General features: G+C 69.3%; 55 protein-coding genes (2 of these 55 cut by a window edge). 28 read left to right on the top strand and 27 right to left on the bottom strand.

Features of this window, described 5'->3' with window-relative positions:
- A protein-coding gene (locus DKG75_RS14660) for a hypothetical protein (protein WP_109921880.1) crosses the window boundary here: on the top strand, positions 1 to 341 show its 3' portion. The gene continues 112 nt to the left of window position 1, outside the view; only the last 341 of its 453 coding nucleotides appear in the window; its start codon lies beyond the left edge, outside the window; its stop codon occupies positions 339 to 341.
- Between the two features lie 4 nt (positions 342 to 345).
- On the opposite strand, the gene DKG75_RS14655 is transcribed toward DKG75_RS14660, so the two are convergent.
- From DKG75_RS14655 to flgE, 3 genes are read right to left on the bottom strand one after another with little or no spacing between them, the layout of a single operon-like run.
- The gene (locus DKG75_RS14655) at positions 346 to 1332 is read right to left on the bottom strand and encodes a flagellin (RefSeq protein ID WP_133637058.1); all 987 of its coding nucleotides are present in this window, start codon (positions 1330 to 1332) and stop codon (positions 346 to 348) included.
- Between the two features lie 5 nt (positions 1333 to 1337).
- A complete protein-coding gene (flgK, locus tag DKG75_RS14650) occupies positions 1338 to 2696 on the bottom strand; it encodes a flagellar hook-associated protein FlgK (protein WP_109921878.1) in 1359 nt (452 codons plus the stop codon).
- Between the two features lie 28 nt (positions 2697 to 2724).
- Positions 2725 to 3993: a flagellar hook protein FlgE gene (gene flgE, locus DKG75_RS14645; RefSeq protein ID WP_166646582.1), complete on the bottom strand. Its 1269-nt coding sequence runs from the start codon at positions 3991 to 3993 to the stop codon at positions 2725 to 2727.
- 241 nt (positions 3994 to 4234) lie between these two features.
- Between flgE and DKG75_RS14640 the strand changes: the two genes are divergently transcribed.
- The 10 genes from DKG75_RS14640 to eutC all read left to right on the top strand — a co-directional run bounded on the left by DKG75_RS14640 (position 4235) and on the right by eutC (position 14645).
- Positions 4235 to 5359 carry an SH3 domain-containing protein gene (locus tag DKG75_RS14640; protein ID WP_109921876.1) on the top strand — a complete coding sequence of 375 codons (1125 nt, stop codon included), beginning with the start codon at positions 4235 to 4237 and terminating at the stop codon, positions 5357 to 5359.
- Entirely contained in the window at positions 5356 to 8520 is a 3165-nt protein-coding gene (locus DKG75_RS14635; RefSeq protein ID WP_109921875.1) for a caspase family protein, read from the top strand. Before DKG75_RS14640 ends, DKG75_RS14635 begins: the two co-directional genes overlap by 4 nt.
- 19 nt (positions 8521 to 8539) lie before the next feature.
- Positions 8540 to 8809 carry a hypothetical protein gene (locus DKG75_RS14630; protein ID WP_109921874.1) on the top strand — a complete coding sequence of 90 codons (270 nt, stop codon included), beginning with the start codon at positions 8540 to 8542 and terminating at the stop codon, positions 8807 to 8809.
- Positions 8810 to 8963: 154 nt separating this feature from the next.
- A complete protein-coding gene (locus DKG75_RS14625) occupies positions 8964 to 9818 on the top strand; it encodes an AAA family ATPase (protein ID WP_109921873.1) in 855 nt (284 codons plus the stop codon).
- Positions 9819 to 9839: 21 nt separating this feature from the next.
- Complete coding sequence (locus tag DKG75_RS14620) at positions 9840 to 11018, top strand: vWA domain-containing protein (protein ID WP_109921872.1); 1179 nt, start codon at positions 9840 to 9842, stop codon at positions 11016 to 11018.
- A gap of 14 nt (positions 11019 to 11032) precedes the next feature.
- Positions 11033 to 11458 (top strand): hypothetical protein, encoded by a 426-nt coding sequence (locus tag DKG75_RS14615; RefSeq protein WP_133637060.1) that lies wholly within the window; start codon positions 11033 to 11035, stop codon positions 11456 to 11458.
- A gap of 101 nt (positions 11459 to 11559) precedes the next feature.
- Positions 11560 to 11982 carry a hypothetical protein gene (locus DKG75_RS14610; protein WP_109921870.1) on the top strand — a complete coding sequence of 141 codons (423 nt, stop codon included), beginning with the start codon at positions 11560 to 11562 and terminating at the stop codon, positions 11980 to 11982.
- Positions 11972 to 12379, top strand: a complete 408-nt coding sequence (locus DKG75_RS14605; protein WP_109921869.1) for a hypothetical protein — start codon at positions 11972 to 11974, stop codon at positions 12377 to 12379. Before DKG75_RS14610 ends, DKG75_RS14605 begins: the two co-directional genes overlap by 11 nt.
- A 62-nt stretch (positions 12380 to 12441) precedes the next feature.
- Positions 12442 to 13848, top strand: coding sequence for an ethanolamine ammonia-lyase subunit EutB (locus tag DKG75_RS14600; protein ID WP_109921868.1), 1407 nt, complete (start codon positions 12442 to 12444; stop codon positions 13846 to 13848).
- Positions 13845 to 14645: an ethanolamine ammonia-lyase subunit EutC gene (gene eutC / locus DKG75_RS14595; RefSeq protein ID WP_109921867.1), complete on the top strand. Its 801-nt coding sequence runs from the start codon at positions 13845 to 13847 to the stop codon at positions 14643 to 14645. Before DKG75_RS14600 ends, eutC begins: the two co-directional genes overlap by 4 nt.
- 5 nt (positions 14646 to 14650) lie before the next feature.
- Here the strand turns inward: eutC and DKG75_RS14590 are convergent, their stop codons facing one another.
- The 6 genes from DKG75_RS14590 to DKG75_RS14565 all read right to left on the bottom strand — a co-directional run bounded on the left by DKG75_RS14590 (position 14651) and on the right by DKG75_RS14565 (position 20973).
- On the bottom strand, positions 14651 to 15235 hold the full coding sequence (locus DKG75_RS14590) for a UDP-N-acetylglucosamine acyltransferase (protein WP_109921866.1): 585 nt from the start codon (positions 15233 to 15235) through the stop codon (positions 14651 to 14653).
- Between the two features lie 149 nt (positions 15236 to 15384).
- The gene (locus tag DKG75_RS14585; protein WP_109921865.1) at positions 15385 to 16167 is read right to left on the bottom strand and encodes a 3-hydroxybutyrate dehydrogenase; all 783 of its coding nucleotides are present in this window, start codon (positions 16165 to 16167) and stop codon (positions 15385 to 15387) included.
- 62 nt (positions 16168 to 16229) lie between these two features.
- On the bottom strand, positions 16230 to 17198 hold the full coding sequence (gene lpxK / locus DKG75_RS14580; protein WP_109921864.1) for a tetraacyldisaccharide 4'-kinase: 969 nt from the start codon (positions 17196 to 17198) through the stop codon (positions 16230 to 16232).
- Positions 17185 to 18462, bottom strand: coding sequence for a 3-deoxy-D-manno-octulosonic acid transferase (locus DKG75_RS14575; protein WP_109921863.1), 1278 nt, complete (start codon positions 18460 to 18462; stop codon positions 17185 to 17187). The genes lpxK and DKG75_RS14575 overlap by 14 nt, the downstream gene beginning before the upstream one ends.
- Positions 18459 to 19217 (bottom strand): lysophospholipid acyltransferase family protein, encoded by a 759-nt coding sequence (locus tag DKG75_RS14570; RefSeq protein WP_166646583.1) that lies wholly within the window; start codon positions 19215 to 19217, stop codon positions 18459 to 18461. The genes DKG75_RS14575 and DKG75_RS14570 overlap by 4 nt, the downstream gene beginning before the upstream one ends.
- The gene (locus DKG75_RS14565; RefSeq protein ID WP_243746604.1) at positions 19195 to 20973 is read right to left on the bottom strand and encodes an ABC transporter ATP-binding protein; all 1779 of its coding nucleotides are present in this window, start codon (positions 20971 to 20973) and stop codon (positions 19195 to 19197) included. Before DKG75_RS14565 ends, DKG75_RS14570 begins: the two co-directional genes overlap by 23 nt.
- 155 nt (positions 20974 to 21128) lie before the next feature.
- Here DKG75_RS14565 and DKG75_RS14560 point away from each other — a divergent pair, with 155 nt between their 5' ends.
- The gene (locus DKG75_RS14560; protein WP_166646584.1) at positions 21129 to 21833 is read left to right on the top strand and encodes a fused DSP-PTPase phosphatase/NAD kinase-like protein; all 705 of its coding nucleotides are present in this window, start codon (positions 21129 to 21131) and stop codon (positions 21831 to 21833) included.
- A 9-nt stretch (positions 21834 to 21842) separates the two neighbouring features.
- Here the strand turns inward: DKG75_RS14560 and DKG75_RS14555 are convergent, their stop codons facing one another.
- From DKG75_RS14555 to DKG75_RS14530, 6 genes are all read right to left on the bottom strand, one after another.
- Positions 21843 to 22367 carry a carboxymuconolactone decarboxylase family protein gene (locus DKG75_RS14555; protein ID WP_109921860.1) on the bottom strand — a complete coding sequence of 175 codons (525 nt, stop codon included), beginning with the start codon at positions 22365 to 22367 and terminating at the stop codon, positions 21843 to 21845.
- A 2-nt stretch (positions 22368 to 22369) separates the two neighbouring features.
- Positions 22370 to 22771, bottom strand: a complete 402-nt coding sequence (locus DKG75_RS14550) for a hypothetical protein (protein WP_133637062.1) — start codon at positions 22769 to 22771, stop codon at positions 22370 to 22372.
- Between the two features lie 48 nt (positions 22772 to 22819).
- Complete coding sequence (locus DKG75_RS14545) at positions 22820 to 23638, bottom strand: inositol monophosphatase family protein (protein ID WP_109921858.1); 819 nt, start codon at positions 23636 to 23638, stop codon at positions 22820 to 22822.
- Positions 23638 to 24981 carry a TldD/PmbA family protein gene (locus DKG75_RS14540; protein WP_109921857.1) on the bottom strand — a complete coding sequence of 448 codons (1344 nt, stop codon included), beginning with the start codon at positions 24979 to 24981 and terminating at the stop codon, positions 23638 to 23640. The genes DKG75_RS14545 and DKG75_RS14540 overlap by 1 nt, the downstream gene beginning before the upstream one ends.
- Before the next feature lie 70 nt (positions 24982 to 25051).
- The gene (locus DKG75_RS14535; protein WP_109921856.1) at positions 25052 to 26044 is read right to left on the bottom strand and encodes a glycosyltransferase family 2 protein; all 993 of its coding nucleotides are present in this window, start codon (positions 26042 to 26044) and stop codon (positions 25052 to 25054) included.
- Between the two features lie 12 nt (positions 26045 to 26056).
- Positions 26057 to 27628: a hypothetical protein gene (locus tag DKG75_RS14530; protein WP_133637064.1), complete on the bottom strand. Its 1572-nt coding sequence runs from the start codon at positions 27626 to 27628 to the stop codon at positions 26057 to 26059.
- 138 nt (positions 27629 to 27766) lie between these two features.
- Between DKG75_RS14530 and bufA2 the strand changes: the two genes are divergently transcribed.
- The 4 genes from bufA2 to DKG75_RS14510 all read left to right on the top strand — a co-directional run bounded on the left by bufA2 (position 27767) and on the right by DKG75_RS14510 (position 30950).
- On the top strand, positions 27767 to 28018 hold the full coding sequence (bufA2, locus tag DKG75_RS14525; RefSeq protein ID WP_109922312.1) for a BufA2 family periplasmic bufferin-type metallophore: 252 nt from the start codon (positions 27767 to 27769) through the stop codon (positions 28016 to 28018).
- Positions 28019 to 28074: 56 nt separating this feature from the next.
- Positions 28075 to 28905, top strand: a complete 831-nt coding sequence (gene bufB, locus DKG75_RS14520; protein ID WP_109921854.1) for an MNIO family bufferin maturase — start codon at positions 28075 to 28077, stop codon at positions 28903 to 28905.
- Positions 28902 to 29648, top strand: coding sequence for an HvfC/BufC family peptide modification chaperone (locus tag DKG75_RS14515; RefSeq protein WP_133637067.1), 747 nt, complete (start codon positions 28902 to 28904; stop codon positions 29646 to 29648). Before bufB ends, DKG75_RS14515 begins: the two co-directional genes overlap by 4 nt.
- An 84-nt stretch (positions 29649 to 29732) precedes the next feature.
- Positions 29733 to 30950, top strand: a complete 1218-nt coding sequence (locus DKG75_RS14510; protein ID WP_109921852.1) for an OpgC family protein — start codon at positions 29733 to 29735, stop codon at positions 30948 to 30950.
- Positions 30951 to 30957: 7 nt separating this feature from the next.
- On the opposite strand, the gene DKG75_RS14505 is transcribed toward DKG75_RS14510, so the two are convergent.
- Together DKG75_RS14505 and DKG75_RS14500 are read right to left on the bottom strand one after the other, a co-directional pair.
- Complete coding sequence (locus DKG75_RS14505; RefSeq protein ID WP_109921851.1) at positions 30958 to 31356, bottom strand: hypothetical protein; 399 nt, start codon at positions 31354 to 31356, stop codon at positions 30958 to 30960.
- A 95-nt stretch (positions 31357 to 31451) separates the two neighbouring features.
- The gene (locus tag DKG75_RS14500) at positions 31452 to 32681 is read right to left on the bottom strand and encodes an acetyl-CoA C-acetyltransferase (protein ID WP_109921850.1); all 1230 of its coding nucleotides are present in this window, start codon (positions 32679 to 32681) and stop codon (positions 31452 to 31454) included.
- Positions 32682 to 32825: 144 nt separating this feature from the next.
- Here DKG75_RS14500 and DKG75_RS14495 point away from each other — a divergent pair, with 144 nt between their 5' ends.
- Positions 32826 to 33986 (top strand): acyl-CoA dehydrogenase family protein, encoded by a 1161-nt coding sequence (locus tag DKG75_RS14495; RefSeq protein WP_109921849.1) that lies wholly within the window; start codon positions 32826 to 32828, stop codon positions 33984 to 33986.
- Here DKG75_RS14495 and DKG75_RS14490 read toward each other — a convergent pair.
- From DKG75_RS14490 to DKG75_RS14465, 6 genes are all read right to left on the bottom strand, one after another.
- Positions 33970 to 34212 (bottom strand): hypothetical protein, encoded by a 243-nt coding sequence (locus tag DKG75_RS14490; protein WP_109921848.1) that lies wholly within the window; start codon positions 34210 to 34212, stop codon positions 33970 to 33972. The two genes, DKG75_RS14495 and DKG75_RS14490, sit on opposite strands and share 17 nt — an antisense overlap.
- Before the next feature lie 163 nt (positions 34213 to 34375).
- Entirely contained in the window at positions 34376 to 34624 is a 249-nt protein-coding gene (locus DKG75_RS14485) for a hypothetical protein (RefSeq protein ID WP_133637071.1), read from the bottom strand.
- Between the two features lie 90 nt (positions 34625 to 34714).
- A complete protein-coding gene (gene dmpG / locus DKG75_RS14480; protein WP_109921846.1) occupies positions 34715 to 35755 on the bottom strand; it encodes a 4-hydroxy-2-oxovalerate aldolase in 1041 nt (346 codons plus the stop codon).
- Positions 35755 to 36696: an acetaldehyde dehydrogenase (acetylating) gene (locus DKG75_RS14475; RefSeq protein WP_109921845.1), complete on the bottom strand. Its 942-nt coding sequence runs from the start codon at positions 36694 to 36696 to the stop codon at positions 35755 to 35757. Before DKG75_RS14475 ends, dmpG begins: the two co-directional genes overlap by 1 nt.
- 103 nt (positions 36697 to 36799) lie before the next feature.
- Positions 36800 to 38176, bottom strand: coding sequence for a DUF1329 domain-containing protein (locus DKG75_RS14470; protein WP_109921844.1), 1377 nt, complete (start codon positions 38174 to 38176; stop codon positions 36800 to 36802).
- A gap of 5 nt (positions 38177 to 38181) precedes the next feature.
- The gene (locus tag DKG75_RS14465; RefSeq protein WP_109921843.1) at positions 38182 to 39528 is read right to left on the bottom strand and encodes a hypothetical protein; all 1347 of its coding nucleotides are present in this window, start codon (positions 39526 to 39528) and stop codon (positions 38182 to 38184) included.
- Between the two features lie 221 nt (positions 39529 to 39749).
- Here DKG75_RS14465 and DKG75_RS14460 point away from each other — a divergent pair, with 221 nt between their 5' ends.
- The gene (locus tag DKG75_RS14460) at positions 39750 to 40496 is read left to right on the top strand and encodes an IclR family transcriptional regulator (protein ID WP_109921842.1); all 747 of its coding nucleotides are present in this window, start codon (positions 39750 to 39752) and stop codon (positions 40494 to 40496) included.
- 45 nt (positions 40497 to 40541) lie between these two features.
- A complete protein-coding gene (gene dinB / locus DKG75_RS14455) occupies positions 40542 to 41630 on the top strand; it encodes a DNA polymerase IV (RefSeq protein WP_109922311.1) in 1089 nt (362 codons plus the stop codon).
- Between the two features lie 38 nt (positions 41631 to 41668).
- Here dinB and DKG75_RS14450 read toward each other — a convergent pair whose 3' ends face one another.
- Both DKG75_RS14450 and DKG75_RS14445 read right to left on the bottom strand, forming a co-directional pair.
- The gene (locus DKG75_RS14450; protein ID WP_109921841.1) at positions 41669 to 42034 is read right to left on the bottom strand and encodes a DUF1801 domain-containing protein; all 366 of its coding nucleotides are present in this window, start codon (positions 42032 to 42034) and stop codon (positions 41669 to 41671) included.
- A 46-nt stretch (positions 42035 to 42080) separates the two neighbouring features.
- Positions 42081 to 43049 (bottom strand): GlxA family transcriptional regulator, encoded by a 969-nt coding sequence (locus DKG75_RS14445; protein ID WP_243746607.1) that lies wholly within the window; start codon positions 43047 to 43049, stop codon positions 42081 to 42083.
- A 67-nt stretch (positions 43050 to 43116) separates the two neighbouring features.
- On the opposite strand from DKG75_RS14445, the gene DKG75_RS14440 reads away from it, so the two are divergent.
- From DKG75_RS14440 to DKG75_RS14425, 4 genes are read left to right on the top strand one after another with little or no spacing between them, the layout of a single operon-like run.
- Positions 43117 to 44367, top strand: coding sequence for a sarcosine oxidase subunit beta family protein (locus DKG75_RS14440; RefSeq protein ID WP_109921840.1), 1251 nt, complete (start codon positions 43117 to 43119; stop codon positions 44365 to 44367).
- Between the two features lie 12 nt (positions 44368 to 44379).
- Positions 44380 to 44640 (top strand): sarcosine oxidase subunit delta, encoded by a 261-nt coding sequence (locus DKG75_RS14435; protein ID WP_109921839.1) that lies wholly within the window; start codon positions 44380 to 44382, stop codon positions 44638 to 44640.
- Positions 44637 to 47573, top strand: a complete 2937-nt coding sequence (locus DKG75_RS14430) for a sarcosine oxidase subunit alpha family protein (protein ID WP_243746609.1) — start codon at positions 44637 to 44639, stop codon at positions 47571 to 47573. The genes DKG75_RS14435 and DKG75_RS14430 overlap by 4 nt, the downstream gene beginning before the upstream one ends.
- A complete protein-coding gene (locus DKG75_RS14425; protein WP_109921837.1) occupies positions 47566 to 48141 on the top strand; it encodes a sarcosine oxidase subunit gamma in 576 nt (191 codons plus the stop codon). The genes DKG75_RS14430 and DKG75_RS14425 overlap by 8 nt, the downstream gene beginning before the upstream one ends.
- On the opposite strand, the gene DKG75_RS14420 is transcribed toward DKG75_RS14425, so the two are convergent.
- The gene (locus DKG75_RS14420) at positions 48138 to 48779 is read right to left on the bottom strand and encodes a TetR/AcrR family transcriptional regulator (protein ID WP_109921836.1); all 642 of its coding nucleotides are present in this window, start codon (positions 48777 to 48779) and stop codon (positions 48138 to 48140) included. The genes DKG75_RS14425 and DKG75_RS14420 overlap by 4 nt on opposite strands.
- Before the next feature lie 115 nt (positions 48780 to 48894).
- On the opposite strand from DKG75_RS14420, the gene DKG75_RS14415 reads away from it, so the two are divergent.
- Genes DKG75_RS14415 through DKG75_RS14400 form a run of 4 tightly spaced genes read left to right on the top strand, consistent with a single transcriptional unit; the run spans position 48895 to position 52909 of the window.
- Positions 48895 to 49359: an SRPBCC family protein gene (locus DKG75_RS14415; RefSeq protein WP_109921835.1), complete on the top strand. Its 465-nt coding sequence runs from the start codon at positions 48895 to 48897 to the stop codon at positions 49357 to 49359.
- Positions 49360 to 49373: 14 nt separating this feature from the next.
- Positions 49374 to 50231: a M24 family metallopeptidase gene (locus DKG75_RS14410; RefSeq protein ID WP_109921834.1), complete on the top strand. Its 858-nt coding sequence runs from the start codon at positions 49374 to 49376 to the stop codon at positions 50229 to 50231.
- 2 nt (positions 50232 to 50233) lie between these two features.
- Positions 50234 to 52003 (top strand): SDR family oxidoreductase, encoded by a 1770-nt coding sequence (locus DKG75_RS14405; RefSeq protein ID WP_109921833.1) that lies wholly within the window; start codon positions 50234 to 50236, stop codon positions 52001 to 52003.
- An 18-nt stretch (positions 52004 to 52021) separates the two neighbouring features.
- Complete coding sequence (locus tag DKG75_RS14400) at positions 52022 to 52909, top strand: metal-dependent hydrolase (protein ID WP_166646585.1); 888 nt, start codon at positions 52022 to 52024, stop codon at positions 52907 to 52909.
- Between the two features lie 6 nt (positions 52910 to 52915).
- Here DKG75_RS14400 and DKG75_RS14395 read toward each other — a convergent pair whose 3' ends face one another.
- Positions 52916 to 54271 carry an 8-oxoguanine deaminase gene (locus DKG75_RS14395; RefSeq protein WP_109921831.1) on the bottom strand — a complete coding sequence of 452 codons (1356 nt, stop codon included), beginning with the start codon at positions 54269 to 54271 and terminating at the stop codon, positions 52916 to 52918.
- Between the two features lie 131 nt (positions 54272 to 54402).
- Between DKG75_RS14395 and DKG75_RS14390 the strand changes: the two genes are divergently transcribed.
- Positions 54403 to 55007 carry the beginning of a succinyl-CoA:acetate CoA-transferase ScpC gene (locus DKG75_RS14390; RefSeq protein WP_109921830.1) on the top strand. It continues 892 nt past the right edge of the window, so 605 of the gene's 1497 nt are visible here — the first part of the coding sequence; it begins with the start codon at positions 54403 to 54405; its stop codon lies beyond the right edge, outside the window.

Raw genomic sequence — 55007 nt, 5'->3', positions numbered from 1 at the left:
AGGCGGTGAAACAGGCGAGCCCGATCCGCTTCAACCCGCATCTGACCTATGCCAACGACATCGACCGCGTCCTGGTGCAAGTCCGCGATGCCGAGGGCAAGGTGACGGTGCAATATCCGAGCGAGCAGGCGGTGCGAGAATACCGGCGCCAGATGGAAGCCGGCGGGACCGACGAAGCCGCCGCCAAACCCGCCGCCCCGCCGACGACGGACGGGACGGCCCCGGGCACCGCCCGGGGGCAGGAAGCCCCCGCCGCCGGCCAGGCGCCCACATCCAGCCAAGCATCCCCCTCCGGCCAGGTTTCCGCAGCCGCTCAGGGTCCGGTCGAGATCAGCGTCTGACCCGTCAGATGTAATTGACCAGCGAAGTCTGCGACAGCGAGGCGGTGATCTTGTAGGTCGCCTCGAGCTGGGTTTTCACCTGGGACAGTTTCACGCCCGCTTCCGCCGTGTCGACGTTGACGATTTTACCCTGTTCGTCGACGAAGAGGTTGATCGCCGCCTTATTGGCCTTGGCGCTGTCGGTGATCGAGGCGAGATCCATGGCGATTTCGCTGCTCATCTGCTTGATGCCGCTGCGGGCCTCGGTCAATTGGGACAGGGCCTCGGTCCGGAAGCCGGCGAAGGCGGTTTCCGCCGCCGCCGTCGAGCCGGCCGCGGCGGCGGCGTTCAGCCCGCTCTTGACCAGGCGCAGCGCATTGATCAATTCCTGGATCGCCGGCGCCGAGGCCACCTGACCGTATTCAACGCTCTTGCCCGCCTCGGGCGAGAAGCCGGCCTCGACCCAGGCATTGGCGTCGCTGCCGGGGGCGGCGGCGTAATAGTCGGGCAGGGCCGGGTCGGCGACCGGGGTGAAGGCGGCGGGCGCGGCCAGATCCGGCAGGGCCGTGAGGTCGCCCACCGGCTGGCTGGCATAATTGCCGCCGGCCCAGAGATAGCGGCCGTCGACCCGGTCGTTCAGCAGGGCATTGAGGTCGCGCAGCGTATTGTCGATCAGCGTGCCGAGCTGGACCTGGGTCGCGCCCGAATAGCTGTCGACCCCGGACAGGGCGCTGGCCACGGTCTTCGCCAGCGTGTCCATGCGCTCGACCTGCTGGCTGTAGAGCTTCAGGCGCGGGGTGACGATGTCGATGCCCTTGTTATAGGCCTCGAGACGCTGGACCTCCTTGTCGCCGTTCAGCAGGCGCTGGGCGTCGACGGCGCTGAAATCCGACAGGTCGTCCGACTTCACCCCGGTCGCGACCTGGCGGGACAGGCGGTCGAAATCGCTCTGGTTGCGCTGGATATTGGCGAGGGTCGTCAGCTGGCTGGCGTAGGTTGAAACCGAGAGCATGGCGATCACCCCATGATGGCGAAGAGGTCGTCGTAGAGCTTGTTCACCGCCTGGATGACCTTGGCCGAGGCGGCATAGGCATTCTGCAACACCTGAAGATTGGCGAGTTCGGCATCCATGTTGATGCCGACCGAGGAGGCGAAACGGGTTTCCGCCTCGCCCCGGGTCGCCTCGGACAATTTGGCCTTGGCGGCGACCGTCGCGACATCGGCGGTCAGCCCGGTGGTGATGGCGGCGGCCAGCCCGGCGTAATCCTTGCCGGCGACGGCAAGGCCGCCGACCGCAAGGCTGCGCCCGCCGGCGACGAGGGCGCGGCCGGCATCGTCGATCGCCGCCTGCTTCAGGCGGGCGCTGCCGTCGAGCAGGGCCGGATCGACCCCGAGCGTGCTGCCGGTCAGGGTGAAGAAGCCGCTGGCCAATTCCCCGGCCCCCGTCGCCGCGCCGTCATAGGCGGCGCCGAAAGTGCCCGGCCCCGTATCGGTGAACAGGGCGGCGAAGGTCGAGACCTGGGCCCGCAGTTCGGCGATCGTCGCCGTTCCCGCCTCGCTGCTGGTGCCGGCCTGGCGCAGCCCGAGCAGGCCGGCGAGTTCGCCCGAGCGGAAACTGGCGTTCAGGGACCTGGTATCGCCGGCCCTGGTGACATCGGCACCGTCATAGGCAAGCTGGACCGCGGTCTGGTCGACCAGGGTCAGGCCGCCGGTGGTGAAGACCGCCAGCCCGCCGTCCGAGCGGGCGATGGTCTTGACGTCGACGAGGCCGGAAAGCTGGCGGACGGCGGCGTCGCGCTGGTCCTCCAGTTCCAGGGTCGAGCCGGCGCTGTCCCGGCCCGCGGTGATCTGGGTGTTCAGGTCGTCGATCTTGCGGAGCAGGCCGTTGATCTCGTCGACCGCAGCCACGGTCGCGTCCTGGACCTGGCGGTCGACATCATCGAGCCCGGCCTGGATGCGGTTGATCGCCTCGGCGAGCGCGCTTGCCTTGGCGATGACGTCGGCCTCTGCGGCGGTGCTGTCGGGGGTGGCCTGGAACACGGTCCAGGCCGAGGCGAAATCCTCGACCGCGCTTGCCAGTGTCGCCGAACTGTCGGTGCCGCCGAACAGGGTCGAGAGCTTGGTCATATAGGTCGATTGCGCCGCGGTCTGCCCGGCAAGCGAGGTATAGGCGAGAAGATCGCGCGCCAGCGCCTCGTCCGTCGCCCGGGTGACGGCGGTGGTGAGGACGCCGGTCGCGGTCGCCGACGTCTGCTGGGATTTCCGCGTGTAATCGGGATTGGTGGCATTGGAGACATTGCCGCTCACCACCTGAATCGCCGACTGCCGGGCCAGCAGCCCGGTCAGCGCGATATTCATGGTTCCGTTCAGGCTCATGTGCCGTCCCCTCCGCCGCCGGACCCGCTTAACGCTTCACGTTCAGGATTTCCTGAAGCATTTCATCGACCGTGGTCAGCACCTTGGCATTGGCCGAATAGGCGCGCTGGGTGGTGATCAGGTCGGTGAATTCCTCGCCGACATCGACATTCGACGATTCGACCGCCGAGCCGACCAGCGAGCCGAGGCCGAATTCGCCCGCCTTGCCGACCAGGGCCGGGCCCGAGTAATTGGTCTCGGTGAAAGCCTGGCCATCCACCGTCTGCAGGTTCTGGGCGGCGCTGAAACGGGCCAGCGCCAGCTGGAAGGCGACCAGCTTCTCGCCGTTGTCGTAGTTCAGCGAGACATAGCCCTGGGCGTCCACGGTCAGATTCTTGAAGCCGCCCTTGGCATAGCCGTCGGCCGAAATATTCGAGAGATCGATGGACGTGCCCGAATATTGCGTCATCGCCCCGTCCGAGCCGATGGTGCCGAAATCGAGGGTCACGGTCTGCGCCGTCGCCCCGGGATAGGTGACGGCCGGCAGGGCGATGCCGGCGCTGCCCGCGGTCACGCCGTTGACATTCGAGATATGGCCGTTGCCGTCGAAGGTCACGGCATAGGGGCCGGCGGTCGCCGGCGTGCCGCCGGGCATCGCCACGTCCAGCTGCCAGGTGTTCGCCGCCGTCTTGGTCCAGGTCAGTTCCAGCGAATGTTCGGAACCGAGAGAATCGAAGATATCGACCGTGTTCACCGGCTGCGCGGTGGCCGGGACCGTCACCACCGCATCCGCCGGCAGGTCGGCGCGATAGGTGACGGTGGTGGTCGCCTCGGGCGGCAGGACCTGCTGCACGACCTGGATCTGGTCGAGCGAGCCGGTGGCAAGCCCGGTCACCGGATCGACGGTGAAGCCCTGGGCGTAATAGCCCGAGCCATTGACCAGATAGCCGTTCGGGTCGAGCTGGAAGTCGCCCGCCCGGGTGTAATAGGTCTGGTCGGAGAAGGTGACGGCGGCGCCGCTGATGTCGGTCGGCTTCGAGGTGACGAAGAAACCGTTGCCGCTGATCGCGAGATTGGTGGTGACCCCGGTGGTCGTGGTCGTGCCCGCCAGCGTGTTGCGGTAGATCGGCGAGGCAATGACCCCGCCCGACTGGTAATGGGTGCGGCTGGCCTCGGTCACCAGGGCTTCGAAATTGGTATCGACCTTGCGATAGCCGGTGGTGGTCGAATTGGCGATATTATTGGAAATCGCGCCCAGCGCCTGCGACTGGGCGTTGAGGCCCGACAGGGCGGTGCTGAAATAACCGACGAAGGACATGGCTTTCCCTTCCGATCCGATGTGGCCGGCGTGTCCGGCCACGGTTCGGAAAATTCCGGTGCAAGGCGCGGGCCAAACGGCCGGCCCCAGCGTTTCCGCGGCTTTCCGCCGGCCGGCGGCAAAAACCGGCGGCCGGGCAGGGCAAAATCTGCCGGCCGTGACCGGCATCACAGGCATAACGATGCAAATTCCGCCGGGCTGCGCTAAAGTGGCGGGATCAAGCGTTGAGGGGGACTAACTCATGCTGGCGCCTGCCACTTTCTTCAAACGCCGCCTGCCCGCCGCCCTGGCCATCGGGTTGCTGGTCGGCCCCGTACTCGGGGCCTGCACACCGGACTACAGCGCGCCCGGCGGTCAGATCGCGGCCAACGACCAATGCAGCAGCCAGCGCAGCCAGCTGACCTCGATCGGCGATTATTTCAATCAGGCCATGATCGAAGGCGCCATTGCCGGCGCCGCCCTCGGCGCGCTGACCGGCGCCCTGCTTTCGGGCGGCGACCTTGAGAGCACCCTGGCCGGGGCCGCCATCGGCGGTGTCGCGGGGGCGGCCACCGGCTATTACACCGCAAAGCAGGAAGCAAATTCCGATCGCACGGTTCTGGTCGGCGGCGTCTACAAGGACCTCTACAGCGAGAATCAGCAGATCGACCGCACCACCGCGGCCTTCCGCGCCGTCCGCGCCTGCCGCACCGCCGAGGCGAACGGCATCCGCGCCGACTACCGTGCCGGCCGCATCACCGCCGATCAGGCCCGCGCCAAGCTCGGCGACGTGAAGAGCAAGTTCGAATGGGAAGTGAAATACGCCGAAGAAGTCGGCGGCAAGATGAACGACCGCGGCGAGCAATATACCTATGCCGCGACCGAGATCTCGCATTTCGATTCCCGCACGCGGCCGCCGGAAACCCGGTCCGCCACCTCCTATCAGGTGACCGGGCCGATCAAGGAACTGGTCGCCTCGAAATCGACCCGGGTGCGTGAGCTGCCCTCGACCGACAGCCGCCAGATCGGCGGCCTGAAGGCCGGCGAGGTGGTCGAGGCGCGCGAAGTGACCGGCACCAACGGCAAGTGGATGCGCGTCCGCCTCGCCGACGGTACCCCGGGCTTCATTTCGGCCAGCCTGCTCGTCACCGCCGACAAATACCGCGGCGAGACCAAGTCGGTCGCCTCCCGCGCCGAGCCCCAGGCCGCCGCCCCGCCGCCGCAAAGCGCGGGCGGCGTGGTCCAGCTTGCCGAAACCAATCAGATCAAGCAGCGTGCTCTGCAGGATGATGTTTCGGAGTCGCGGACCATGCTGAGCAGCACGACCTTCGAGCTGGACCAGCCGATCACCTTCACCCCGGTGCGGCCGCTGCGCCCCTCGGCATGACCGGCGCGCGTTTCAGGTTCGGGCGTCTTTCGGCCGCGGCGGTTCTCGCCGCGGCCTTTGCCTTGGGCCTGCCCGCTGCCGATCCCGCCGGGGCCCAGCAGGCGCCGCGGGCGACCTCCAGCTTTGCCGTGGTGCCCCAGCCGGTGGTCGAGACCGGCATGCATGGCGCCGCGATCAATGCCATGGCCGTGGTCAAGGGCGACCAGCTGGCCACCGTTTCCGACGACAAGACCATCCGCCTGTGGTCGATCGCCAGCGGCCGCCTGAACGCCACCCTGCGCGTGCCGGTGGCGCCGGGGCCCGAAGGCGCGCTCCATGCCATCGCGGCGACCCCGTCCGGCAGTTTCATCGCCGTCGCCGGCAATACCGGCTTTTCCACCGACGGCACCGCCAGCATCTATTTCTTCAATGTCGAGAAACAGGCCTGGGCCGGGCGCGTCGCCCTGTCCGAGCCGCCGGCGGATACGATCAACGACCTCGCCTTCTCGCCCGACGCGAAACTCCTCGCCGTCGCCGTGAACGATGCCCGGGGCCTGCGCGTCGTCGACATGAAGGCGCAAAGGGCCAGCCTTGCCGATGCCGACTACAAGGACGTCATCACCCGGGTCGCCTTCGCCCCGGACGGGCGGCTGGCCGCCGCCTCCCTCGACGGCACGGTGCGGCTCTACAGCCCGGGGCTGGAGCGGATCGGCATCTATGCCGCACCCGAGGGGGTGAAACCCTTCGACGTCGCCTTCTCGCCCGACGGCAGCCGCCTCGCGGTCAGTTTCCTCAACGGCGATCAGGTCGCCGTGCTCGACGGCGCCACCTTGAAGCTCGAACGCTTCCTCCAGGGCGAGGCCGGCCGCAGCGGCCATCTCTCGACCGTGGCCTGGACCGCGGACGGCAAGGCCCTGGTCGGCGCCGGCACCTATGGCGATACCGCCGGCGACAAGCTGCTGCGCCGCTGGCCGCTGGACGGCAGCCCCGCCAGCGACATCACCGTCGCCCTCGACACGGTGCTCGGCCTCACCCCCCTGCCCTCCGGCGCCGTCGCCTTCGGGGCGGCCGATCCGTCCTGGGGGATCATCGATGCCGAGGGGCGCCTCGGCCTCAAGCTCGAACGCGCCACCGCCGATTTCCGCGACCAGGTGGACGGCAGTTTCGTCGTCGCGCCGGACGGCGCCACCGTGCGCTTCGGCCTCGGCCGGGGCGGCAACCGCGCCGTCGTCTATGACGTCATCTCGGGCGAACTGAAATCGGCGGACGGCCTGCCCAAGCCCCCGGCCCCGGCCAATCTCGCCCATCTCGCCGGCTGGCAGAACGGTACCGCCCCGACCATCGACGGCCAGCCCCTGGCGCTCCAGCCGAACGAGATTTCCCGCAGCGCGGCCCTGACCGCCTCGGCCCGCCGCCTTGCCCTCGGCACCGATTTCGGCCTGAAGTTCTACGAACGCGGCAAGCTGCTGTGGAAGGCCGACCTGCCGAGCCCGGTCTGGGCGGTCGCCATCGCGGAACAGGCGGGCTGGGTCGTCGCCGGTCTCGGCGACGGCACCATCCGCTGGTTCGACCTCGAGACCGGGCGCCAGGCGATCAGTTTCTTCCCCCATGCGGACGGCAAGCGCTGGGTCGCGACCACGGTCGAGGGCTTCTTCGACCATTCCCAGGACGGCGAGAAACTGTTCGGCTATGTCGTCAATCAGGTGAAGGACGGCAAACCACGCGGCGCCGAATGGGTCTCGGTCGACCAGGTCTATTCCGTCTTCTTCCGCCGCGATCTTCTCGTCGCCAAGCTGCGGCGCTCGGGCGAAAGCGAGATCGCCAGCACGGCGGCCAGGATCGGCGGCGTCGTCGCCGTCATGGACCGCGGCATGCCCCCCGGCATCACCATCACCGAGATCTGCGACGTGGTGCCCAACACGGCCGAGCAATGCCGCCCGGCCCCGGGCGACCGCGGCACGGCCGGCGACGCGATCGAAGTCGGCAGCGAACAGGTGCGCCTGAAGTTCAAGGCCACCGACCAGGGCGGCGGCATCGGCCGCGTCCTCGTCCGCCTCAACGGTGCGGTGGTCGAGGGCGGCGGTACCGCGCCGGCGGCGGCCAGCGGCGAAATCGCCGGCGAGCGGCTGGTCTCGCTCGGCCATGGCGCCAGCGAATTGCGCCTGTCCGCCTTCAACGGCGCCAATGAGATCGAGGTCGATCAGGCCCGCCAGCCGGTGGTGACCCTGACCGTACGCCGGGCCGAACCGCCGCCAGCGCCCCCCGCCGGGCCGGGCCCGGTGGCCCAGACGACGCCGGACACCCCGTCAGTCCCGGGCCCCCCCACGGGTCCGGGCAGCCCGCCGGCAACGGGCACGACCGGCCCCGCCCCGGGCGCCGGCACGACGGCGGCCCTGGGCGATCCGGCGGTCGAGGGCGGGCGGCTGCATGTCGTCGCCATCGGCGTCAACCGCTTCCGCTCGCCGGAAATCCCGCCGCTGGTCAATGCCGTCGCCGATGCCACCGGCATCGCCGAGGCGCTGGCCGGCCCCGCGACCGACGTCACCCTGCTGACCGACGAGAAGGCGACCCGGGACGCGATCCTGAAGGCGCTGGACGATCTCTCCGCCAAGGCGGGGGCGGACGATACCGCCATCGTCTTCCTGGCCGGGCACGGCGTGCCGGTCGAGGGGCGCTACTACTTCCTGCCCCACGATCTTTCGGTGAAAAGCCGGGACGGCATCAAGGAACAGGGCATCAACCAGGACGAGATCATCGCCGTCCTTTCCAAGCTGCGCGCCTGGCGCGCCGCCGTGGTGCTGGACACTTGTTTCGCCGGCCTGATCGCGGTCGAGGATTCGGTGATCCGCCAGACCGCCAACGATACCGTCGCACGCCAGCTGGTGCGGGCGTCGGGCCGCTTCATCCTGGCCGGTGCCGCCTCGAAGGAAGAGGCGCTGGACGGCATCAACGGCCACGGCGTCTTCACCAGTTCGCTGATCGACGGGCTGAAGGGCATGGCCGACACCAGCGTCCGCGGCAACAACGACAAGATCGTCGACATTTTCGAGATCGGCGAATTCACCAAGCAGCGGGTGCCGGAAATGGCCCGCCAGATCGGCAACGGCCACCGCCAGAGCCCGCGCTGGTTCTTCACCGGCTCCGACCTCTTCCCCCTCACCCGCCTCGGCACCGGGGGGTGAGGCGTCGCCGCTTTTCGCCATGGCCATCAAGACGACCCTCAGCCTCTCCGACCGCCACCGCCGTTTCCTGGCGGAAAGGGTGGCGCAGGGTGTCTATGCGACGGAGGACGACGCCGTCGCCGACGCGATCGAGCACATGATGCAGGACGAAGAGGCGATGGAGATCGCCCTCTCCGATCTTGCGGAAGAAATCCGCGCGCGGACGAAAACCGATCCCGCTGACTATATGGATCTCGATCAGGCCTTTGCCGCCGCGGGACTGGTCATCGCGGCAAAGCGTGACCGGTAACGGCCTGCCGGGCCTTCGAATGGTCCCTGCCGCCCCGACTCGGCAGCCCTTCTCAAGGCCGACGCGGCGTCAGATCGGTGACGCTTGATCGGGCCCGGTCCTGCCCCTAGTTTCCTTGTAACGACCGTTTAAAACAGGCAGGGGTTAGCCCGCGATGAAGTTCACCGGTACCGAGTCCTACGTCGCCACCGACGATCTGAAGGTGGCGGTCAATGCGGCCATCACCCTGCAGCGGCCCCTGCTGATCAAGGGCGAGCCGGGCACCGGCAAGACCGTGCTGGCCCAGGAAGTCGCCGGCGCCTTGGGCCGCGACCTGATCCAGTGGCACATCAAGTCGACCACCAAGGCCCAGCAGGGCCTTTACGAATATGACGCGGTCAGCCGGCTGCGCGACAGCCAGCTCGGCGACGACCGGGTGCACGATATTTCCAACTACATCGTCAAGGGCAAGCTGTGGGAGGCCTTCACCGCCAGCCCCGCCCCCATCCTGCTGATCGACGAGATCGACAAGGCCGATATCGAGTTCCCGAACGACCTGCTTCAGGAACTGGACCGCATGGAATTCTACGTCTACGAGACGCGGCAGACGGTGAAGGCGGCCGAGCGCCCGATCGTCATGATCACCTCGAACAACGAGAAGGAATTGCCGGACGCCTTCCTGCGCCGCTGCTTCTTCCACTACATCAAGTTCCCCGACCCGGACACCATGCGCCAGATCGTGGACGTGCATTACCCGGGCATCCAGCACGACCTGGTGCGCGAGGCCCTGACCGTGTTCTACGAGATCCGCGACGTGCCCGGGCTGAAGAAGAAGCCCTCGACCTCGGAACTGCTGGACTGGCTGAAGCTCCTGATGTCGGAGAGCCTGACCGCGGAACAGCTTCGCGAGCGCGACCCGAAGAAGCTGATCCCGCCGATGCATGGCGCGCTGCTGAAGAACGAGCAGGACGTCCATCTGTTCGAGCGGCTGGCCTTCCTCGCCCGCCGCCCCGACCGTCAGCCGCAGTAACCGCCGGACAGGGGGTGACCGATGTTCATCAATTTCTTCTACGAACTGAAGAACGCCAAGATCCCGGTCACCCTGAAGGAATACCTGACCCTTCTGGAAGCGATGCAGGCCGGGGTCGCCGACTACAGCGTGGATAATTTCTACTATCTGTCGCGCGCCGCCCTGGTGAAGGACGAGCGCAACCTCGACAAGTTCGACAAGGTCTTCGGCACCGTGTTCAAGGGGTTGGAGGCGGTCGGCGACGGCGTGACCGCGGAAATCCCCGAGGAATGGCTGCGGAAACTGGCCGAGAAGACCCTGACCGACGAGGAAAAGGCGCTGATCGAATCGCTCGGCGGTTTCGACAAGCTGATGGAAACCCTGAAGAAGCGCCTGGAGGAACAGAAGGAACGCCACCAGGGCGGCAACAAGTGGATCGGCACCGCCGGCACCTCGCCCTTCGGCGCCTATGGCTACAACCCGGAAGGCGTCCGCATCGGCCAGGACAAGAGCCGCAACAAGCGCGCGGTCAAGGTCTGGGACAAGCGCGAGTTCCAGAACCTGGACGATACGGTCGAACTCGGCACCCGCAACATCAAGGTCGCCCTGCGCCGCCTGCGGAAATTCGCCCGCGAGGGGGCGGAGGTCGAGTTGGACATGCCGGACACCATCCGCTCGACCGCCAACAATGCCGGCTGGCTGGACCTGAAGATGCGCCCCGAGCGCCGCAACAAGGTGAAGGTCCTGATCTTCTTCGACATCGGCGGCTCGATGGACAGCTATATCCGCCTGTGCGAGGAATTGTTCTCAGCGGCGCGCAGCGAGTTCAAGCACCTCGAATATTTCTACTTCCACAATTGCCTTTACGAGAAAGTGTGGAAGGACAACAAGCGCCGCCACACCGATACGCTGCCGACCTGGCAGGTGCTGCACACCTATCCCCACGACTACAAGGTGATCTTCGTCGGCGACGCCTCGATGAGCCCTTACGAGATCACCTATCCCGGCGGCTCGGTCGAGCATTGGAACGAGGAATCGGGCGAGATCTGGATGCGCCGGGTGCTGGACGTCTATCCCCATGCGGTCTGGCTCAATCCGACGCCGGAAAAGCATTGGAATCACACCTCCTCCATCGGGGTGATGCGCCAGGTGATGGAAAACCGTATGTTCCCGCTCACCCTCGGCGGACTCGACGCGGCTGCGCGCGAGCTGAACCGCTGAGGCGGGAGACTGGAATGTATCGATCCGCCATGTTCGCGGCGCTGGGCCTTGCGCTGCTCGCTTCCACCGGTCCGGCCTCGGCCGACCAGCGCGTCGAGGGCCGCTGGAGCCTGGACGTCGAGGCCACCGTCGCGGCCGCGAGGGAGAGCGGCGTCCCGCCCGAAGGCATCGCCCAGATGCAGCAGGAACTGGCGCCCATGGCCAAGGGCTTCTTCATGACCTTCAAGGGCAAGCGCCTCGAAGTGGTCGCCGGTCCCGACACCACCAATTGCGACTGGACCTGGGGCAAATACGATATCGTCCTGCCCAGCAAATGTCTGGACCAGACCGGCAAACCCAATGACCTCGACCCCGAGCGCGAGGCGATCGCCATGGTCGACGGCCGCCTGCACCTGCTGGACAAGCCGAGCAAGCTGTCGCTGATCCTGCAACGGCAGTGATCCCCGGCCGGCGGACAGCCGGCCGTTGCGCTTGACGACGGGATAGCACCGATCTGGGAACATCTGCTAAACTGTCCCTCTGTCCCGTCGGAGCCGTGAAGATGATTCCCCGCCTGCCCCTGATCCTGGCCCTGGGCCTTGCGGCCGCCGCCCCTGCCGGCGCGGCCGACGGCCCCGCGGGCCGCTATGCGCTCGACGTCGATGCGACCTATCAGAAGCTGGTCGCGGCCGGCAATGTCGACCCCAAGGCGCGCAGCCTGCTCGAACAGGCGAAGGCCCTGCTGGTCCTGGTGTTCCAGAACAGCACGGTTTCCTTCGTCAGCGGCGCCGCGCAGGGCAGCAAGGTCTCGGGCACCTGCAGCTGGCGCCTGGCGGGCACCGCCATCCAGCTCAGCCAGTGCCAGTCGGCGACCCCGGGCACGCCCTTCAACTTCACCGGCACCCTGTCGTTCGATGCCGCGGCCAATGCGGTCGCGGTCAGCGGGGCCAAGGCCAAGGCGCCGGTGATCTATCGTGCGGAATAGGGCCGCCCTGTTCCTGGCCGCCCTGCTGGTCCCCGCGGCGGCCGCTGCTGCCGAGGTCCAGGTCGAGGGGCGCTGGGTGCTGGATCCGGCCCTCAGCCTCGTCACCCTGACCGCGAACAATGCCGCCAGCCCGGCGGAGGCGGCCCAGGTGGTCGCCCTGTTCCGCGACGCGGAAATCCGCTTCAAGGGCGGGAACGCCCAGATCAGCGTCGGCCCCCTGCCCGTCACCTGCGGCTGGACCTGGGGCGAGGGCCGGGAAATCCGCCTGACCGCCTGCAAGGACAAGCGCCAGCAGCCGGCCCCGGCCGGGCCCGTGCGGCTTGAACTCGGCACCGACGGCGCCTTACGCTATGTCGAGGACGGCGGCTCGGCCCTGGCGTTCAAGCCCGCGCGCTGAACTGGCCTCGATCTTGCACGTTCACGCCGGTGGACAACAGGTAAGGACGAGCGGCTGCGACCATGGCCTATTCCATCGCCCTCGACGGCACGACCTGGCGTTTCCCCGACCTGCGCGACCTGATGGCCAAGGCCACGCCGCGCCGGTCGGGCGATGAACTGGCGGGCATCGCCGCCGAGAGCGCGGTGCACCGAATTGCGGCACAGATGGCGCTTGCCGATGCACCGCTTGCCGATTTCCTGAGCGCCACCTTCGTTCCCTACGAGACCGATGACGTCACCCGCCTGATCGTGGACGGCCACGACCCGGCGGCCTTCCGCCCGGTCGCCGCCATGACGGTGGGCGAATTCCGCGAATGGCTGCTGTCGCCCCTGGCGACGGCCGAGGCGCTGGCGGCGCTGCGCCCCGGGCTGACGCCGGAAATGGTCGCCGCCGTCTCCAAGCTGATGCGGGTGCAGGATCTGGTCCTGGTCGCGGCCAAGGTGCGGGTGGTCACCGCCTTCCGCAACACCATCGGCCTGCCCGGGCGCCTGGCCACCCGCCTGCAGCCGAACCACCCGACCGACGACAGCCGGGGCATCGCCGCCAGCCTGATCGACGGCCTGCTGCTCGGCGCCGGCGATGCCGTCCTCGGCGTCAACCCGGCGACGGACGGGGTGCAGGATTATATCCGCGTCGTCACCCTGCTGGACGATATCCGCACCCGCCTGAAGGTGCCGACCCAGACCTGCTGCCTCGGCCATGTCACCACCGCGATCAAGGCGATCGAACAGGGCGCGCCGGTCGATCTCGTGTTCCAGTCGATCGCCGGCAGCGAGGGGGCCAATGCCGGTTTCGGCGTTTCCCTCGCCCTTCTGGCGGAGGCGCGGGATGCCGCCCTCTCGCTCGGCCGGGGCACGGCCGGGCGCAATGTCATGTATTTCGAGACCGGCCAGGGCGCGGCGCTGTCGGCCAATGCCCATCACGATGTCGACCAGCAGACGATGGAGGCGCGGGCCTATGCGGTGGCGCGGCGCTTCGAGCCCCTGCTGGTCAATACGGTGGTCGGCTTCATCGGGCCCGAATATCTCTACAACGGCAAGGAGATCACCCGCGCCGGGCTGGAGGATCACTTCTGCGGCAAGCTGCTGGGCCTGCCGATGGGGGTGGACGTCTGCTACACCAACCATTGCGACGCCGATCAGGACGACATGGATGCCCTGTTCCTGCTGCTGGCCAATGCCGGGGTGAATTTCGTCATCACCGTGCCCGGCGCCGACGACGTGATGCTGAACTACCAGAGCCTGTCCTATCACGATGCCCTGGGCGCGCGGGAAATCACCGGCCGCCGGCGCGCCCCGGAATTCGAAGCCTGGCTGGCCGAGGTCGGCCTCGGCGACGGCGCCGGCCGGCTTTATCCCGGGGCCGAGCCGCTGGCCATGCGCCCGGCGCTGGCCGCCCTGGCCCACCGGCTGGATGCCGCGGAATGAGCGACGGCGACGACGGCGCCCTGATCCCCGCCCCCGCCAGCCTGGCGGACCTGCGGCGCCATACCGCCGCCCGGGTGGCGCTGGGCCGGGCCGGCAATGCCCTGCCGACCGCGGCCCACCTGCAATTCACCCTGGACCATGCCAAGGCCAGGGATGCGGTCTGGTCGGCGATCGACGGCACCCGCCTGATCGAGGCCCTGCGGGCCCGGGGCCTGAAGGCCGCAGGCACGGCCAGCCGGGCGGGCGATCGCGCCACCTATGTCCGCCGCCCGGACCTCGGCCGGCAATTGCCGGCGGAAACCGCGGCCGGCCTTCGGACCAGCCTGGGGCCGGCGCGCATCGTCCTCGTCATCGCGGACGGCCTGTCGGCGGCGGCGGTCGAGGCCAATGCCCTGGCCCTGGTCGATGCCCTGGCCCCCCGCCTCGCCGCCGAGGGGCATGGGATCGACGCGGCCGTTGTGGTCGAACAGGGCCGGGTCGCCATCGGCGATCCGATCGGCGCCGCCCTCGGGGCCGATCTGGTGATCATGCTGATCGGCGAGCGGCCGGGGCTTTCGGCGGCCGATTCGCTCGGCTGCTACCTGACGTTCCGGCCGGTGGCGGGGATGCCGGATTCAGGCCGCAACTGCGTCTCCAACATCCGGCCCGAGGGCCTGCCGCCGGCGAACGCCGCCTTCAAGATCGCCTGGCTGGCCCGCGAGGCCCTGCGCCGCGAACTGACCGGCATCGACCTGAAGGAAGAATCGGCGGCGGAACTCGCTGCGCGCCCCGCCGCCGCCCTGATCGAGGGGGCATAGGCCGGTCAGGATCCGGCCTTGGGCGGAATTGCCGCCGGCGCCGGAACCTTGGCCGGGACGAGAGGCGGGGGCGAAGCCACCAGACGGTCGAGATAGGCCCTGATATTCGCCTTCACCGCCCGGTTGATCGATTCCATCGCCCGGGTCACCCCGACGAAATCATAGTCCATAGGCACGGTCCCGGTGTTGGCCGCGACATAAGTGTCAATCACGGCCCCCGTCGCCCGGTCGATCAGGTCGTAGCGGGCGGCGACATCCGTCGACATGTCAAAGCCCATGCTCGGAATATCGAATTGCAGGATGGTCACGGTCAGGGACAATTTGGTCGCGGCATCGTCGTTGAACAGGGCAAGACGGCTCGCGGCGTCATTGATCGCCGACTGCCACAGCGACGGTACCTGCGCATCGAGAAAATCGATGCTGCCCTGCTTCTCGCCTTCCCCTGCCGGGGTGACCGAAACCGACTTCAATTCGGCATCGAACCGGGTCGCCACCGCCGGCAGTTCCGTCACCGTGAAGTTGAGCGGCGGCGTGGCATGACAGGCTGCGAGGAAAGCGGCCGCCAGAATCACGAACACAAGGCGCATCATTTTTTATAATTCCCCTTATGATTGCTTTCAGGGGATTGTTCCTCCGATCGGGCCGAGAGGAAACCAAAAAATGCGCCCGGGGCCGGGCGGCGGGCGCCGCCCGAAAATACGCCGGGGGCCGGGCGGCGATCACCGCCCGGCCGGCAGCGTCAGCGCGCGGTCCAGCCGCCGTCGATCGAGATCGAGGTGCCGGTGATCGACAGGGCATTGTCGCCGGACAGGAAGACGGCCAGGGCGGCGATTTCCTCGACCTCGACGAAGCGCTTGTTCGGCTGGGAGGCGAGGATGATGTCGCGCACCACATTCTCGACCGGCATGTTGTTCACCTTGGCCTGATCGGCGATCTGGGCCTCGACCAGGGGGGTGCGGACGAAGCCCGGACAGATGGCGTTGCAGGTGATCTTATGCTCCGCGACCTCGAGGGCGACGGTCTTGGTCATGCCGACGACGCCGTGCTTGGCCGAGACATAGGCCGACTTGAAGGGCGAGGCGACAAGGCCGTGGGCCGAGGCGACATTGATGATGCGGCCCCAGTTCCGCTTCTTCATGCCCGGCAGGGCGGCGCGGATGGCATGGAAGTTCGAGACCATGTTGATGGCGACGATCTGGTCGAACTTGGCGATCGGGAATTCGTCGATCGGGCTGACCAACTGGATGCCGGCATTGTTCACCAGGATGTCGACCGCGCCGAAGGCTTCCTCGGCGGTGGCGACCATGCCCGCGATCTCTTCGGGCTTGCTCATGTCGGCGGCGGAATAGATCGCCTTGACGCCGAAATCGGCTTCGAGGCCGGCGCGTTCCTTCTCGATATCCTCGGGCTTGCCGAAGCCGTTGATCACCACATTGGCGCCGGCCGCCGCCAGCCCGCGCGCGATGCCGAGACCGATACCGCTGGTCGAACCGGTGACGATGGCGCTACGCCCTTTCAACATGACAAGTCTCCTTGGTCTGTGCCGCGGCACAGCATGAACCGGCCCCGCGACAGTTTCGAGACCTAATCCGCGAATACGAGGGCCAGCAATTGGTCGAGGGCATCCGCTTCCGCGACGTCGAGGGCGATGTCCAGGACCTCTACCCACACGCGTTCGCCGGGGCCGAGGCGCGCCCCATCCTTGGCCGTGGTGACCGGCAGGGCGTCCAGCGCCGCCGCCTCGCGCCGCAGGGCGGCAATTTCGGCGGCGGTGAAGGCGTGATGGTCGGGAAAGGCGCGGGTCGCCGCCAGCACGGCACCGCAGGCGGCCAGCGTGTCGAAGAATTTGCCCGGCCGGCCGATACCGGCGAAGGCCAGCACCCGGCGGCCGGCGAAACGCGCCCCGCCGAGGGGGCGGATCGCGGCCCGGAACAGGGGCAGGGCGCCGGCCGGCGGCAGGGGCGCCGTCGCCGCGCCGATCACGACCACGGCATCGGCGCGGGCACGGGCGTCCGGCCAATCCTCGCGCAAGGGGCCGGCCGGAATCACCCGGCCGTTGCCGAGCCCGGCGCCGCCGTCGACGACGAGAAAGGACAGGCGCTTCTCCAGCGCCGGGTTCTGGAAACCGTCGTCCATAACGATGACGTCGGCCCCGGCGGCGGCGATCGCCCGCGCCCCGGCGATACGATCGCGCGCGACCCAGGCGGGCGCGACGGCGGCCAGCAGCAGGGGTTCGTCCCCAACCGCAGAGGCGCCCTGACCGCCGACCCGGACCACGCCCCGCGCCGTGCCGCCGTGACCGCGGGAGAGGAAATGCGGCCGGTGCCCGGCGGCGATCAGGCGGCGCGCGACCTCGATCGCGAAGGGGGTCTTGCCGGTGCCGCCCGCGGTCGCATTGCCGATGCAGATGACGGGAATGCCGGGGTCGAAGCCGGCCCCGCCCCGGGCCAGCCGGCGCCGGGCTACATGGCGCCAGAGCGCCGACAGGGGCGACAGCAGGCGCGCCCGCCAGCCGCCGTCCCCCGGCCCGGCCCAGAAATCAGGGGCGCGCATGATCGCCCGGCAGCAGGGCGAGCACGGCCCCCGCGACCCGGGTCACCACGCCCTCGCCCGCCGTCGCCACGGTGCGCGCCGCCTCGCCCAGGCGGGCGACCTCGTCCGGGGCCGCCAGCAGGCGCAGCAGGGTCGCGGTCAGCGCCGTATCGTCGCCGGTTTCGGTGACCGCATGGGCCTGGCGCAGGCCGGCCATGACTTCGGTGAAATTGCCCATATGGGGCCCGGTGACCACGGCGCAGCCGAGGCGTGCCGGCTCCAGCGGGTTCTGGCCGCCGTGGGGCACCAGGCTGCCGCCCATGACGACCAGGGGCGACAGGCGGCAGAAGACGCCAAGCTCGCCCAGCGTGTCGGCGACATAGACCATGGTCCCGGCGCCGACCCCCTCGCCCGCCTGGCGGCGCGCGACCGCGAGGCCGGCGGCGCGGATCTCGGCCGCCACCTCCTCGCCCCGCTCGGGATGGCGGGGCACGATCAGGGTGATCAGGTCGGGGATGTGATCGGCGATCCGCTTGTGGATGGCGGCCAGCCGCCCCTCCTCCCCCTTGTGGGTCGAGACGGCGAGGAAGCGGGGGCGCTCGCCCAGTTGCGCCGCCAGTTGCGCGGTGACCGCCGGATCCGCCGGCAGCGCCGGGGCATCGAGCTTCAGATTGCCGAGCAGGCGGATGTCGCCGGCACCGAGGTCGGCGAAATGCCCGCCGTCGCCGGCCGATTGGGCGGCGACGAAGCGGAAGCCGCGCAGCATGGCGCGGATCAGGCGCGGGCGCTTGCGCCAGCCCTCGAAACTCGCCGCCGACATGCGGCCGTTGACCAGGGCCATGGGAATGCCGCGCTTCGCCGTGTCGAGGACGAGATTGGGCCACAGCTCGCTCTCGATCCAGACCGCGGCATCGGGCCGCCAATGGTCGAGGAAACGGCGCACCGCCAGGGGATGGTCGACCGGCACGAACTGGTGAAAGGCGCCCTGGGGCAGCCGGGTCGCCATCATGGCGGCGGAAGTGACGGTGCCCGTGGTCAGCAACACGGAAAGGCCGGGCCGGGCGGCCAGCAGCGCCCGGATCAGGCCGAGCACGGATTGCGCCTCGCCGACGCTGGCGCCGTGCAGCCAGACCAGCGGCCCGGGCGGGCGCGGCCGGCCGGCGAAGCCCAGCCGCTCGCCGAGGCGGGCCGCATCCTCCTTGCCGCGCCGGCGCCGGCGTTCGAGCAGGGGGCGGACCAGCGGCGTCGCCGCCCAGGTCAGCAGGCGATAGAGCGCCGGGGTCATCGATGGGCCTTGGCCGAGCCGGGATCCGCCGGCTCGACGGGGGCGCGGCCCATGCGGCGGTCGGCCTCGCGGGTGAGGTCGTTCAGCGCCGCTTCGAGGCGCAGGCGCCAGTCCTCCATCCCCTCGGCATCGAGGTCGGGGGGCACATGCAGCGGCTCGCCCACCAGATAGAGACCGCGATTGAACGGCGTCGCCAGCAGGAAACGGTCCCAGGAGCGCAGCAGCGGCCCGCGCCGGACCGAGAAGGTGGCCGGGAACAGCGGCACGCCCCCGGCCGAGGCGGCGGCGATGGCGCCGACCTGGGCGCGCATGCGCGGCCCGCTGGGCCCGTCCGGGGTGAAGACGGCGGAGCCCCCGCCCTCGACCACCTGCAGCAATTCGCGCAGCGCCCCGACCCCGCGCTTGCGGCTGGAGCCGCGGACGGTGGAAAAGCCCAGGTTCTCGATCGTGCGGGCGATGAGTTCGCCGTCGGAATGGATCGAGATCAGCACGTTCAGCTGGCGCAGGTCGCGGCGGCGCATGCGCGCCATCATCATCAGCCGCCCGTGCCAGAAGGTCAGGACCATGGGCCGGTGCCCGCGCCAATGGTCGAGCAGGGCGCCGAGGCCCGGCCCCTCCTCGTCGAAGCGGCTGGTCAGGCGCACGAAACGGATATAGAGGCCGACCAGCAGGACCAGCAGCCCCTGGACGAACCCCGAGCGGGCGATCCGCTTCAGCAGCGGATTGGTCCGCCTATTCCGCTTCGGCCTGGGCATAGAGCCGTGCATAGAGACCGCCCTTCGCGATCAGTTCGTCGTGGCTGCCGCTTTCGGCGATGCGGCCGCCCTCGACCACATGGATGCAGTCGGCATCGACGATGGTGGACAGGCGGTGCGCGATCACCAGGGTGGTGCGGCCCTTCATCAGGCCCCGCAGCGTCGCCTGGATCGCCCGTTCCGATTCGGTGTCGAGGGCGGAGGTCGCCTCGTCCAGCAGCAGGATGGGGGCATCGCGCAGGAAGGCGCGGGCGATGCAGATGCGCTGGCGCTGCCCGCCCGACAGTTTCACCCCAGATTCGCCGACCACCGTGCCATAGCCCTGGGGCAGGCCGGCGATGAAATCGTGGGCGGCCGCGGCCCGCGCCGCCGCCTCCACCTCGGCCGGGGTGGCGCCCGGGCGGCCATAGGCGATGTTGGCGGCGATCGTATCGTCGAACAGGGTCGCTTCCTGGGCGACCAGGGCCATGGCGCGGCGCAGCGAGGCCAGGGTGGCCTCGCGGATATCCGTGCCGTCGATCAGGATACGCCCGGCACCCGGGTCGTAGAACCGGGGGATCAGGTTGACCGTGGTCGACTTGCCGCCGCCGGACGGGCCGACCAGGGCGACCGTCTTGCCCGCCGGCACGGTGAAGCTGACCCCCTTGAGGGCCGGCGTACCGTCGTTATAGGCGAAGCGGACGTCGTCGAAGCGGATCTCGCCCTTATCGAAGGCGATGTCGCGGGCGCCGGGGGCATCGGTCACCCGCGGCTCCACATCCTGCATGGCGAAGACCCGTTCCGCCGCCGCCAGGCCTTCCTGCCAGACATTGTTCAGGGCGGCGAGGCTGCGCAGGGGTTGATAGGCCATGATCATGGCGGCAAGGAAACTGGTGAAGGCGCCGAAGCTCATGTCCGTCGTCTGCGCCTGCGAGCCGCCGTAGAGGATGGCGGCGGCGATGGCGATGGCGCCGATGGCGTCGTTGATCGGCACGGTCGCCGCCTTGGTGCGCACGCCGCGCATCAGGTGGCCCAGCCGCCGCTCGACCGAGGCGCTGACCGTCGCCAGTTCGTCGGTCTCGCGGCCATAGGCCTTGATCAGGCGGGTGCCGTCGAAACGTTCGGTCAGGAGCGAGGACAGGGTCCCGGTCTCGGCCTGCGCCTTGGTCGAGACCTTGCGCGTCTTGCGGCCCATGCGGCGCATCACGAGGGTCGCGACCGGAAAGCCGACCGAGGCGACCAGGGCAAGCTGCCAGTTCTGGTAATACATGACGCCGACCAGCATCACGACCGAGACCGCATCGCGCAGGATGCCGACCACGCCCTTCGACACCGCCTCGGACAGGAGGCCGGCATCATAGAGGAAGGCGGACATCAGGCGGCCCGAATGAATGTCGTGAATCCAGGCGAGGTCGGCGCGCATGAAGCGGTCGAACAGGCGCAACTGGGTATCGGCCACGATGCGCTGGCCGACATAGGCCATCTGCACGCTCTGGATATAGTCGGCGACCGACTTGACGAGGGCGACGGCGACCACGGCCAGCGGCACGACCCAGAGCGCGGTCGGGTCCTTGTTGACGAAAATCTCGTCGATCGCGGGATCGAGCAGCCAGGCGAGTGCTGCGGTCATGCCGGCCACCAGCGCCATCATGAAGCCGGCCACCACCAGGCGCCCGGCATGGGGCCGGATCGCGCCCCGCAACAGGCGCCGCACGATCGAGGTCCGGGGGGCGGGCAAGGTCTCGGGCGTTTCAGTCGGGGCGGAAGCAGTGGTCAAATCGATACTCGTCCTGGCACGGTCGCGGCGATGGGCGTGGTGCGGCGGCCGGGACCCTAGCACGTCCGGCCCGGCACTCAAAACAGGCAGGTGGCACGGCTTGCCCCTGCCCTTCCCCGTCGCTATATGGTGTGGCGTCGCAGCGAGGAAAGCCGTTGTTCAAGCAATATACCCGGAAATACGGCGACAGGCTGCGCGCCGCCCGCGCGGACGGGCAAACCCCGTGGCGCCGCTGCCTTGCCTGGTTCGAGGCGCTGTTCGTCGATCACGGCGTGTTCCGCCTGCTGTTCTGGAACAAGCGGAAGGTCAGCGACCGCCTGTGGCGCGGCGCCCAGCCCCACCCCTGGCAGGTCCGGGCGCTGGGCCGGCAGGGCTTTCGCACCATCGTCAACCTGCGCGGTCCGCGCGACTGCGCCACCTATCTGTTCGAGAAGCAGGCCGCCGCCGAGGGCGGCATCCGCCTCGTCGATTTCGTCATGACCTCGCGCGAGCCGCCGTCCGCCGAACGGCTGCATGCCCTGAAGGATCTCTTCGCCTCGATCGACTACCCGGCCCTGATCCACTGCAAGTCCGGGGCCGACCGGGCGGGGATCACGGCCGCACTCTACCTCCTCGTCCACGAGGGGCGGCCGGCCGAGGAGGCGAAGCGCCAGCTGGCGCTGAAATACGGCCATATCGCGCAAGGCCGGACCGGCGTGCTGGACCATTTCCTCGATGCCTACATCAAGGCCCGCGATGCCGACGGCATCGATTTCTGGACCTGGGTCGACACGGCCTATGACCCCGTAGCACTCCGCGGCGAATTCCAGGCGGGCATGATCGGCAACCTGATCGTCGACCGCCTGCTGCGCCGGGAATAGGCGGATCGCTCAGGCGGGTTTCACCCTGACCTCGACCCGCCGGCACGACCTTGCGTGGCCGAGGCCGCGCTTCAGCGCCGGGAAGACCCGGGCGGTGGCGATCGCGATGGCCAGATCGGCCATGGCAGCCCGGCCCAGGCGGGCCTCCAGGGCCTGGCGCAATTCCTCCGCCTCGTCACCGCCGGCGGCGACGGCGGCGGCGAAACGATAGGTCAGGCTTTCGAGGTCGCCCATCGCCTCGGGCCGGCGGGCGACGGCGGCGCGCAGCAGGCCGGGGTCGACGCCGGCGGCCAGCGCCGCATCGACCGCGATCTGCACGCAGGGGCCGCAATCCTCGGTCTGGTCGGCCGCGATCCGGGAGAGATGCCAGAGGGCCGCGGGCGCATGGGCGCGATGCCCGGCCAGGGCCATGAACAGGCCGAACTTGCGGAATCCGGCCGGGCTGCTGTCGAGAATGTCGCGCAGCCAGTCGGCGGACTGGCCGAGCCGCCGCTCCGACCGGTCGATCAGGCGGGCATAGAGCCAGCGCAGCATGATCACGCCCTCCCCCGCACGGCGGCGACCGCCAGGATGACCAGAAGCACCGCCGGCACGCCGACGGCAAAGGGATCGAGCTGCAATTGCACGGGGGTGCAGCGCCCGGCCAGCCCGTCCAGGACATGGACCAGGGCATGGAAACCGTGAAACAGGGCTGCCGCCAGCGCGGTGCCGGGCAGCAGCCACGGCCAGCGCAGGCCCGCCAGCAGGCCGAGGCCGGTGGCCAGATAGGCGCCGCCGATATCGCCGATGAAATGGCGGTTGGGCGGCCCGGTGTCGGAGACACCGGGCACCGCCAGATACCAGTCGAACGGCGCCGCCAGCATGAACAGGCCGTTGGCGACGAAGCCGAGGCCGAGAACCAGGGTAAGAACGGAAAGCCATGAGGGAATGGGTCGCATCGTCGTCTCCTTCACCGTCATGACGAGACCGGCGATGCCTTTGTGACATCAGCCGATCAGGCGGGCGGCCACATCCTCGGGCGGGCGGAATTCCTTCAGCTTGTCCATCAGGCGCCGGTGCAGCGCCGGCCCGGCCGAGACGACGTTGCGGTGGCGCGTCACCGCGCGATTATAGGCGAAAGCCTCGCCCAGGTGGGTGGAGGCGATGCCGCCCGCTTCGGCGACGATGAGGTCGGCGGCGGCGATGTCCCAATCGCTCTTGCCGGTCAGGCTGACGGAACCGTCCTGGGCCCCGCTCGCGACCTGGCAGAGCGCATAGGCGATCGAATTGCTGGGCGAGATTTCGAGCGCCGGCCAAGGCGTCGGCCACAGGGCGGAGCGGAACAGGTCCACCGAACCGACCAGCCTTGCCCCGGACAGGTCGCCCCGACCGCTGACCGCGATCGGGGCCTCGTTCAGGGTCGCCCCCGCACCTTCCGCCGCCGCATAAAGCTCCTCCCGCGCCGGGTTGTAGACGACGCCGGCGATCGGCCGGCCCGCCTCGACCACCGCGACCGAGACGGCGTAATAGGGCCGGCCCTTGACATAGGCGCGGGTGCCGTCGATCGGATCGACCACAAACAGGCGCCCGGCGCCGAGACGGGCCGGATCATCCGCCGTTTCCTCGGACAGCCAGCCATAGCCGGGGCGGGCGCCGCCCAGCGTCGCCTTCAACTGTTCGTCGATGGCGAGGTCGGCCTCGGTGACCGGGCCGTGGCCCGGCTTTTCCCAGGTCTTGTAACCCTTGGCCTGATAGTCGAGCGCCAGCCGGCCGGCGGCGCGGGCCGCGGCGACCAGCAGGGCGAGATCGTCCTTCCCTGCCGCCATCACGCCCCGGCGATGGTCATGCCGTCGATGCGCACCGTGGGCGCATTGGCACCGAAGCGGAATTCGAGGTCGTTCGCCGGGGTCAAGTTCTGGAACATGTCCTTCAGGTTGCCGGCGATGGTGATCTCGCTGACCGGATAGGCGATCTTGCCGTTCTCGATCCAGAAGCCGGCGGCGCCCCGGCTGTAGTCGCCGGTGATGCCGTTGACGCCGGAGCCGATCAGTTCGGTGACATAGAAGCCGGTGCCGGTCTCGGCGATCAGGTCGGCCGGGGACAGGGTGCCGGCTTCCATGTGGATATTGCTGGCCGCCGGGCCCGGCGGGCCCGAGGTCCCGCGCGAGGCATGGCCGGTGGAGGCGAGGCCGAGCTGGCGGGCGGACGAGGTATCGAGAATCCAGGTGGTCAGGCGGCCGGCGTCGACCAGCTTGCGGGTGGCGCCGCGCACGCCCTCGCCGTCGAAGGGGCGGGAGCGATGGCCGCGCAGGCGGTAAGGGTCGTCGACCACGGTGATCCCGGGTGCGAACACCATTTCCCCCAGGCGGTCCTTCAGGAACGAGGTGCCCCGGGCGATGGCGGCGCCGTTGATCGCGCCGAGCAGATGGCCGAGCAAAGAGGACGACAGGCGCGGATCCAGGATCACCGGCGCCTTCACCGTCTTCACCTTGCGCGGGTTCAGGCGGCGCACCGCCTGTTCACCGGCCCGGCGCCCGATCAGGGCGGGATCGGCCAGATCGGCGCCGAAGCGGGCCGCCGCATGGTCGTAGTCGCGTTCCATCCCCGTGCCACTGCCGGCCAGGACCGAGACCGAGACCCCATGCATGGAATTGCGGTATTCGCCGGCAAAGCCGCCGCTGGTGGCCAGCCCGACCCGGTTGGTGCCCCAGCTTGCCCCCGCCCCTTCCGAATTGGTGACGCCTTCGACCGCGAGCGCCGCGGCTTCGGCCGCCGCCGCACGGTCGAACAGGACCTGGGGATCGGGCTCGCTCGGATCGAAGAGGTCGAGAGCGGGCGGCGCGGTTTCGAGCAGAGCCGGATCGGCGAGGCTGGCATAAGGATCGGGCGGGGCGGCCCGGGCCATGCCCACCGCCCGTTCGACCAGCCGGTCGATCGCGCCCGAATCGATTTCGGAGGACGACACGGTCGCCTGCGAACGGCCGACGAACACGCGCAGGCCCAGGTCGCGGGTCTCGGACCGCTCCAATTCCTCGAGACGGCCGAGCCGCCAGGAAACGCCGAGCGAAACCGCCTCGAAATAAAGTGCATCGGCCGCGTCGGCGCCGGCCCGGCGCGCACGGCCCAGAAGATCGTCCAGAAGGTCCAGCGGTTCGGCCATCGTTCCCATTACCCACAAAAATGTGGGGGGCATCCTAAAGGGATCAATGGGCCGCCGTCACCCCCAACGTCTTAACCGCTTACCCGGCCCGGGTCAGGCGGGGCCGATCCGTTATGAGCCGGGCGGTGCGCTCGTCCGCGCGCTCGCCGGCGGCGAGATAGAACAGGCGCTTCAGTTCCTGGCGGCCGCGGGTGACATTGTCCTGGATGATGCCGGTCATCAGCGACAGCACCGACAGCAGCATGACGCCGACCGAGACGATCAGGGTCGGGAAGCGCGGCACCAGCCCGGTCGAGAGATAGTCGACCAGCACCGGCACGAAGAAGGCGACCGCCAGCAGGGCGAAGAAGGCCGCGAAGCCGCCGAACAGGGCCAGCGGCTTTTCCAGCATCAAAAGGCGCAGGATCAGTTTCAGGATGCGGAAGCCGTCGCGATAGGTCGAGAGTTTCGACTGGCTGCCCACCGGGCGGGCCGAATAGCGCGTGGGCATTTCCGCCGTGGCGAGGCGGAGTTCCAGGGTATGCACCGTGATCTCGGTCTCGATCTCGAAGCCGCCGGAGAGCGAGGGGAAGGCCTTGACGAAGCGGCGCGAGAACACGCGATAGCCGGTCAGCATGTCGGTGAAGGTGCGGCCGAACAGCCGGGTGACCAGGGTGGTGAGCAGCCAGTTGCCGAAACGATGGCCCTTGCGGTAGGCCTCGGGATCGTCGTCCACCCTGGTGCCGACCACCATGTCCAGATTGTCGTCGATCAGGCGGCGCACCATGGCGGGCGCGGCCCCGGCGTCATAGGTCGCGTCGCCGTCGACCATGATGTAGATGTCGGCGTCGATGTCGGCGAACATGCGCCGCACCACATTGCCCTTGCCGCGATGGCCGACCTGGCGGACCACGGCGCCGGCGGCCCGTGCCACCGCCATCGTGTCGTCGGTCGACATATTGTCGTAGACATAGACGGTGGCGCCCGGCAGCGCCGCCTTGAAGTCGCGCACCACCTGTCCGATGGCGGCCGCTTCGTTCAGGCAGGGGACGATGACGGCGATCTCGCGCCCGGCGCCCGCATTCCAGTCCATCTCTCGCGATCCTTAATCTTCCGGGCCGGGCGCCTGGCGCCAGCCCTCCACCCGACATAACACCAGATGGCCCCAATTCGTTCCGGGCGCGGCGAAATGATGGGGCACGGGCGCGCAGTCGCCGAGCGTGGCCCCGGGCAGGAAGCGGGGCAGCGCCGCATCGACCCGGGCCCGGTCGGCCGGATCGTGAAGGATCAGGGCGGTTACGCCCGGCGCCGCCAGCGCGGCCCGGATCGCCCGGGCATAGCCGGCCGCCGTCTCGCCCGGGTCGATCCAATAGCCGTCGAAGCGGAGAAAGCGGATCTCGGGCGGAAAGGCGGGAATGACGAAGGCGGCCGGCGTCAGGCCCGCCATCAGCACCACCGTCCGGGCCGGATCGGCGATCGGCGGGACCGCCACCCCCGTGACATCGGCACCGAAGGCGACCCGCTCGGTCACCGGCGGGCGGGTGATGGCGGCAAGGGCGACCAGGGCCGCCAGGCCGAGCACCATTGCGCCACGGCGCGGCAGCAGGGCCAGGGCGGCCAGCACCAGCACCGGCCCCAGCATCTCGAAGGCCAGGACATAGCGGTAGATGGCAAAGCCGATCGACCACGGCACCAAAGTCGCCAGCACCAGCACGGCAAGGCGGAACCCTGCCCCGCGCCGCCGCAGCCCGCCCGCGAGCAGCACCAGGGCTGCGGCACAGCCGAGCGGCAGGCGCAGGTCGGTGAACGCCTGTTCGGCGGCGACGAAATCGACGATCCCGGCGAGCAGCGGCAATTGGACGCGCGGCCAGGGCAGGCGCGCGGTGAAGCCCGGATCGCTGAAGGTCAGGGCCGGCACATAGGGCGACTGAAAGATATCGTTGAAATAGGGCATCAGCGGATTGCCGAACTGCGCATAGAGCAGCGCCATCCACCAGCCCCCGGTCAGTGCCGTGCCGGCGATCCCGGCCAGCGCGAAGCCGAGCACGCGGCGAAAGCCGCCGGGCCGCCCGGCCGCGAACAGAATGACGGTCAGGCCGATGCCGAAGACGAAGGGGGCGAGCACGGTCTTCAGCCCGAAGCCGGCCCCGGCGAGAAAACCCGCCAGCAGCAGCCAGCGCGGCCCGGCCAGCAGGGCGGCGACCGCGCCCAGCACGAAGAGCGAGAGCAGATTGTCCCCCGCGGTCGAGCCGAGCAGGCCGATGTTCATCGCCCCGCCGATCCCGGCAAGTGCCGCCAGCGCCGCGAAGGCGCGCGGCCACTCCGGCAGCAGGCGCCGCGCGATCAGATAGAGGGGCAGGATATTCGCCCCCTGCACCGCCCCGAGGGCGATGCTGGCCGCAAGCGGGCCGAAGGCCCGTGCCGCAAGATAGAAGGGCACGTCGATCAGGGGATTGTGGAAGGTCGGCCCCATGAAGGCGGGCAGGACATCGACGCCGAGCCGCCCGCTCAGCAGGGCATGGGGCACATACCAGTGATAATTGCGCAGGTCCCAGCCGCCGTCCTGGCCCTGGAACGCCGCCCCCGCCCCGGCGCCCAGGATGCCGGCCAGCAGCAGCAGCAGGGCGCAGAGAAAATCGGTTTTTTCGGCGCGGTTCATCCGCGATATGGGATTCATCGGCCGTAACCCCTGTAACTTCGCGCGCAGCCCCCGCGAATTTCCCATCGAGGCCGGTGGAAAGCCGCCTCCTTCGCCAGTGATGACCCGTGGCGAGGCTGAAATCAACGTATCTGCTGGATGATCCAGGGGGATGACATGACCAAGACCGGTTTCACGCTCGCCGCCGCCGCGGCCACCTTCTTTGCCGCCGGCACCATCGTGCTGGCGCCCGCCGCCGCTTCGGCCAGCGAGGGCGTGCATTGTATCGGCGCCAATGCCTGCAAGGGCACCAGCGCCTGCAAGACCGCGACCAATGCCTGCAAGGGCCAGAATGCCTGCAAGGGCCAGGGCTTCACCCTGAGCAAGGACAAGGCGGAATGCGAGGCGGCCGGCGGCAAGGTCGGCTGATACCACCGCCACCCGTGGGGCCGGACCGCCGGCCCCACGCCCGCCGGAGAGACATCATGACCTTCACCCCCGCGATCAGCGGTTTCGGCCTCGGCCTCCGGGCCGAGCATTATGCCGATCTCGACCGCGACGGCGTCGCCGTCGACTGGCTGGAGATCATCTCGGAAAACTACATGGTGGGCGGCGGGCGGCCGCTCTACTGGCTGGACCGGCTGCGCGAGCGCTATCCCATGGTGATGCATGGGGTGTCGCTGTCGATCGGCGGCACCGATCCCCTGGACGAGGCCTATCTCGATGCCCTGGCCGGCCTTGCCGCGCGGGTGCAGCCGGGCTGGATCTCCGATCACCTGTGCTGGACCGGGATCGGCGGCACCAACCTGCACGATCTCCTGCCCCTGCCCTATACCGAGGCGGCGCTGGCCCATGTCGCCGCCCGCATCGACCATGTGCAGGAGCGGCTGAAACGGCCCCTGGTGATCGAGAACGTCTCATCTTACGTCGAATTCGCCGCAGCCGACCTCGGCGAGGCGCAGTTCCTGGCGGAACTGGTGGCGCGCAGCGGCTGCGAACTGCTGCTCGACGTGAACAATGTCCATGTCAGCGCCTTCAATCACGGCTTCGATGCCGAAGCCTTTCTCGATACCCTGCCCCGCCGCGCCATCCGCCAGATCCACCTGGCCGGCCACAGCCACCGGGGCGATTACATCATCGACACCCACGACGCGCCGGTCGCGCCCGCGGTGTTCGAGCTTTACGCGAGCGCCGTCCGCCGCTTCGGCCCGGTGCCGACCATGATCGAGCGCGACGCCGAGATTCCGCCCCTGGCCGATATGCTGGCGGAACTCGACGCCGTCCGCGCCGCCGCGCGGTGGGAGCGGGCGGCATGACCGCGCTGCGCACCCTGCAGGAAATCTTCGCCCGCGACCTTCTGGGCACGCCGGGCCTGATCGAGCCCCTGGTCGCCGACGGGCCCCGCGCCGGCCGAAGCACCAGGGCCGACGTCTATCGCCATGCCTATGCCGCCCGGCTGATCGAGGTCCTGGGCACCGACTTCCCGGTCACCGCCGCCCTGCTCGGGCCCGCGGGGTTCGAGGCGGCGGCGCGGGCCTATCTGGCCGAACACCCGTCCGAGGCGCCTTCGGTCCGCTGGCTGGGACGGCATCTGCCCGCTCACCTGCGGCTGCGGGGCTCCCCCGCCGCCGCCGATATGGCCGCCTTCGAATGGGCGCTGGCCAAGGCCTTCGATGCCGCGGACGGGGGCACGGTGACGGTCGAGACCCTGGCCGGCCTCGCACCGGCGCAATGGGCGGGGCTGCGCCCCCGCTTCCAGCCCGGCTTTTCCCGCCTCGCGGTGGATCATGCGGTGCAGGACGCCTGGGCGGCCCACCACGCGGGCGGGGCCCTGGCGCTGCCGGCCCTCGACCGGCCGCTATCCCTGCTGGTCTGGCGCCGCGCGCTCGATATCCAGTACCGGCCGGCGGCGGCGGGGGAGGACGATCTGATCGCCGCCCTTACCGGCGGCGGCACTTTCGGCGAGGCGGTGGAGACCGCTGGGATCGATCCGGGGACGGCGGTCAATCTTCTCGCCGGCTGGTGCGTCGCCGGCCTCGTCGGCAATCTCGACTTCTGAGATATTTTACAGGCGGCAACGGGGAACCCGAGGCCCGGCACGGCATTACACCCCCGTGACAGTATCGATCGGGGAGACTCCGCCATGGCACAGAACGGCAATCGCATTGCCCTGATCGATGGTCTGCGCGGCTATTTCCTCGTCCTCATGATGGCCAGCCACCTGCATTTCCAGGGCGGCGCCATGCTGCTGCGGGTGCATCACGGCGAGGGCGGCTTCGTCGAGGATGCCCAGGGCTTCGTCTTCCTGTCGGGCCTCGTGGTCGGCCTGACCTATGCCCGCATCCTGGCACGGAAAGGCGCGCCAGCCCTGACCGCCAAGGCGCTGTCCCGCGTCGGCGAGCTTTACCGCATGCTGTTGCTGACCCTGGCCGTGGTCATGGGGCTGGCCCTGGCGATCCCGCATGGGGCGGAAATCTGGGGCTGGCAATTGGGCAAGCTGGCGGAAGATCCGCTCGGCCATATCGGCGTCGCCGCCGCCCTGCTCTACCAGCCGGCCTATCTCGATATTCTGCCGCAATACATGCTCTATCTGGTCGCGGCTCCCTTCATCGTGCGCTGGACCGCGGCCGGCCACGGCCTGACCGTGATGGCGGCCAGCGCCGCGCTGTGGACGATCGCCCAGATGGGCCTGCACCTGCCGGCGATCGATGCGCTGGGCCGGCTGGTCGCCGCGGCGGACGACAACGGCAGCCTGCGCTCCTATTTCAATCCGCTTGGCTGGCAATTGCTCTTCGTCGGGGGCACGGTGATCGGCACCGCCGCCGCTTCGGGGCGCCTGAAGGCCGAGACCCTGCTAGGGCGGCACCGCCTGCCGCTGGTGCTGATCGCGCTGGCCATGGTGTTCGTCTTCGCCGCGGTCAGGATCGTGCACGGGCTCGGCCTGCTGGACGGCGAACTGGGCGCGCGGTTCTACCGCGGGCTGCGGCGCGAGGATCTGTCGCTGGTCTATGTCGCCAATTTCGCGGCGCTCGCCTATGTCTTCGCCTGGATGCTCTATAATGCCGCCAGCGAGGGATTGCCCCGGCCGCTCGCCTTCATCGGCTGGACGCTGACGCGGATGTTCACCGTGCCCTTCCTCGTCTTCCTCGGCCAGCATTCGCTTCAGGTCTATGCCTTCCACGCCATCGTCGCCTATGGCGTCGTCGCCCTCGACTGGTACGGCGGCCCCTTCGGCGAACTGACCAAGAGCGCGATCATCGGCCTTTCGGTGCTCAGCCTGCTGATCCCCGCGGTCTGGCACAGCTTGAACCAGCGCCGCGAGGCGGCGCGCACAAGGCCCACGCTCTCGACCCCGACCTGACGGCCGGTCAGCCGCAGACCTTGACGACGCCGCCGGCCGGCCCGATGCGCAAGGGGATGCTGACCGCGACCGCCTCGTCCGCCGGGCGCCCTTGGCGGGCGATGTGCAGGATGGTGCTGCCCCGGCGCTCCGGGACCAACAGGAAGCCGCTGTCGGTGCCGGGCATCGCCTGGATATGCACCACGCCGTCATCGGCGGCCGTCACCGACCACAAGCCCCCCGCGCCGGCGGGCAGCTGGAGCTGGAGATGCCGGGTCATGGTGATCTCGACCGGCCCCTCGTAAGCCTTGAGCGCCGCAAGGTCGGGCAGGTGCAGCGTGACATAGTCGATGCAGGCGGCGGCGGGCGCCGGCACGGCCAGCGCGGCAAGGCCGGCCAGCAGGAAGAACCTTCGATCGAAAGCCATGGCGAGACGCCCTTTGACGTTTCCGCCATGGTAGCCGGGACGGCAGGCGCCGTCTGTGCCCCGCTTCACAGGAAAGCGGGGCCGCCGGGACGGGCTTACATCCGTTCGATGATGGTGGCCGGGGCCATGCCGCCCGCCGCGCACAGCGTGGCCAGGCCGAGCGAGAGGTCGCGGCGCTCCATCTCGTCGAGCAGGGTGCCGAGGATGATGGCGCCGGTCGCCCCGATCGGGTGCCCCAGGGCCATGGCGCCGCCATTGACGTTGACGATCGCCGGATCGATGTCGAGATCGCGCATGAACTTCAGGGGCACGACGGCGAAAGCCTCGTTGATCTCGAACAGGTCAATGTCCTTGATCGACAGGCCGGCCAGGGCCAGCGCCTTCTTCGTCGCCGGGACCGGGGCGTTCAGCATCAGTTCCGGGCTGTCGCCGGCGGTCGCCAGCGCCCGGATGCGGGCGCGCGGCTTCAGGCCATGGGCCTTGGCGTATTCGGGCGAGGCCAGGATCACCGCGCCGGCGCCGTCGACCACGCCCGACGAATTGCCGGCATGGTGGATGTGCTCGATCTTCACGTCCGGGTAGGCGCGTTCGACCAGGGCCTTGTAGCTGGTGCCCTCCTCGTCCAGGGGATGGGCGTAGAGGGCCGCGAAGGCGGGCTTCAACTGGCCGAGCCCTTCCAGCGTGGTGCCCGGGCGGGGGAATTCGTCATGGCCGAGGGCCAGGCGGCCGTCGTCGTGATAGACGGGAACCAGCGCGCGGTCGAAATAGCCGTTGCGGATGGCGTGATCGGCGCGCCGCTGGCTTTCCAGGGCCAGCCTGTCCGTATCTTCGCGGGTGAAACCGTCGAGGGTGGCGATCAGGTCGGCACAGACCCCCTGGTGCGGCTGGGGATGAAGGTCGCGCAGGTGCAGATTGCCCGAATCCATGAAGCGCCCGCCGCCCAGGGTGGCGCCGTAGGACATGGATTCGACCCCGCCGGCGACGACGAGCTGCTGCATGCCCGACATGATGCCCATGGCGCCCAGGTTCACCGCGGTCAGGCCCGAGCCGCAGAAACGGTCCAGCGACAGGCCCGGGGCGTCATTGTCGAAGCCGGCGTCGAGGGCCGCCATGCGGGCGATGCAGAAGCCCTGCTTGCCGGCCTGGGTGCCGCAGCCGGCGATGACATCGTCGACATCCGCGGTGTCGAGGCCGTTCCGCTCCGCCAGCGCCTTCAGGACGTGGGACAGGATGCGCTGCGGGTGAATCTCGGACAGGCCGCCCTTGCCCACCTTGCCGATGCCGCGCGGCGTGCGCGCCGCGTCGATGATCCAGGCTTCGGTCATTTCGTCTTCCTCTCCGGCCTTGGTCTGCGCCAGTTGATTTAAATATGCGTTTAACAACTGCGGCCGCAGGATGCAAGAGGCTGAATTTCGGGATTGCGGGGGAATTCCGCACGGCCTATGCGGGACCGGGACAGAGGAGGATGCATGATCACGACCGAGACCCGGGAAAAGCTCGCCCGCATCGACGCCTTCATCCGCGAGAGCGTGATCCCTTACGAAAAGGACCCCCGCAACGGCGGCCACGGCCCGAGCCAGGATCTGGTCGATGAGATCCGGGCCAAGGCCCGCGCCCTCGGCTTGGTCGCGCCCCACATCCGGGCCGACGGCAGCCATGTCACGCATCGCGAGACGGCGCTGCTGCTGCGCGCCGCCGGCTATTCGCCGCTCGGCCCCCTGGCCCTCAACGTCATGGCGCCGGACGAGGGCAATATGTTCCTGCTCGGCAAGGTGGCGACGGCGGAGCAGAAGCGCCGCTTCCTGGAGCCGCTGGTCGCCGGCCATACCCGTTCCGCCTTCTTCATGACCGAGCCGGACGGCGGCGCCGGCTCCGATCCCTCGATGATGCAGACCGTGGCGCGCCAGGACGGCAACCATTGGGTGATCGACGGGCGCAAGACCTTCATCACCGGCGCGGACGGGGCGGCCTGCGCCATCGTCATGGCCAAGACCGACCAGGGCGCCACCATGTTCCTGACCGCCCTGCCCAACCCCGCGATCCGCATCGACCGGGTGCTGGACACGATCGACAGTTCGATGCCCGGCGGCCATTCGGTGATCGCCATCGAGGGGCTGCGCCTGTCGGCGGACGAAGTGCTGGGCGAGGTCGGCCAGGGTTTCCGCTATGCCCAGATCCGCCTCGCGCCGGCCAGGCTTACCCATTGCATGCGCTGGTGGGGCACGGCCAGCCGGGCGCACGACATCGCCACCCACTACGCCCTGAAGCGCCACGCCTTCGGCAAGCCGCTGATCGACCACGAAGGGGTGGGCTTCATGCTGGCGGACAATGAGATCGACCTGAAGCAGGCGGAACTGATGATCGACTGGTGCGCCGACGTGCTCGACACCGGCGCCGCCGGCACGGCCGAAAGCAGCATGGCCAAGGTCGCGGTCTCGGAAGCCCTGTTCCGGGTCGCGGACCGCTGCGTGCAGATCCTGGGCGGCACCGGCGTGTCCCGCGACACGGTGGTCGAACAGGCTTTCCGCGAGATCAGGGCCTTCCGCATCTACGACGGCCCCTCGGAAGTGCACCGCTGGTCGCTGGCGAAACGCCTGAAGAAACAGGCCTCGGCTATTTCCGGGATATGATCCTGGGCCGCACCGCAAGCAGCCCCCGCAGGATCTGGCGCAGGAAACCGGGGCTGATCCTGCCGTGCAGAAAGGCCTCGCCCTCCCTTGCGTCGCGGACGTGCTGAAGGCCGTGCGGCCATGCCTCCTCGTTCAGTTCCGCCAGGATCACCCAGGACCGGGGCGCGGTGAGCCCCAGCCGCCGCTTCTCGAACTCGGGCAGTTCGAGGGCTGGGATTGCCGGCACCGGCGCCTTGGTGGTGATGGGAACATAGGTGACGGTTATGGTACCATGATGCAGGCCGGGCGATGTTTGGCACCATCGGGCTGGCCCTTCGCCCGCTCGTGATACCAGACGAAATCGTAGGAAACCACCATGCCCGGCTCAGGCCGCGGGGGCAGGGCCAAGCTCAGCCGCCCAGGTCTTTGAGCAGCGCAGCCATCGCCGCGCGGGTCCGCTCGGGCATGTCCTCGGCGGAAAACACGTTCTGAGTCGGACGGTGGCCGGGCAGCATGCCGCCTGCCGGCTTGCCGGCGCTGAACAGGGTGCGCACGCGGAAAATCCGGGCATCGACGAACCGGCCCGTGCCCGCGTCCCGATCAATACGGAGGCGCCCCATTCCCGGCGACGCCCCGTGCTGTCTGTGCGCCTTGTTCATCATCCCCTGAGGATGGCGGGATCGGCCCGCCCGGTCAACATGATCCCGGCAAACCCCTTGCCGCGGGGCTTGCCGGGACATCTGCCGTCGTCAGGCGACGGCGGCCTTCTTTTCCTTCTGAAGGTCGAGGGCGATGTCGACGATCATGTCTTCCTGGCCGCCGACCATGCGGCGGCGGCCGGCTTCGTAGAGGATGGCGCGGGTGTCGACGCCATATTCGCCCGCAGCCTTTTCCGCATGGCGCAGGAAGGACGAATAGACCCCGGCATAGCCGAGCGTCAGGGTCTCGCGGTCGACCCGGACCGGGCGGTCCTGCAGCGGGCGCACCAGTTCCTCGGCCGCATCCATCAGCTTGTAGAGGTCGCAGCCGGTCTTCCAGCCCTTCCGCTCCGCCGCCGCGATGAAGACTTCGAGCGGGGCATTGCCCGCGCCCGCGCCCATGCCGGCGAGCGAGGCATCGACCCGGATCGCGCCCGCCTGCACGGCGACCAGCGAATTGGCGACGCCGAGCGAGAGATTGTGGTGAGCATGAACGCCGCGCTGGGTTTCCGGCTTCAGCACGCGGTCATAGGCTTCCAGGCGCTCGCGGTAGGCGTCCATGTCCATGGCGCCGCCGGAATCGGTCACATAGACGCAGGTCGCGCCATAGGATTCCATCAGCTTCGCCTGTTTGGCGAGGGCTTCCGGATCGGTCATATGGCTCATCATCAGGAAGCCGATGGTGTCCATGCCGAGGTTGCGCGCCGCCTCGATATGCTGCTTCGAGACATCCGCCTCGGTGCAATGGGTGGCGATGCGGACCGAGCGCACACCCAGCGAATAGGCGTGCTTCAATTCTTCCACGGTGCCGATGCCGGGCAGCAGCAGGGTGGTGAGAACGGCGTTCTTCACCACGTCGGCCACGGCCTCGATCCACTCCCAATCGGTGTGGCGGCCGAAACCGTAGTTGAAGGTGCCGCCGTTGAGGCCGTCGCCATGGGCGATCTCGATGGCGTCGACGCCGGCTTCGTCCAGCGCCTTGGCGATGGCCTGGACATGGCCGAGACCATATTGGTGACGGATGGCATGCATGCCGTCCCGCAGGGTCACGTCCTGGATGTAGAGCTTGGTGGTGGTCGGATCGAGGCTCATCACGCGACCTTCTTCAAAATCTTGCGGGCGGCGATTTTCTCGGCGGTGCGGAGCCCGGCCGAGGTCATGATGTCGAGGTTGCCGGCATAGGCGGGCAGGTAATGCGCCGCCCCTTCGACTTCGAGGAAGACCGTGGTCTTGATGCCCTCGAAAGTGCCGTGGCCGGGGATATGCACCGGGTTGTTCGAGCCGAAATGCTCGAATTGCAATTCCTGCTTCAGGCGGTAGCCGGGGACATAGGAATTGACCCGGGCGATCTGGTCGCGGACGGCCTTCTCGATGGTCTTCTCGTCGGCGCCGGACGAGAGCGTGAACACCGTGTCACGCATGATCATCGGCGGTTCGGCCGGGTTCAGGATGATGATGGCGCGGCCGCGCGCGGCGCCGCCCACCTGCTCGATGCCGTGGCGGGTGGTCTCGGTGAATTCGTCGATATTGGCGCGGGTGCCGGGCCCCGCCGACTTCGACGAGATCGAGGCGACGATCTCGGCGTAATGGACCTTGGCGACCGAGGAGACGGCGGCCACGATCGGAATGGTCGCCTGCCCGCCGCAGGTGACCATGTTCACGTTCTGCGCCTCGAGGTGGACGTCGCCGTTCACCACCGGGATGACATAGGGGCCAATGGCGGCCGGGGTCAGGTCGACCATGACCTTGCCGGCGGCGGCGCAGACGTCGTTGTGGCGCTTGTGGGCACCGGCCGAGGTGGCGTCGAAGACGATGCCGATCTCGGGCCAGACGGGCAGTTTCTGCAAGCCTTCGATGCCTTCGTGGGTGGTCGCGACGCCCAGGCGCTGGGCGCGCTTCAGGCCGTCCGATTCCGGATCGATGCCGACGAAGGCGCCCATCTCCAGAATGTCCGAATTCCGCATGACCTTGATCATCAGATCCGTGCCGATATTGCCCGAACCGATGATCGCCACCTTCACCTTTTCGCTCATGGCGTTCCTCCAAGGGGTGCGATTGCGGGTCGGATCATGGCCGCGGCCTGCCGCCCCTGTCCAACGCGCCGCCGGAGTTCTGCTCACAGCATGAGAAAATGAATCAGGCGCCCCGCCGCTGCATCGCCCCTTGGGTGAGGTAGAGGTCATAGGTCGCGGGGTCGTTCACGCGCATGGTGTCGCCGCCGGCGAGGCGCCGGACCTGCTCGATCCGGGTCATATGGCCGGTCTGGGTGTTGAAGGCATGGACATGGGTCCAGGACCAATAGGGATGAGCACCGTCCATCACCCGGCCCTTGCCGTCGTCATAGAGCGAATAGGCCCCGTCGAAGGAACGGAACAATTGCCCCCGCCGGTCGAAGCTGACCATGGTGATGGGCAGCATGGTGCGGAGATCGAAACGCACCTGCTTCTTCGAGATCGGCGCCCGGGGGTAGCGGACCGGCTCCGCCTCGACCGTGATCGCCTGGGGCACGAGTTCGACGACCGTATCGTAGAAGGTCTCGCCCTTCGGCCCGCCGTGGGTGCCGCGCGCCCAATTGTCGGCGGTCGAGGACCAGTTGCCGGACAGGGCGGCCAGCGCCGGGCCGGTGCCGACCACCCGGTAATTGCCCCAGGTGAGGTAGGGATCGCCCGCCGCCCAGGCATCGGAGAGATAGAGGTCGGAGCCGGGCAGCATGGGCTCGAAACGCTGGTTGGTGGGAAAGCGGCGGATGCGCTTGAACTGCGGCACGTAACCGAAGAGGTCCGGGAATTCCCGCTGGTCGTAGGGCCAGATGTTGAGGAAGGACGAGCCGCGGACATCGTCCGGCGCGGTGAAGATGATGGACTGGAAGCGCATCTTGTCTTCATGGCCGGGCAGATAGGGCTTCGGCTCCATCGCCACGCGGGCGACCGGGCTCATCTCGGCCCAGCAGCCCTCGTAACGGTAGTCGACCCTGCCGCTGGTGCCGACGTCGCATTCCTTGATGGCATAGACCGAGGCATCGTGCCGGCCCCAGGACAGGGTCTGGCCGGCAAAGGCTTCGAGCCCGTCGGTCGAGGCGGGAAAGGGATGGCCGCCGATCCAGGGCCGGCCGTCGTCGGCCCGGATGTTGCCGTCCGCATCGAGCCGGGCCCTGCCCTTGTTGCGCAGGGTCGCCTCGACGTATTCCCACGGCGACAGGCGCATGATGTCGGCGGTTTCCCGCGCCAGCACCAGGCGCCGCCCCATGTCGTGGACCTGCACGACCTGGATGGGATCGAGCAGGTCGCGGACGAGATCGACATTGCCGGCATCGATCGTATCGCCCGGCTTCAGCCGGCCCTTGCTGTAGACCTCGATCGAGAGCAATTCGTCCGGATAGGCGGCATCCGCCCGGCCGGTCCGGGCGATCGCCTGCCACAGGGGCATAAAAACCCCTGCGGTTACGGCGCCCCGGCCGAGCTGGTCGAGGAAATGGCGGCGCGAGAAGCCCCGCCCGTAACGCCCGAGATGCATCGGCGTCAGGGCGCGAAGGCGGTCAGCGGCAGCAAGGCGGGCCCGCCGGTGCCGGTCAGCAGCCCGGTCAGCGTCTCCGTCAGCCGCCCGCCCAGGGCCTGCATGACCGCGGGATCGCCAAGGCCCTGGAGCAGCGACGGCACCAGCATGCCCAGCAACTGGTCGGGCTTGGCCGCGCCGAGCAGGTAGAGCACCGGTTCCGCCGGCAGCAGGCTGACGAGGTCGCCGACCAAGGGCAGGGCGGCGACCGAATTGTCGCCGGTCGGCAGGTCGCCGATGCGCAGCGTCTCGGGCGAGAGGATTTCCGTCAGGCTGCCCAAGAGGTCGCCCAGCACCGGGACGCCGTCGAGCGGCGTGCCGGTGGAACCCGCTGGCAGGATCCCGGCCAGCAGATTGCCGAGCGGCGCCTGTTCGCCCTCGGTCGAGAGCAGGTTGCCGAGGAGATCGGTCAGGGCGGAGGCCGGATTGTCCGCGCTCGCCCCCGACAGCAGGCCGCCCCCGGTCGCGGGCGCCGGCGCCGCCTCGATCCCGCCGAAGGCGGTGCCGTTCTTCATCGCCCCCGCCGCGGCCGTGATCAGGCGCAGGCCGGTGCCGGGCGAGGCCACGAAACTGTTGGGCCGCCCCATGTTGCGGTGGCGATAGATCAGGCTCGGCCCCTCGGCCGCCGCGCCGTCGCCGGCCGCGGGCGCCTGGTCCGGCGCCCCGGTATAGAGCCTGAGCCCCAGCATGCCGACCGAACCGCCATTGTCGAACCCGCCCGCCGCATAAAGCGAGAGGCCGCTTGCCGGCGCGACCAGATATTCGACGCTGAGATCGCCGCCCAATTCGCTGGCCTCGGTATAGGAAAAGCCGCCGGCGACCCGAAGATTGGGCGAGGCGTAATAGGCCAGGCCAAGACGGCCGCCGAAGCCGCCGTCGACGATATCGCCGCTCTGGATCCCGGCCAGGGCTTCGATGGTGACCTGGTCGAGGTAGTATTCGCCGATCACCGAAACCCCGAACTGGGACGCATCGTCCACCTGCAAGGCGGTGACGGAAAGCCCGATCAGATGGCTTTCGGGCTGGCGGAAGAAGAGTTGCGCCGCGCCGCCGTAGAAGCCCGTTTCCGACGCCGCCTTGCCGACGATGCCGTCGATCTGCAGCCCCAGCCGCGACCCCAGGGGCAGGGTCAGCGACGCCCCGCCGCCATAGAGACCGCCGGATTCGTCGCCGCCACCGAAGGCTTCGATCTGGAAGCTGGAGGCGGCGACCGCGGCCCCGTCGGCTGCCGCCTGATCCTGCGCCGCCGCAAGCGATACGGCCCCGATGGCAGCCCCAAGCGATGCTGCCGCCCACAGACCCTTCCTTGTCATTCTCCCACCCCTCGCGTTCCCGCCTGTCCCCTTGGCCCGGGCTCGGGCCTGGGGCTTTCTGTTTGTGTTCGAGCCCTCGCCGCTTCGCGGGCGACGCTTCATGCTAGCGGCCGCGACAGGGAGCCGCCCTCCCCCCATAAGAAGGGATCCCGCCCCCATACGAAGGGATCCCGGCGGGCCGGCCGGTTTACAACCGATCGATCCGCTCACATGATGAGAGAATGAAGAACGATCCCGAAAGCGGCACCCTGGCCCTCGACCGCGCCCTCGCCCTTTTCGCCGCGGTCTTGCGCGACCGGGGGCGAACCTCGCTGGCCGAGATCGCCCGGGCGGAGCACTTGCCGGTTTCGACCGCGCACCGCCTGATCGCCGCCTTCGAGCGCCAGCGCCTGATCGCGCGCGGGACGCGGGGCCGTTACATTGCCGGCATGGGCCTGCTCGAACTGACGCCGGACCGGCGCCACGTCCTGGCCCAGGCCAGCCGCCCGGTCCTGCGCAAGCTGGCCAGGGCGGAGAAGCGCACGGCCCATCTCGGCATCCTGGAGGCCGAGATGGTGACCTATCTGGTGAAGGAAGCCGGCGGGCCGGCCTCCGTCTTCACCCGCGAGATGATCCAGTTCGAGGCCTATTGCACCGGCATCGGCAAGGTCCTGCTGGCCGGCCTCGAGCCCGCGCATCGCGACCGCTATCTCGCCGGCGGCCCCTTCGTCCGCCTGACCCCGACCACGATCACCGATCCCGGCGACCTGCGCCGCCATCTGGCCGATATCGCCGCGCGGGGCTTTGCCATCGACGATGCCGAAATGGCCGACGGGCTGCATTGCGTGGCGGTGCCGGTGCGCGACGGCCAGCGCCGGGTGATCGCGGCGATTTCCCTGTCCAGCACCGGCGATGCCGACGACGAGGCCCTGTTCGCCGCCCTGAAGACCGCCGCCGCCCGGATCGAGGCCCGGCTCTATCCCGGCTGATGCCGCCGTGATATTCTTGTTTTGTTCTTTGGCGGACTCGGCATCATGACGTCACCCACCCCCGCCGTGCGCAAGATCATCCATATCGACATGGATGCCTTCTATGCCTCGGTCGAACAGCGCGACGATCCCCGGCTGCGGGGCTTGCCGGTCGCCGTGGGCGGGGCGGCGGCGCGGGGCGTGGTCGCCGCCGCTTCCTACGAGGCGCGGCGCTTCGGGGTGCATTCGGCCATGCCCTCGGTCACGGCGCGGCGGAAATGCCCGGCGCTGATCTTCATCCGCCCCCGTTTCGAGGTCTACCGCGCCATTTCCGGGCAGATCCGCGCCATCCTGCTCGATTATACCGATCTCGTCGAACCGCTGTCGCTGGACGAAGCCTATCTCGACGTGACGGCGGACAAGCGGGGCATCGGCTCCGCCACCAGGATCGCCGGGGAGATCCGCGCCCGCATCAAGGCCGAAACCGGGCTGACCGCCTCGGCCGGCGTCTCCTACAACAAATTCCTGGCCAAGCTCGCCTCCGACCACAGGAAGCCGGACGGCCTGTTCGTGATCACGCCGGACCAGGGCGCCGGCTTCGTCGAAACCCTGGACATCGCGAAGTTTCACGGCATCGGCCCGGCCACGGCGCGGCGGATGCACCAGTTCGGCATCCGCAGCGGGCTGGACCTCCGGGGCGCCGAGCTCGGCTTCCTGCAACGCCATTTCGGCAAGGCCGGCAGCCATTACCACAATATCGCCCGCGGCATCGACGAGCGGCGCGTGACCGCCGACCGGCCGCGCAAATCGATCAGCGCCGAGAATACTTTCGCGGACGATCTCCACGCCCTGCCGGCGGCCGCGGCCGAACTCGCGCCCCTGGCGGACAAGGTCTGGGCCTATTGCGGCAAGACCGGCACCCGCGGCCGCACCGTCACCCTGAAAGTGAAATTCAGCGATTTCCGCCAGCAGACCCGAAGCCGCACCCAGGCCCTGCCCATCGCCGGACGCGACGAACTTCTGGTCCAGGGCACCCGCCTGCTGGAACCGCTGTTCCCGGTCCGGCGCGGCATCCGCCTGCTCGGCCTCGGCATTTCCTCGATCGCGGAGGCGGCGGGGGAAGACGCCGCGCCCCAACTGGGCCTGTCGCTGTAGCGCCTGCGGGCGTGCAGTGGTGGGCCGCGCCGCGGGCGTCACGGCACCCAGCCCGGCAGGGCCGAGGCCTGCCGGACCCAATCAGCGAATCCCGCCTCGTCGATGGGGTCGCCCTCGTGGAGATGGACATAGCGCACCTCCTTGTCCTTGGAGGCGACGGGGGGCACGGGGTGCAGCGACGTGCCGCGGAAGAAGGCGATTTTGATGTATCTGGCGAAGCAGTGATAGCTGAGAAACCAGCCCTGCCCCGCGATGCCGTAGAAGGGCGAATTCCACCGCACCGCCTTGACCACGCCGGGCATGGCGGCGATATAGGCCTGCACGGGGGCATCGCCGTCCGCCTTGGCGATCTGCGGATTGCCGCCCGAGAGCAGGACCGGCCCGGCGTCTCTTTTCCTGGCCATGCCTCCGCCCTCCCGGTCGCCGCGATTGCCCGGGGCGCATCATAGCCTATCCCCGCCCGCGCGTGTCCCGCGGCGCCACGCCGAACAGCGCGCGGTAGGCCCTTGAGAAATGCGCCGGGCTGACGAAGCCGCAGGCGACCGCAATCTCCGCCACCGTCAGCGCCGTCTGCCGCAGGAGGGAGCGGGCGCGCTCGAGGCGCAGGTTCTGGTAGTAGCGCCCGGGCCCCATGCCGAGCGCCGCCGAGAACAGGCGTTCCAACTGCCGGGGCGACAGGCCGGCCAGCGCGGCCAGCGCGTCGCGCGGCAGGGGTTCCTCGATCCGGGCCTCCATGGCGGCGATGACCCGGGCGAGGCGCGGATCGGCCAGCCCCAGGCGGTCGCCCGGGTCCATGCGCTGGGCGCTGCCGCCCTCGCGGATGCGGTTCTGCAGGAACCATTCGTTCACCTGGGCGGCAAGGCCGGGGCCGTGGTCGCGGCCGATCAGCGCGTGCATCATGTCGATGGCGGCGATGCCGCCGGCGCAGGTCAGGCGCCCCCGGTCGATCTCGTAAAGCGTGCCGGTCAGGTTCAGGCGCGGGAATTCCTCGCGGAAGGCAGCGGCATGTTCCCAATGCACCGTGCAGCGATAACCGTCCAGCACGCCCGCCCGGGCCAGGACCACCGGCCCCCCGGAGACGCCGCCGAGCCGCACCCCCTGGCGCGCCAGCAGCCGCAGCCGGGACAAGACCGCCGGCGCCTGGAAATCGATGCGGTTGCCGCCGGCGCAGACGATCAGCGTGTCGATCTCGGCCCGGCGCGGCAGGCCGCCATCGACCGCCACCGCCATCCCGGTCGAGGCCCGGACCGCCTGCCCGTCCGGGCTGAAGTGCCGCCACGCATAAAGCCCGCGCCCGGCCAGCAGATTGGCGGCCCGCAACGGCTCGACCGTGGAGGCATAGGACATGAGGGCAAAGCCCGGCAGCAGCAGGAAGCCGAAGCGGTGCGGCAGGGCTAAGTCGCTGTCAGTCATCATCATGTCGCCTACAGTCATGCCGGGCGGGGCGGGGCCGGTCAATGCTCGATCGTCACTGCCGGGGCCCTTCATGCGCCATTCGATCCTCAGCCTTGCCCTGAACGCCCTGAGCGGCCATCGCCGCTGGCAGCCGACCTGGCGCGACGCGGCCCCGAAACCCGCCTATGACGTGGTGATCATCGGCGGCGGCGGCCATGGCCTCGCCACCGCCCATTACCTGGCCAGCCGCTATGGCATCGCCAATGTCGCGGTGGTCGAGAAGGGCTGGATCGGTTCCGGCAATGCCGGGCGGAACACCACCATCATCCGCTCCAACTACCTGCTGCCGGGCAACAACCACTTCTACGAACTGTCGATGAAACTGTGGGAAGGGCTGGAGCAGGAGTTGAACTACAACGCCATGGTCAGCCAGCGGGGCATCGTCAACCTCTATCATTCCGACGGCCAGCGCGATGCCTATGCCAGGCGCGGCAATTCCATGCGGCTGCACGGCGTCGATGCCGAACTGCTGGACCGGGAACAGGTCCGGGCCATGGCCCCCTTCCTCGATTTCGACAATGCCCGCTTTCCCATCAAGGGCGGCTTGCTGCAACGCCGGGCCGGCACGGCGCGGCACGATGCGGTCGTCTGGGGCTATGCCCATGCGGCGTCCAAGCGCGGCGTCGACATCATCCAGAATTGCGAGGTGACGGGCTTCCTTCACGACGGCGGGCGGATCGCCGGGGTCGAGACCACCCGCGGCACCATCCGCGCCGCCAAGGTGGGCATGGCGGTGGCCGGCCATTCGTCGCGGGTCGCGGCCCTGGCGGGCTTCCGTCTGCCGATCGAAAGCCATGTCCTGCAAGCCTTCGTCTCGGAGGCCCTGAAGCCGCTGATCCCCGGGGTCATCACCTTCGGCGCCGGGCATTTCTACGTCAGCCAGTCCGACAAGGGCGGCCTCGTCTTCGGCGGCGATATCGACGGTTACAATTCCTATGCCCAGCGCGGCAACCTGCCGGTGATCGAGGATGTCGCCGAGGGCGGCATGGCCCTGATGCCCATGATCGGGCGGCTGCGCCTGCTGCGCGCCTGGGGCGGGATCATGGACATGTCGATGGACGGCTCGCCCATCATCGACGCCAGCCCGGTGCCCGGCCTCTATGTCAATGCCGGCTGGTGCTATGGCGGTTTCAAGGCGATCCCGGCCTCGGGGCTGTGCTTTGCCCATCTGCTCGCCCGGGGGGAACCGCACCCGACCGCCGCCGCCCTCCGCCTCGACCGGTTCGAGCGCGGCTATCTGCTCGACGAAAAGGGCCAGGGCGCCCAACCCAACCTGCACTGAGGACGGTCCGCCATGCGCCTGCCCTGCCCCTTCTGCGGCCCGCGCGACAGCGCGGAATTCGCCTATCTGGGCGATGCCGCCATCGCCCGCCCCGATGCCGCCGCCCCGGACGCGCCGCGCCTGTTCTACGAGGCCACCTACCTGCGCGACAATCCGGCAGGGCCGCACCGGGAACATTGGTATCACGCCGCCGGCTGCCGCCAATGGCTGGTGGTGACCCGCGACACCACCAGTCACGAAATCCTCGCCGCCGCCTTCGCGAGGCAGCCGTGAGCGGCCGGCGCCTGCCCCACGGCGGCCTGATCGACCGTGGCCGCCCCTTGGGCTTCAGCTTCGACGGCCGGGCCCTGACCGGTTACGCCGGCGATACGCTGGCCGCCGCCCTGCTCGCCAACGGCGTGCGCCTGGTCGGGCGATCCTTCAAGTATCACCGCCCGCGCGGCATCGTCACCGCCGGGTCGGAGGAACCGAACGCCCTGGTCGAATTGCGCGACGGCGCCCGGCGCGAGCCGAACACCAAGGCGACCACGGTCGAATTGTTCGACGGCCTCGCCGCCGCCAGCCAGAACCGCTGGCCGTCGCTGGGTTTCGATGTCGGTGCGGTCAACGGCCTGCTGTCCCCCCTCTTCGTTGCCGGCTTCTATTACAAGACCTTCATGTGGCCGGCGGCCTTCTGGGAAAAACTCTACGAGCCGGCGATCCGCCGTGCCGCCGGCCTCGGCCGGGGTGCCGGGGTGGCGGACCCGGATCATTACGAGAAAAGCAATGCCTTCTGCGATGTGCTGGTGATCGGCGGCGGGCCGGCCGGCCTTGCCGCCGCCCTGGCGGCCGGGCGGGCCGGCGCCCGCACCATCCTGGCCGACGAGGATTTCCTCTTCGGCGGCCGCCTGAACGGCGAGCGGCTGGAGATCGACGGAAAGCCCGGCGCCGACTGGGCGGCGGCGGCGGTCGCGGAACTGGCCGGCCTGCCCCATGTCACCCTGCTGCCGCGCACCACCGTCTTCGGCGTCTTCGACGGCGAGACCTATGGCGCCGTGGAACGGGTGGCGGATCACCTGCCGGTGCCCGGCCCCCACCAGCCGCGCCAGCGCCTGTGGCATATCGCGGCGCGGCGCGCGGTGCTGGCGGCGGGCGCCGTCGAGCGCCCCCTCGTCTTCGGCGGCAACGACCGGCCGGGGGTGATGAGTGCCGCCGCGGTGCGCACCTATCTGAACCGCTTCGGCACCGCCCCCGGCAGCCGCGCCGCGATCTTCACCACCGGCGACGACGGCTGGAAGACCGCCGCCGACCTTGCCGCCGCCGGCATCGCCGTCGCCGCCGTGATCGACACGCGCGACCGCATCGATCCCCTGCTGTCCGCCCTCATCGATGCGCCGGTGCTGGCCGGCGCCGCGGTCACCGCCACCAGGGGCGGCCGCTCGCTGGCCGGGATCACGGTCCGCGATGCCTTGGGCCGGCGGCAGGGGATCGACTGCGATCTTCTGGCCGTTTCGGGCGGCTGGAACCCGACCCTGGCGCTGACCACCCACCTGGGCGGCAAGCCTTACTGGCGCGACGATCTCGCCGCCTTCGTGCCCGGCGAGCGCCTGCCGCCGGGCATGGCGGTGGCGGGCGCCGCCGCCGGCCGCCTGGCCCTGGCGGATTGCCTGGCGGACGGTTTCCGCCTGGGCACCGATGCGGCGGGCGGCACCCATGCCCCGCCCCTGCCCCCGACCGGCGAGGACCGCAGCGCCGCCACCGCCCTGTGGCAGGTACCGGGCAGCAAGGGCAAGAGTTTCGTCGATTTCCAGCACGATGTGACCGACCGGGACGTGGCGCTGGCCGCGCGCGAGGGCTTCCGCTCGGTCGAGCACTTGAAGCGTTACACCACGCTGGGCATGGCGACCGACCAGGGCAAGACCGCCAATGTCAACGGCCATGCCCTGATGGCGGCGCAGACCGGGCGCGGCATGGCCGAGACCGGCACCACCCGCTTCCGCCCGCCCTTCACCCCGGTGGCGCTGGGCGCCCTGGCCGGCCACCACCGGGGCCGGCATTTCAAGCCCACGCGCCTTGCCCCCTCCCACGGCTTCGCCGCCGAACTGGGCGCCACTTTCGTCGAGGTCGGGCAATGGCTGCGCGCCCAATGGTACGCCCGCCCGGGCGAGAACGACTGGCTGGCCACCGTCAACCGCGAGGTGAAGGCGGTCCGCGCCGATTGCGGGATCTGCGACGTCTCCACCCTCGGCCGGATCGAGATCCAGGGGCCGGATGCCGGCGTCCTGCTCGATTTCGTCTATGCCAACACTTTCTCGACTCTCACCCCCGGCAAGGCGCGCTATGGCCTGATGCTGCGGGAAGACGGCTTCGTGATGGACGACGGCACCTGCGCCCGCCTCGGCCCCGATCGCTTCATCCTGTCGACGACCACCGCCAATGCCGCCAAGGTGATGCAGCATCTCGACTATTGCCGCCAGGTGCTGCGCCCCGGCCTGGACGTCCATTGCACCTCCGCGACCGAGCATTGGGCGATGTTCTCGGTCGCCGGGCCGCGCTCGTGCGCCCTGCTTCAGGAGATGCTGGGCGAGACCTTCGACGTCGCCGCCCTGCCCCACATGGGGGTGGCGCAGTTTCGCTGGGCGGGCCTATCGGTGCGGCTGTTCCGCCTGTCCTTCTCCGGCGAGCTGGCCTATGAGATCGCGGTGCCCGCGCGCTATGGCGAGGGGCTGATGCGCCGGCTCTGCGCGCTCGGGGCGACCCCCTATGGCACCGAGGCGCTCGGCGTCATGCGCATCGAGAAGGGCCATCCGGCGGGCAATGAATTGTCGGGCCAGACCACGGCCGCCGATCTCGGCCTCGGCCGGATGCTGTCGACGAAGAAGGATTTCATCGGCCGCGTCCTGGCCGCCCGGCCCGGCCTGACCGATCCCGACCGCCCGGCCCTGGTCGGCTTCCGCCCCCTTGATCGGGCGAAGCGCCTGCGCGGCGGCGCCCATTTCCTGGCCAAGGGGGCCGCCCCGGCGATCGAGAACAGCGAGGGTTACATGACCTCCGTCGCCTTTTCGCCGATGCGCGGCCATTGGATCGGCCTCGGCCTGCTGGCGCGCGGACCGCAGCGGATCGGCGAGACCGTGATCGCCCATGATCCCTTGCGCGACGGCGACATCGAGGTCGAGGTCTGTTCGCCCGTCTTCTACGATCCGGAGGGGAGCCGCCTGAATGGTTGAGATTGCGGCCCGCAGCGCCTTCGCCGGCCTGCTGCACCCGATCGGCCCCGCGCCCGCGCGCCTGACCGTCGCCGAGCGCGCCGATCTCGGCCTCGCCGCCGTCGCGCTGCGCCCCGGCGGGCGCGACGAACTGGCCCGACGCCTGCGCGCGCGCCATGGTCTCACCCTGCCGGCGGGGCCGCGCGCGACATTCGCGCCCGGCACCGCCCTGATCGCCACCGGCCCCTCGACCTTCCTGCTCGCCCGCGACGGCGGCATCGATGCCGAGGCCCTGGGGGACGATCTGGCCGGCTGCGCCACCGTCACGGACCAGAGCGATGGTTACGGCGTGCTGCGCCTGTCCGGCCCCGGCACCTTCGAGACCCTGGCCAAGGGGATCGCGGTCGATTTCCACCCCGTCGCCTTCGGCCCGGGCGGGGCGGCGGTGACGAGTTGCGCCCATATGGGCGTCATCCCGTGGCAGGTGGACGCGGCACCGACCGTCGAGATCGCCGTGTTCCGCAGCCTGGCCGGCAGCTTCTGGGATTTCCTCGCGGCAAGCGGCGCCGCCGGCGGTATCGCGGTCTAAACAGCGGCGAGATCGCGGCGCGAGAGGTCGATGATGGCATCGACCACCTTGAGGGCGGTCGCCGTCGCCTCCTCCCGCGTGACCCCCGGGGTGCGCAGCCACCATTCCGAGCCGGATTCGGCGGCGCCCATGATGGCATAGGCATAGGGGCTGACCACCCGGCGGGCGATGACCTCCGCCACGCCCGGCGGGGCGAGGCCGGCCAGGGTGATCGTGGTGATCTGGATCAGGGCGGCGCGATAGCCCCGGGCTTGATCCGTCGCCGGCCCCTCGCCGCGCATGGCGGCCAGGATCACCTGCCAGTTCGCCTTCTGCTCGTACAATTGGCCGACCAGGAGGGTGACCGTGCGGCGGAACCGTTCCGCCGGGTCGGGGACATGGGCCATGGCCATCAGGCCCGCCATCATGATCGTGCCGGTGCGCTCCACCAGCGCCGCGATCAGCCCCTGCTTCGAGCCGAAATAGCTGTAGATCATCGGCTTGGTCACGCCGCAGGCCGCCGCCACATCGTCCATCGAGGTGGCGTGAATACCCTCGGCGGCGACGATTTCCGCCGCCACCGCCAGCATCTGCGCCTCGCGCGCCGCCCGCGGCAGGCGCCGCCCGGCGGCCGGCCGGCTGATGTTCCCTGCGCTCACCGGATCCCCCGAAAGACCATTGACAGAACCTTACTCCATAGTAACTTACTTTCAAGTAATAAAGCCCGATCGGGTTGGCGCCCGGTCGAGCCGGCGGAGGAGCATCGAGCAGCCCATGACGATTTCCGTGGACATCCACCGCGACAAGCGGGAGGTGATCGCCGCCGCTTACGACCGGGTTTCCGGCCTGATGGACGACCTGCCCGCGACCCTGGCCCATTTCCCCAGCCTGGAGACCTTGGCACCGCTCGGCGACGAGCGCTACCACTGGAAACTGTCGCCGCTGGGTCCGATCACCCACCGCGTCCGGATCGATTTCGCCACCGCCTTCAAGGTGGAGCGGCACAAGGGCCACCTCAGCTTCGAACCGGTGAAGGGCGTGGGCAGCGCCGCGATCGGCGGCCGCATCCTGCTGCAGCCGCTGGACGGCGAGCGCACCCAATTGCAGATGACGATCAAGGGCACGGTCCATGTCCCCCTGTCCTTCCTGCTAAAGCCCCTGGCGGCGCCCATCGTCGCCCGCGAATTCAACGGGTTGGTCGACGGTTTCGTCGCCAATCTCCAACGCGCCCATCTCTGACCGCGGAGGCCGCCATGCCCATTCCCGCCGCATCCGAACAGCTGGACGCCTTCCGCGCCGCCCAGCGCCTCGCCTATGACTGTGCGGCGGCGATCGCCGCCGAGCTGCGCCCCGGCATGACCGAGCGCGAAGCCGCCGGCCGCATGAAAGCCTGGGCCGAGGACCATGGCGTGCGCGACTGGTTCCACGAACCCTTCGCCTGGTTCGGCGACCGCACGGCCTTTCGCGGGCTGATCGCGGTCAAGGCGCTGCGCGGCTTCAACCCCGCCTTCCTGCCCGGTTTCCGCCGGCTGGAGGAAGGCATGCCCTTCATCCTGGACTGCGCCCCGGTGGTCGGCCAGGCGGTGGCCGACATCGGCTATGCCGGCGCCCTCGGCTTCAATCCGGTGGTCGAGCAATTGCTGGACGACCTGATGGCCCACCGCGCCCTGATCGTCGAGCGGGTCTCGGCCGGCGACAGCATGGCGCAGGTTTCCCGCGCCGTCGACGCGCTGTGCCGCCGCCAGGGGGTGGAGCCGCGGCATCATGCCTATCCCTTCAACGTTCTCGCCCATCGGGTGGAACTGCTGCCGGGCGGCCCCAGCCGGTTCAGCGTCGCCCAGTTCGGGCTGCGCGCGATCCGCGCCCTGCGCACCCAGGTGGCCGAGGGCAAAAGCGCCGGCTGGTCGCCGCTGTGGTCCAGCGCCGAAACATCGGACCATCCGCCGGTGCCCGGCCTCTGGGCGGTGGAACCCCATCTCGGCTTCCGCGACACCGGCGCCAAATTCGAGGAATTGCTGGTGATCCGCGAGGACGGTAGCGCCCATTGGCTGGACGACGACCTGCCCCATGTCCGGCGCTGGGCCGCCCGCCAGCAACAGAAGGCCGCGTAATCATGGCAATCTCATCCGCATCCGCCTTCCGCGTCGATTCCGGCGAGGTGACCCTGGCCGGCCATGTCGCCGGGCCCGAGGGCAAGCCGACGATCGTCCTGATCCACGGCTATCCGGACGACAGCACGGTCTGGGACGGCGTCGTCGCCGACCTCGCCCGCGACCACCGGGTCATCACCTATGACGTCCGGGGGGCCGGGCTTTCGGGCGCGCCCTCGTCCGGCCGGGGCTATCACCTGGGCCGGCTGATGGCCGATCTCGCCTCCGTCCTCGATGCCGAGGCGCCGACCGGCAAGGTTCACCTGGTCGGCCACGACTGGGGGTCCATCCAGGGCTGGCAGGCCCTGGTCGATCCGCGCACGCGGGTGCGCATCGCCTCCTATACCTCGATTTCCGGCCCGTCCCTGGACCTTGCCTTCAGCGCCATCCGGCAAAGGGTGAAGGACGAGAAGCTGGCCGCCCTGCCCCCCCTGCTCGGGCAATTGCTGAAGTCCTGGTACATCCTCGCCTTCCACCTGCCGGTGCTGGCGCCCACCCTGTGGCGGGCCGGCATCGCCCGCCTGTGGCCGCGCATCCTGAAGCTGACCGACGGCATCGAGACCGAGGCCCACCCCGGCCAGCTGCGCGACGGCGTGAACGGCATCAACCTTTACCGCGCCAATTTCCGCGAGCGCATGTTCGGGCCGAAGACCCCGACCATCGAACAGCCGGTGCAACTGCTGGTGCCGACCCAGGATCCCTTCGTCTCGCCCGCCATCTTCGACAACCTCAGCGATCACGTGCCCCTGCTGACCCGGGAAGACGTGCGCACCGGCCACTGGCTGCCGCTGACCGACCCCGCCCTGATCGCCGACCGGGTGCGCCGCTTCGTCACCCATGTCGAGACCGGGGCGGATTGCGCGGCGCTGGCCCAGGGCCGGCGCCGGGCCGCCCGCCACCGCCGGGGGGCCGGTCCCTTCGCCGGGCAGCTCGCCCTGGTCACCGGCGCCGGCAGCGGCATCGGCCGGGCGACCGCGCTGGCCCTGGCCGCCAAGGGCGCCGACGTGATCGCCACCGATATCGACCTCGACGCCGCGGAACGCACCGCGACCCTGGCCCGGCTGGTCGGGGTCGAAGCCAGCGCCCGCCGCCTCGACGTGGCCGATGCGGCGGCGATGGACGCCTTCGCCCAATGGGTGGACGAGACCCTGGGCGCCGTCGATATCGTCGTCAACAATGCCGGCATCGGCCTTGCCGGCGATTTCCTCGATACTTCGGCAGAGGACTGGAAGCGCGTGCTGGACGTCAACCTCTGGGGTGTCATCCACGGCTCGCGCCTGTTCGGCCAGCGCATGGTGGCGCGCAAGATGCGCGGCCATATCGTCAATGTCGCCTCCGCCGCCGCCTTCATGCCGGCGCGCGGCCTGTCCGCCTATGCCACCACCAAATCGGCGGTGCTGATGATGAGCACCTGCCTGCGCGCCGAACTGGCGGACAAGGGCATCGGCGTTTCCGCCATCTGCCCCGGGCTGATCGACACCGGGATCACCGACCGCACCACCTTCGTCGGCGTCACGGCCGAGGAACAGGCGCGCAAGCGCACAAGCGCATCGCGCCTCTACGCCCGCCGGGCGCTGACCGCGGACAGCGTCGCCGCCGATATCGTGAAGGCGATCGAGGGCGACCGGCCGGTCGCCATGGTCGGGATCGAGGCGGTGGCCGGCCACCTGCTCGGCCGCCTCTCGCCCGCCCTGCTGCGCCGCCTCGCCGGCGCCGACCTGATGCCGAAGTAACCGCGAAGGATCATGGCCATGACCCCGTACAAGATCGTCCCGCGCAAGGTGAGTTTCGACTGGAAGGGCACGCCGCCGCAATGGATCAAGGGCGAGCCCTTCGTCTCCCATCTCGCCAACTCGACCCATATCCTGCTGCCCATCGTCGAGGCCTGGTTCTGCCAGGTGTACAAGGAAGCGCTGCCCCACGTCACCGACGACAAGCTGCGCGAGGACGTCATCGCCTTCATGCGCCAGGAGGCGATCCACGGCGGCGCCCACAAGCCCCTGGCCGAGCATTTCCTGAAGTTCGGCATGAATATCGCGCCCGGCGTCGCCCGTACCCAGCGCATCGTCGATCGACTGGTCGGGGATCCGGAACGGATCTTCGGCCTGATCCCGGTGAAGCGCCTCGGGCTCGGCAAATGGTGGCTGGACACGCGCGTCGGCATCATCGCCGCGGGCGAGCATTTCACCTGTATCCTCGGCCGTTTCATCCTGGAGAACCAGGAACTCGACAAGCTGGAGCCCGACGCCACCATGCTCGACCTGCTGCGCTGGCACGGGGCGGAGGAAGTGGAGCACCGCGCGGTCGCCTTCGATCTCTATAAGGACATGACCGGGGCGCCGATCGCCCACCGCGTGCTGGTGCTCGGCTTCATCCTGCCCTTCCTCACCTGGTACTGGGTCGAATCCACCCGCTACCTGATGAGCCAGGACCCGACGATCGCCAAGGTGCCGGGCTTCTTCACGGAATGGCGCAAGGCCTCGGCCCGGAACATCATCCCCTCGGCGCGGAGCCTGATCGGGGCGAGCTGGCGCTTCCTCACCCCCGGCTACAACCCGGAACACGAGGCGGATACGGAGATCGCCCTCGATTACCTGGCGCGCTCGCCGGCGACGAGACGGAAGACCGCCGCCGCCTGACCGCGCTCAGCCGGCGGCGAGTTGCGCCGCCAGCCTGTTGTGCCGCTCGATCGTCACCGGCAGGTCGATGGTGGCCAGCTGCCCGTCGCGCACCACGACCCGGCCGTCGACCACGGTGAGCGCGGCACTGGCCGGGGCACAGAAGACGAGGGCCGCGACCGGATCGTGCAGGGCCCCGGCAAAGCCGACGCCCGACAGGGAAAAGGCGGCGAAATCCGCCGCCTTGCCCGCTTCCAGGGAACCGATGTCGTCCCGGTTCAGCACCCGCGCGCCGCCGATGGTCGCGATTTCCAGGGCATCCCGCGCGGTCATGGCGGCGGGGCCGAAGCCGACCCGGGCCAGCAGCAGGGCCTGCCGCACCTCGCCCAGCATATGGCCGCCGTCGTTGGAGGCGGAACCGTCGACGCCCAGCGCCACCGGCACCCCGCGGTCGCGCATGCGCCGGACCGGCGCGATACCGGAGCCGAGGCGCATGTTGGAACAGGGGCAATGGGCGACGCCGGTGCCCGTGCGGGCGAAGAGGTCGATCCCCGCCTCGTCCAATTGCACGCAATGGGCATGCCAGACGTCGCGCCCGGTCCAGCCCAGGTCCTCGACATATTCGGCCGGCGTCATGCCGAATTTCTCCCGGCTGTAGGCGATGTCGCTGGCGTTTTCGGCCAGATGGGTGTGCAGGGACACGCCATAGGCGCGGGCCAGCGCCGCCGCCTCGCGCATCAGGTCGCGGCTGACCGTGAAGGGCGAGCAGGGCGCGACCGCGACCCGCTGCATCGCCAGGGGTTCCGGGTCGTGATAGGTCTCGATCAGGCGCCGGGCGTCGGCCAGGATCGCCCCTTCCGCCTCGACCACGCTGTCGGGCGGCAGGCCGCCCTTCGAGGCGCCGACGCTCATCGCGCCGCGGCAGGCGTGGAAACGCATGCCGATCTCGCCCGCCGCCTCGATAGAATGGTCCAGCCGGCAGCCGTTCGGGTAGATGTAGAGGTGGTCGCTGGTGGTGGTGCAGCCGGACAGCAGCAGTTCGGCCATGGCGACCTTGGTCGAGACGCCGATCATCGCCGGCGTCAGCCGGGCCCAGAGCGGATAGAGGCTGGTCAGCCAGGTGAACAATTCGCCGTCCTGCGCCGCCGGGACGACCCGGGTCAGGCTCTGGTACATGTGGTGATGGGTGTTGACGAGGCCGGGGATGACGATCTGGCCCCGCGCCTCGATCACCTCGTCCGCGGTCGCCGGCAGGTCGGCGGTCGGGCCGACGGCGACGATGCGGTTACCCTCGGCGTAGAGGCCGCCGTCCGGGATTTCCCGGCGTGCCCCGTCCATGGTCACGAGCCTGTCGGCATGGCGAAGGAGCAGGGTTTTCGGCATCGGACCCCTCTAGACTTTGGTCTAATTCATGCACCAATGCACCTTGGCCATGCGAAAGCGCAAGGACACAGCGACCCGCGAAGCGGTCTATCTATCGGCAATCCATTAGGGACGAGCTGGCGGAGTCGGTCATGTTGTCAGAACGTATCAGATTGCACAGCCTGCACGACAGGGTGGTCTCGGCCGACGAGGCCGCCGCCCTGATCGAAGACGGCATGATCATCGGCATGAGCGGCTTCACCCGCGCGGGCGAGGCCAAGGCGGTGCCGCTGGCGCTGGCCGAGCGGGCCAAGCGCCAGCCGATGAAGATCACCCTGATGACCGGCGCCTCCCTCGGCAACGACCTGGACAAGACCTTCGCCGAAGCCCATCTCCTGTCGCGCCGCCTGCCCTTCCAGTCCGATCCGGCGATGCGGAAGGCGATCAATGCGGGCGAGGTCATGTTTATCGACCAGCACCTGTCGGAAACGGTGGAAATGCTGCGCTCGAACCAGTTGGGCCCGATCGATTACGCCATCGTCGAAGCGATCGCCATCACCGAGGACGGCGGCATCGTCCCGACCACTTCGGTCGGCAATTCGGCGACCTTCGCCATCCTGGCGAAACAGGTGATCGTCGAGATCAACGTGAACCAGACCCTGGCGCTCGAAGGGGTGCACGACGTCTATATCCCGACGCGCCGCCCGCACCGCGAGCCGATCCCGGTGCTGAAGCCGGACGACCGCCATGGCACGCC

This window comes from Zavarzinia compransoris, assembly GCF_003173055.1.
Classification (GTDB): Bacteria; Pseudomonadota; Alphaproteobacteria; order Zavarziniales; family Zavarziniaceae; genus Zavarzinia; species Zavarzinia compransoris.
Note: the sequence above shows the minus strand (reverse complement) of the source record. Positions and strands in the feature narration are given on the sequence as shown.

Bases quoted from the DNA above. Each gene is read 5' to 3' on its own strand.
- DKG75_RS14655 (WP_133637058.1), bottom strand. From the start codon at position 1,332: ATGCTCTCGGTTTCAACCTACGCCAGCCAGCTGACGACCCTCGCCAAT.
- flgK (WP_109921878.1), bottom strand. From the start codon at position 2,696: ATGAGCCTGAACGGAACCATGAATATCGCGCTGACCGGGCTGCTGGCC.
- flgE (WP_166646582.1), bottom strand. From the start codon at position 3,993: ATGTCCTTCGTCGGTTATTTCAGCACCGCCCTGTCGGGCCTCAACGCC.
- DKG75_RS14640 (WP_109921876.1), top strand. From the start codon at position 4,235: ATGCTGGCGCCTGCCACTTTCTTCAAACGCCGCCTGCCCGCCGCCCTG.
- DKG75_RS14635 (WP_109921875.1), top strand. From the start codon at position 5,356: ATGACCGGCGCGCGTTTCAGGTTCGGGCGTCTTTCGGCCGCGGCGGTT.
- DKG75_RS14630 (WP_109921874.1), top strand. From the start codon at position 8,540: ATGGCCATCAAGACGACCCTCAGCCTCTCCGACCGCCACCGCCGTTTC.
- DKG75_RS14625 (WP_109921873.1), top strand. From the start codon at position 8,964: ATGAAGTTCACCGGTACCGAGTCCTACGTCGCCACCGACGATCTGAAG.
- DKG75_RS14620 (WP_109921872.1), top strand. From the start codon at position 9,840: ATGTTCATCAATTTCTTCTACGAACTGAAGAACGCCAAGATCCCGGTC.
- DKG75_RS14615 (WP_133637060.1), top strand. From the start codon at position 11,033: ATGTATCGATCCGCCATGTTCGCGGCGCTGGGCCTTGCGCTGCTCGCT.
- DKG75_RS14610 (WP_109921870.1), top strand. From the start codon at position 11,560: ATGATTCCCCGCCTGCCCCTGATCCTGGCCCTGGGCCTTGCGGCCGCC.
- DKG75_RS14600 (WP_109921868.1), top strand. From the start codon at position 12,442: ATGGCCTATTCCATCGCCCTCGACGGCACGACCTGGCGTTTCCCCGAC.
- eutC (WP_109921867.1), top strand. From the start codon at position 13,845: ATGAGCGACGGCGACGACGGCGCCCTGATCCCCGCCCCCGCCAGCCTG.
- DKG75_RS14590 (WP_109921866.1), bottom strand. From the start codon at position 15,235: ATGATGCGCCTTGTGTTCGTGATTCTGGCGGCCGCTTTCCTCGCAGCC.
- DKG75_RS14585 (WP_109921865.1), bottom strand. From the start codon at position 16,167: ATGTTGAAAGGGCGTAGCGCCATCGTCACCGGTTCGACCAGCGGTATC.
- lpxK (WP_109921864.1), bottom strand. From the start codon at position 17,198: ATGCGCGCCCCTGATTTCTGGGCCGGGCCGGGGGACGGCGGCTGGCGG.
- DKG75_RS14575 (WP_109921863.1), bottom strand. From the start codon at position 18,462: ATGACCCCGGCGCTCTATCGCCTGCTGACCTGGGCGGCGACGCCGCTG.
- DKG75_RS14570 (WP_166646583.1), bottom strand. From the start codon at position 19,217: ATGCCCAGGCCGAAGCGGAATAGGCGGACCAATCCGCTGCTGAAGCGG.
- DKG75_RS14555 (WP_109921860.1), bottom strand. From the start codon at position 22,367: ATGCTGCGCTGGCTCTATGCCCGCCTGATCGACCGGTCGGAGCGGCGG.
- DKG75_RS14550 (WP_133637062.1), bottom strand. From the start codon at position 22,771: ATGCGACCCATTCCCTCATGGCTTTCCGTTCTTACCCTGGTTCTCGGC.
- DKG75_RS14545 (WP_109921858.1), bottom strand. From the start codon at position 23,638: ATGGCGGCAGGGAAGGACGATCTCGCCCTGCTGGTCGCCGCGGCCCGC.
- DKG75_RS14540 (WP_109921857.1), bottom strand. From the start codon at position 24,981: ATGGGAACGATGGCCGAACCGCTGGACCTTCTGGACGATCTTCTGGGC.
- DKG75_RS14535 (WP_109921856.1), bottom strand. From the start codon at position 26,044: ATGGACTGGAATGCGGGCGCCGGGCGCGAGATCGCCGTCATCGTCCCC.
- DKG75_RS14530 (WP_133637064.1), bottom strand. From the start codon at position 27,628: ATGAATCCCATATCGCGGATGAACCGCGCCGAAAAAACCGATTTTCTC.
- bufA2 (WP_109922312.1), top strand. From the start codon at position 27,767: ATGACCAAGACCGGTTTCACGCTCGCCGCCGCCGCGGCCACCTTCTTT.
- bufB (WP_109921854.1), top strand. From the start codon at position 28,075: ATGACCTTCACCCCCGCGATCAGCGGTTTCGGCCTCGGCCTCCGGGCC.
- DKG75_RS14515 (WP_133637067.1), top strand. From the start codon at position 28,902: ATGACCGCGCTGCGCACCCTGCAGGAAATCTTCGCCCGCGACCTTCTG.
- DKG75_RS14510 (WP_109921852.1), top strand. From the start codon at position 29,733: ATGGCACAGAACGGCAATCGCATTGCCCTGATCGATGGTCTGCGCGGC.
- DKG75_RS14505 (WP_109921851.1), bottom strand. From the start codon at position 31,356: ATGGCTTTCGATCGAAGGTTCTTCCTGCTGGCCGGCCTTGCCGCGCTG.
- DKG75_RS14500 (WP_109921850.1), bottom strand. From the start codon at position 32,681: ATGACCGAAGCCTGGATCATCGACGCGGCGCGCACGCCGCGCGGCATC.
- DKG75_RS14495 (WP_109921849.1), top strand. From the start codon at position 32,826: ATGATCACGACCGAGACCCGGGAAAAGCTCGCCCGCATCGACGCCTTC.
- DKG75_RS14485 (WP_133637071.1), bottom strand. From the start codon at position 34,624: ATGAACAAGGCGCACAGACAGCACGGGGCGTCGCCGGGAATGGGGCGC.
- dmpG (WP_109921846.1), bottom strand. From the start codon at position 35,755: ATGAGCCTCGATCCGACCACCACCAAGCTCTACATCCAGGACGTGACC.
- DKG75_RS14475 (WP_109921845.1), bottom strand. From the start codon at position 36,696: ATGAGCGAAAAGGTGAAGGTGGCGATCATCGGTTCGGGCAATATCGGC.
- DKG75_RS14470 (WP_109921844.1), bottom strand. From the start codon at position 38,176: ATGCATCTCGGGCGTTACGGGCGGGGCTTCTCGCGCCGCCATTTCCTC.
- DKG75_RS14465 (WP_109921843.1), bottom strand. From the start codon at position 39,528: ATGACAAGGAAGGGTCTGTGGGCGGCAGCATCGCTTGGGGCTGCCATC.
- DKG75_RS14460 (WP_109921842.1), top strand. From the start codon at position 39,750: ATGAAGAACGATCCCGAAAGCGGCACCCTGGCCCTCGACCGCGCCCTC.
- dinB (WP_109922311.1), top strand. From the start codon at position 40,542: ATGACGTCACCCACCCCCGCCGTGCGCAAGATCATCCATATCGACATG.
- DKG75_RS14450 (WP_109921841.1), bottom strand. From the start codon at position 42,034: ATGGCCAGGAAAAGAGACGCCGGGCCGGTCCTGCTCTCGGGCGGCAAT.
- DKG75_RS14445 (WP_243746607.1), bottom strand. From the start codon at position 43,049: ATGATGATGACTGACAGCGACTTAGCCCTGCCGCACCGCTTCGGCTTC.
- DKG75_RS14440 (WP_109921840.1), top strand. From the start codon at position 43,117: ATGCGCCATTCGATCCTCAGCCTTGCCCTGAACGCCCTGAGCGGCCAT.
- DKG75_RS14435 (WP_109921839.1), top strand. From the start codon at position 44,380: ATGCGCCTGCCCTGCCCCTTCTGCGGCCCGCGCGACAGCGCGGAATTC.
- DKG75_RS14425 (WP_109921837.1), top strand. From the start codon at position 47,566: ATGGTTGAGATTGCGGCCCGCAGCGCCTTCGCCGGCCTGCTGCACCCG.
- DKG75_RS14415 (WP_109921835.1), top strand. From the start codon at position 48,895: ATGACGATTTCCGTGGACATCCACCGCGACAAGCGGGAGGTGATCGCC.
- DKG75_RS14410 (WP_109921834.1), top strand. From the start codon at position 49,374: ATGCCCATTCCCGCCGCATCCGAACAGCTGGACGCCTTCCGCGCCGCC.
- DKG75_RS14405 (WP_109921833.1), top strand. From the start codon at position 50,234: ATGGCAATCTCATCCGCATCCGCCTTCCGCGTCGATTCCGGCGAGGTG.
- DKG75_RS14400 (WP_166646585.1), top strand. From the start codon at position 52,022: ATGACCCCGTACAAGATCGTCCCGCGCAAGGTGAGTTTCGACTGGAAG.
- DKG75_RS14395 (WP_109921831.1), bottom strand. From the start codon at position 54,271: ATGCCGAAAACCCTGCTCCTTCGCCATGCCGACAGGCTCGTGACCATG.